This window comes from Candidatus Kapaibacterium sp. (assembly GCA_023957315.1).
GTDB lineage: Bacteria > Bacteroidota > Ignavibacteria > Kapaibacteriales > UBA2268 > PGYU01.
Genome location: JAMLHE010000001.1, coordinates 346,028 through 403,698 on the forward strand (window position 1 = coordinate 346,028; position 57,671 = coordinate 403,698).

The 57,671-nt window shown below is 37.4% G+C and carries 49 protein-coding genes (2 of these 49 running past the window's edge); 14 read left to right on the top strand and 35 right to left on the bottom strand.

Going from position 1 to position 57,671, the window contains the following annotated elements:
• Both M9949_01345 and priA read right to left on the bottom strand, forming a co-directional pair.
• A protein-coding gene (locus M9949_01345; GenBank protein MCO5250046.1) for an alginate export family protein crosses the window boundary here: on the bottom strand, nucleotides 1-21 show its 5' portion. The gene continues 1,233 nt to the left of window position 1, outside the view; 21 of the gene's 1,254 nt are visible here — the first part of the coding sequence; the start codon lies at nucleotides 19-21; its stop codon lies beyond the left edge, outside the window.
• 47 nt (nucleotides 22-68) lie between these two features.
• Entirely contained in the window at nucleotides 69-2,579 is a 2,511-nt protein-coding gene (gene priA / locus M9949_01350; GenBank protein ID MCO5250047.1) for a primosomal protein N', read from the bottom strand.
• 115 nt (nucleotides 2,580-2,694) lie between these two features.
• Here priA and M9949_01355 point away from each other — a divergent pair, with 115 nt between their 5' ends.
• The 3 genes from M9949_01355 to M9949_01365 all read left to right on the top strand — a co-directional run bounded on the left by M9949_01355 (nucleotide 2,695) and on the right by M9949_01365 (nucleotide 6,413).
• Nucleotides 2,695-3,894, top strand: a complete 1,200-nt coding sequence (locus tag M9949_01355) for a trypsin-like peptidase domain-containing protein (GenBank protein MCO5250048.1) — start codon at nucleotides 2,695-2,697, stop codon at nucleotides 3,892-3,894.
• Nucleotides 3,895-3,899: 5 nt separating this feature from the next.
• Nucleotides 3,900-4,649 (top strand): LPS export ABC transporter ATP-binding protein, encoded by a 750-nt coding sequence (gene lptB / locus M9949_01360; GenBank protein ID MCO5250049.1) that lies wholly within the window; start codon nucleotides 3,900-3,902, stop codon nucleotides 4,647-4,649.
• Between the two features lie 93 nt (nucleotides 4,650-4,742).
• Nucleotides 4,743-6,413, top strand: coding sequence for a PAS domain-containing sensor histidine kinase (locus M9949_01365; GenBank protein ID MCO5250050.1), 1,671 nt, complete (start codon nucleotides 4,743-4,745; stop codon nucleotides 6,411-6,413).
• 2 nt (nucleotides 6,414-6,415) lie between these two features.
• Here M9949_01365 and M9949_01370 read toward each other — a convergent pair whose 3' ends face one another.
• On the bottom strand, nucleotides 6,416-6,778 hold the full coding sequence (locus M9949_01370; protein MCO5250051.1) for a hypothetical protein: 363 nt from the start codon (nucleotides 6,776-6,778) through the stop codon (nucleotides 6,416-6,418).
• Between the two features lie 115 nt (nucleotides 6,779-6,893).
• Between M9949_01370 and M9949_01375 the strand changes: the two genes are divergently transcribed.
• Together M9949_01375 and M9949_01380 are read left to right on the top strand one after the other, a co-directional pair.
• Complete coding sequence (locus tag M9949_01375; protein MCO5250052.1) at nucleotides 6,894-7,844, top strand: ABC transporter substrate-binding protein; 951 nt, start codon at nucleotides 6,894-6,896, stop codon at nucleotides 7,842-7,844.
• 116 nt (nucleotides 7,845-7,960) lie between these two features.
• Complete coding sequence (locus M9949_01380; GenBank protein MCO5250053.1) at nucleotides 7,961-8,320, top strand: nuclear transport factor 2 family protein; 360 nt, start codon at nucleotides 7,961-7,963, stop codon at nucleotides 8,318-8,320.
• A gap of 168 nt (nucleotides 8,321-8,488) precedes the next feature.
• Here the strand turns inward: M9949_01380 and M9949_01385 are convergent, their stop codons facing one another.
• The 6 genes from M9949_01385 to M9949_01410 form a co-directional block, all read right to left on the bottom strand.
• Nucleotides 8,489-9,565, bottom strand: coding sequence for a hypothetical protein (locus tag M9949_01385; GenBank protein ID MCO5250054.1), 1,077 nt, complete (start codon nucleotides 9,563-9,565; stop codon nucleotides 8,489-8,491).
• Nucleotides 9,566-9,588: 23 nt separating this feature from the next.
• Nucleotides 9,589-10,761, bottom strand: coding sequence for a hypothetical protein (locus M9949_01390; protein MCO5250055.1), 1,173 nt, complete (start codon nucleotides 10,759-10,761; stop codon nucleotides 9,589-9,591).
• A complete protein-coding gene (locus M9949_01395; protein ID MCO5250056.1) occupies nucleotides 10,758-11,846 on the bottom strand; it encodes a hypothetical protein in 1,089 nt (362 codons plus the stop codon). Before M9949_01395 ends, M9949_01390 begins: the two co-directional genes overlap by 4 nt.
• A gap of 34 nt (nucleotides 11,847-11,880) precedes the next feature.
• Nucleotides 11,881-12,957: a hypothetical protein gene (locus M9949_01400; GenBank protein MCO5250057.1), complete on the bottom strand. Its 1,077-nt coding sequence runs from the start codon at nucleotides 12,955-12,957 to the stop codon at nucleotides 11,881-11,883.
• A 187-nt stretch (nucleotides 12,958-13,144) separates the two neighbouring features.
• Entirely contained in the window at nucleotides 13,145-14,842 is a 1,698-nt protein-coding gene (locus tag M9949_01405; GenBank protein MCO5250058.1) for a hypothetical protein, read from the bottom strand.
• Nucleotides 14,843-14,855: 13 nt separating this feature from the next.
• Nucleotides 14,856-15,263 carry a hypothetical protein gene (locus tag M9949_01410; protein ID MCO5250059.1) on the bottom strand — a complete coding sequence of 136 codons (408 nt, stop codon included), beginning with the start codon at nucleotides 15,261-15,263 and terminating at the stop codon, nucleotides 14,856-14,858.
• A gap of 539 nt (nucleotides 15,264-15,802) precedes the next feature.
• Here M9949_01410 and M9949_01415 point away from each other — a divergent pair.
• Nucleotides 15,803-17,044, top strand: coding sequence for a T9SS type A sorting domain-containing protein (locus M9949_01415; GenBank protein MCO5250060.1), 1,242 nt, complete (start codon nucleotides 15,803-15,805; stop codon nucleotides 17,042-17,044).
• Between the two features lie 208 nt (nucleotides 17,045-17,252).
• Here the strand turns inward: M9949_01415 and M9949_01420 are convergent, their stop codons facing one another.
• On the bottom strand, nucleotides 17,253-17,759 hold the full coding sequence (locus M9949_01420; protein MCO5250061.1) for a DUF6141 family protein: 507 nt from the start codon (nucleotides 17,757-17,759) through the stop codon (nucleotides 17,253-17,255).
• Nucleotides 17,760-17,930: 171 nt separating this feature from the next.
• Between M9949_01420 and M9949_01425 the strand changes: the two genes are divergently transcribed.
• Nucleotides 17,931-19,886, top strand: coding sequence for a hypothetical protein (locus M9949_01425; protein MCO5250062.1), 1,956 nt, complete (start codon nucleotides 17,931-17,933; stop codon nucleotides 19,884-19,886).
• Between the two features lie 129 nt (nucleotides 19,887-20,015).
• Here the strand turns inward: M9949_01425 and M9949_01430 are convergent, their stop codons facing one another.
• The 16 genes from M9949_01430 to ileS all read right to left on the bottom strand — a co-directional run bounded on the left by M9949_01430 (nucleotide 20,016) and on the right by ileS (nucleotide 36,502).
• Nucleotides 20,016-21,044 (bottom strand): Omp28-related outer membrane protein, encoded by a 1,029-nt coding sequence (locus tag M9949_01430; protein MCO5250063.1) that lies wholly within the window; start codon nucleotides 21,042-21,044, stop codon nucleotides 20,016-20,018.
• Between the two features lie 206 nt (nucleotides 21,045-21,250).
• Nucleotides 21,251-22,003, bottom strand: coding sequence for an isoprenylcysteine carboxylmethyltransferase family protein (locus M9949_01435; protein ID MCO5250064.1), 753 nt, complete (start codon nucleotides 22,001-22,003; stop codon nucleotides 21,251-21,253).
• 132 nt (nucleotides 22,004-22,135) lie between these two features.
• Complete coding sequence (gene alr, locus M9949_01440; GenBank protein ID MCO5250065.1) at nucleotides 22,136-23,230, bottom strand: alanine racemase; 1,095 nt, start codon at nucleotides 23,228-23,230, stop codon at nucleotides 22,136-22,138.
• 63 nt (nucleotides 23,231-23,293) lie between these two features.
• Complete coding sequence (locus tag M9949_01445) at nucleotides 23,294-24,424, bottom strand: amidohydrolase (protein ID MCO5250066.1); 1,131 nt, start codon at nucleotides 24,422-24,424, stop codon at nucleotides 23,294-23,296.
• Nucleotides 24,414-25,853: a sodium:solute symporter family protein gene (locus M9949_01450; GenBank protein ID MCO5250067.1), complete on the bottom strand. Its 1,440-nt coding sequence runs from the start codon at nucleotides 25,851-25,853 to the stop codon at nucleotides 24,414-24,416. The genes M9949_01445 and M9949_01450 overlap by 11 nt, the downstream gene beginning before the upstream one ends.
• A 351-nt stretch (nucleotides 25,854-26,204) precedes the next feature.
• The gene (locus tag M9949_01455; protein ID MCO5250068.1) at nucleotides 26,205-26,636 is read right to left on the bottom strand and encodes a VOC family protein; all 432 of its coding nucleotides are present in this window, start codon (nucleotides 26,634-26,636) and stop codon (nucleotides 26,205-26,207) included.
• Between the two features lie 32 nt (nucleotides 26,637-26,668).
• The gene (locus M9949_01460; protein MCO5250069.1) at nucleotides 26,669-27,178 is read right to left on the bottom strand and encodes a DUF4199 domain-containing protein; all 510 of its coding nucleotides are present in this window, start codon (nucleotides 27,176-27,178) and stop codon (nucleotides 26,669-26,671) included.
• A 16-nt stretch (nucleotides 27,179-27,194) separates the two neighbouring features.
• Complete coding sequence (locus M9949_01465; protein MCO5250070.1) at nucleotides 27,195-27,581, bottom strand: VOC family protein; 387 nt, start codon at nucleotides 27,579-27,581, stop codon at nucleotides 27,195-27,197.
• A gap of 41 nt (nucleotides 27,582-27,622) precedes the next feature.
• Nucleotides 27,623-28,084, bottom strand: coding sequence for a hypothetical protein (locus tag M9949_01470; protein MCO5250071.1), 462 nt, complete (start codon nucleotides 28,082-28,084; stop codon nucleotides 27,623-27,625).
• Nucleotides 28,085-28,170: 86 nt separating this feature from the next.
• A complete protein-coding gene (locus M9949_01475; GenBank protein MCO5250072.1) occupies nucleotides 28,171-28,668 on the bottom strand; it encodes an N-acetyltransferase family protein in 498 nt (165 codons plus the stop codon).
• A 93-nt stretch (nucleotides 28,669-28,761) separates the two neighbouring features.
• The gene (locus M9949_01480; protein MCO5250073.1) at nucleotides 28,762-29,271 is read right to left on the bottom strand and encodes a methylated-DNA--[protein]-cysteine S-methyltransferase; all 510 of its coding nucleotides are present in this window, start codon (nucleotides 29,269-29,271) and stop codon (nucleotides 28,762-28,764) included.
• A gap of 33 nt (nucleotides 29,272-29,304) precedes the next feature.
• A complete protein-coding gene (locus tag M9949_01485) occupies nucleotides 29,305-29,742 on the bottom strand; it encodes a DinB family protein (protein MCO5250074.1) in 438 nt (145 codons plus the stop codon).
• 78 nt (nucleotides 29,743-29,820) lie between these two features.
• Nucleotides 29,821-30,330, bottom strand: coding sequence for an SRPBCC domain-containing protein (locus M9949_01490; GenBank protein ID MCO5250075.1), 510 nt, complete (start codon nucleotides 30,328-30,330; stop codon nucleotides 29,821-29,823).
• A gap of 210 nt (nucleotides 30,331-30,540) precedes the next feature.
• Nucleotides 30,541-31,185: a hypothetical protein gene (locus M9949_01495; protein MCO5250076.1), complete on the bottom strand. Its 645-nt coding sequence runs from the start codon at nucleotides 31,183-31,185 to the stop codon at nucleotides 30,541-30,543.
• 511 nt (nucleotides 31,186-31,696) lie between these two features.
• Nucleotides 31,697-33,142, bottom strand: a complete 1,446-nt coding sequence (locus tag M9949_01500; GenBank protein MCO5250077.1) for a hypothetical protein — start codon at nucleotides 33,140-33,142, stop codon at nucleotides 31,697-31,699.
• Nucleotides 33,143-33,247: 105 nt separating this feature from the next.
• Nucleotides 33,248-36,502 (bottom strand): isoleucine--tRNA ligase, encoded by a 3,255-nt coding sequence (ileS, locus tag M9949_01505; GenBank protein ID MCO5250078.1) that lies wholly within the window; start codon nucleotides 36,500-36,502, stop codon nucleotides 33,248-33,250.
• A gap of 202 nt (nucleotides 36,503-36,704) precedes the next feature.
• Here ileS and M9949_01510 point away from each other — a divergent pair, with 202 nt between their 5' ends.
• Together M9949_01510 and M9949_01515 are read left to right on the top strand one after the other, a co-directional pair.
• A complete protein-coding gene (locus M9949_01510; protein ID MCO5250079.1) occupies nucleotides 36,705-37,865 on the top strand; it encodes an insulinase family protein in 1,161 nt (386 codons plus the stop codon).
• 24 nt (nucleotides 37,866-37,889) lie between these two features.
• On the top strand, nucleotides 37,890-39,524 hold the full coding sequence (locus M9949_01515) for an insulinase family protein (protein ID MCO5250080.1): 1,635 nt from the start codon (nucleotides 37,890-37,892) through the stop codon (nucleotides 39,522-39,524).
• A gap of 130 nt (nucleotides 39,525-39,654) precedes the next feature.
• Here M9949_01515 and M9949_01520 read toward each other — a convergent pair whose 3' ends face one another.
• Nucleotides 39,655-42,048: a hypothetical protein gene (locus M9949_01520; GenBank protein MCO5250081.1), complete on the bottom strand. Its 2,394-nt coding sequence runs from the start codon at nucleotides 42,046-42,048 to the stop codon at nucleotides 39,655-39,657.
• 169 nt (nucleotides 42,049-42,217) lie between these two features.
• The gene (locus M9949_01525; protein ID MCO5250082.1) at nucleotides 42,218-44,443 is read right to left on the bottom strand and encodes a dehydrogenase E1 component subunit alpha/beta; all 2,226 of its coding nucleotides are present in this window, start codon (nucleotides 44,441-44,443) and stop codon (nucleotides 42,218-42,220) included.
• 65 nt (nucleotides 44,444-44,508) lie between these two features.
• On the opposite strand from M9949_01525, the gene M9949_01530 reads away from it, so the two are divergent.
• On the top strand, nucleotides 44,509-45,645 hold the full coding sequence (locus M9949_01530; protein MCO5250083.1) for a hypothetical protein: 1,137 nt from the start codon (nucleotides 44,509-44,511) through the stop codon (nucleotides 45,643-45,645).
• 111 nt (nucleotides 45,646-45,756) lie between these two features.
• Nucleotides 45,757-46,857: a hypothetical protein gene (locus M9949_01535; protein MCO5250084.1), complete on the top strand. Its 1,101-nt coding sequence runs from the start codon at nucleotides 45,757-45,759 to the stop codon at nucleotides 46,855-46,857.
• Nucleotide 46,858: 1 nt separating this feature from the next.
• On the opposite strand, the gene M9949_01540 is transcribed toward M9949_01535, so the two are convergent.
• Nucleotides 46,859-47,512 carry a hypothetical protein gene (locus M9949_01540; GenBank protein ID MCO5250085.1) on the bottom strand — a complete coding sequence of 218 codons (654 nt, stop codon included), beginning with the start codon at nucleotides 47,510-47,512 and terminating at the stop codon, nucleotides 46,859-46,861.
• Nucleotides 47,513-47,587: 75 nt separating this feature from the next.
• Here M9949_01540 and M9949_01545 point away from each other — a divergent pair, with 75 nt between their 5' ends.
• Nucleotides 47,588-49,675 carry an OmpA family protein gene (locus tag M9949_01545; protein ID MCO5250086.1) on the top strand — a complete coding sequence of 696 codons (2,088 nt, stop codon included), beginning with the start codon at nucleotides 47,588-47,590 and terminating at the stop codon, nucleotides 49,673-49,675.
• A gap of 9 nt (nucleotides 49,676-49,684) precedes the next feature.
• On the opposite strand, the gene M9949_01550 is transcribed toward M9949_01545, so the two are convergent.
• Complete coding sequence (locus M9949_01550) at nucleotides 49,685-52,231, bottom strand: PAS domain S-box protein (protein ID MCO5250087.1); 2,547 nt, start codon at nucleotides 52,229-52,231, stop codon at nucleotides 49,685-49,687.
• A 322-nt stretch (nucleotides 52,232-52,553) separates the two neighbouring features.
• Between M9949_01550 and M9949_01555 the strand changes: the two genes are divergently transcribed.
• Nucleotides 52,554-53,201, top strand: coding sequence for a hypothetical protein (locus M9949_01555; GenBank protein ID MCO5250088.1), 648 nt, complete (start codon nucleotides 52,554-52,556; stop codon nucleotides 53,199-53,201).
• Nucleotides 53,202-53,329: 128 nt separating this feature from the next.
• On the opposite strand, the gene rpsR is transcribed toward M9949_01555, so the two are convergent.
• The 3 genes from rpsR to M9949_01570 are packed head-to-tail and all read right to left on the bottom strand — an operon-like array spanning nucleotide 53,330 to nucleotide 54,015.
• Nucleotides 53,330-53,596 (bottom strand): 30S ribosomal protein S18, encoded by a 267-nt coding sequence (rpsR, locus tag M9949_01560; GenBank protein ID MCO5250089.1) that lies wholly within the window; start codon nucleotides 53,594-53,596, stop codon nucleotides 53,330-53,332.
• Nucleotides 53,593-53,832 carry a 50S ribosomal protein L31 gene (gene rpmE, locus M9949_01565; protein ID MCO5250090.1) on the bottom strand — a complete coding sequence of 80 codons (240 nt, stop codon included), beginning with the start codon at nucleotides 53,830-53,832 and terminating at the stop codon, nucleotides 53,593-53,595. The genes rpsR and rpmE overlap by 4 nt, the downstream gene beginning before the upstream one ends.
• 9 nt (nucleotides 53,833-53,841) lie before the next feature.
• Nucleotides 53,842-54,015, bottom strand: coding sequence for a hypothetical protein (locus M9949_01570; GenBank protein MCO5250091.1), 174 nt, complete (start codon nucleotides 54,013-54,015; stop codon nucleotides 53,842-53,844).
• 189 nt (nucleotides 54,016-54,204) lie between these two features.
• Here M9949_01570 and M9949_01575 point away from each other — a divergent pair, with 189 nt between their 5' ends.
• Nucleotides 54,205-56,505, top strand: a complete 2,301-nt coding sequence (locus tag M9949_01575; GenBank protein ID MCO5250092.1) for a carboxypeptidase regulatory-like domain-containing protein — start codon at nucleotides 54,205-54,207, stop codon at nucleotides 56,503-56,505.
• Nucleotides 56,506-56,558: 53 nt separating this feature from the next.
• Here M9949_01575 and M9949_01580 read toward each other — a convergent pair whose 3' ends face one another.
• The gene (locus M9949_01580) at nucleotides 56,559-57,494 is read right to left on the bottom strand and encodes a class I SAM-dependent methyltransferase (GenBank protein ID MCO5250093.1); all 936 of its coding nucleotides are present in this window, start codon (nucleotides 57,492-57,494) and stop codon (nucleotides 56,559-56,561) included.
• A gap of 79 nt (nucleotides 57,495-57,573) precedes the next feature.
• Nucleotides 57,574-57,671, bottom strand: partial view of a phosphoribosylformylglycinamidine cyclo-ligase gene (purM, locus tag M9949_01585; GenBank protein MCO5250094.1) — the 3' portion only. Its footprint extends 892 nt past the window's final position; only the last 98 of its 990 coding nucleotides appear in the window; its start codon lies off the right edge, out of view; the stop codon is at nucleotides 57,574-57,576.

The following is a 57,671-nucleotide window of genomic DNA, read 5'->3' on the forward strand; positions in this document are numbered from 1 at the left end:
AGATAATATAATTCTTGTCATCAAAACCCCCTTTTAAGTAATTTAATACATGTTAATATGTTAATGTATTACAATGACGAGTAAGAATCAATATCTATTTTTATCATCACAACATTTTTTGAAAACGGGAGTTCGAATCTTTTCAATACATCGCGAATAGCTGCTCTGGTTATATTTCCGGACGGGTCTTTGGTTTTGTTGCCTTTGATGTAAATTACACGTCTGTAGTTGTTGCTAATTCTGGCAATTGTCGGTATCACAGGACCCATAATTTCATGAATGGCAGCACTTTTGGGGAATAAAGAAGCAAATCTTTTTGCATAGCTTATTACTTTAGTTTCGTCGCCGCCATAAAATTCTACGGAGATGAATCGAACAAATGGAGGATAGAACACTTCGCGTCGTAATTCGATTTCGTGAGCATAAAATGCATCATAATCCGCTGTAGAGGCAAGTTTGACGGCATAATGATTTGGGTTGAAACTTTGCAAAATCACTTCACCGCGGAAATCTCTTTGCCTGCCGGCTCTGCCCGAAATTTGGGTCAATAACTGAAAAGTACGCTCGGCTGCTCGAAAATCAGGGAATAATAATTGCAAATCAGCATTGATAACGCCGATGAGTGTCACCCTGTCTATATCAATACCCTTAGCTAACATCTGAGTCCCAACGAGAATGTCAGAATCTCCTTTGGCGAATGAAGTCAAAATCCTACGTAGTGAACCCGGCTGCTTTACCGAATCTGAATCCATACGTTTGATAACATGTTTGACGCCTCTTTCGCTAAGCAGTGATGCCAATTCTGATTCGATTCTTTGAGTACCGGTTCCGATTAGAGCAAGTGAATCCGTATCGCAGGCTTTGCAATGTGTTATCATTTTTTCGGTATAACCGCAATAATGACATATCAGCGCTTCTTTTGGTTTGTGGTAGGTAAGTTTGACCGAGCAGTGGTTACATTCGGGGATGAACCCGCATTCGTTGCAACAAACTACTGATGCAAAACCGCGTCTGTTTTGTAAAATAATTACACCTTCTTTCCGATTGACTTTTTGCACAATTTTATCCAACAGCAATCGGCTGAATGAGCCAATCATTTGGTTATTTTTTGTCGCAGAAATCGTATCAAGCAGCGTGACATCGGGCATTTCGGCGCCATCGGCTCGGTTTTTTATTTGTGCAATTTTATATTTTTTTGAAGTTGTATTGTACATGCTCTCGATTGATGGAGTAGCCGAGCCCAATACACAAAGACAATCTTCGATTTTCGCCCGCATGACGGCACTATCGCGAGCTTGGTAACGCGGCGAAGGCGAATCTTGCTTGTAGGAGCTGTCGTGCTCTTCGTCAACGATGATTATTCCCAGATTATCAATTGGAGCGAAAAGTGCAGAACGAGCACCTAAAGCAATGCGGAATTCGCCCTTTTTGAGAGCATTCCAGGATTCGAATCTTTCGCTATCCTTCATTCCGCTATGCAAAACGGCTAATTGATTTGTGAATACTTTTCGGAATCGGTCAATTAATTGCGGCGTCAGGGCAATTTCCGGGACGAGCAGAAGAGCAGTTTTACCCATATCAAGCACCTTTCGAACAGCTTGCATATAAACAAGTGTTTTTCCGCTGCCTGTGACGCCATGCAAAAGTATAGGCTCATTCCGATTCTTATCAATGGCATCGCAAATTTGGGCTACACATTCGTTTTGTTCAGCTGAAAGCACAGCGTTAATTTCATCTTTTGTTGCTAATGGCGTCAATACAGTTTCCGGTACATAAGCGGCTTCGATTTCATATTCGTAAACAACACCTTTTTTGATAAGAGTATTAACTACTGACCTCGATACTTTCGATTCATCAAGAGCAATTTTCGATGGAATCCCTTTGATTCCATTCATATGTTGCAAATACAAGAGGCTGAAAATCCTCCCATATGAAGGTTTTTTTGATTCTGAATTGAGCAGAAATATTTTGACTTCAATTTCATCATTCAAATATTTTTCCGAAATCGCAAGCATTTTCACTTTTTTGGCACTTTTAGCTCTGATTTTGCTATCTTCGATTTCAATGATTCCGGCGCTTTCGAGAGCATTAAGTTGCGATGTAGAAATTTTTGTACCTAATTTTTTTTCAATGTAAGCAACCGTTACATAGGAATTATGTTCGCTCAATAAATTTGCGATTTCAGCTTGACGCGGACCTCTAATACTTTGCAATAAAGAAGGATTTGTAGAAGCAAGGTCTGATAATTTGAATTTTGTAGAGCTTTGGACAAAAAATCCGGGAGGCAGAGCCATTTTAAGCGTTTCACCCCACGACGTCATGTAATATTCGGACATCCAGCGAGTAAATTTCAGCATGTTTTCGCTGAAAATTGGCAATCGGTCCGGCACATCCAAAACTTCCTTGATTTCAGATTTATAGTCGGATTCTTCAAATTCAACGATTATTCCTGTCACTTCTCTATTCATAAGTGGTACAATAGCTCGTTTGCCGACAGCATTAGTGTCGGATTCGGGCAATTTATATGTGAATAGTTGGTCTGTCGGAATCGGCAGCGCAACTTTTACAAGTTTACTCATGCTTATTTTAATCGTCTAAAATTTATCGAACAAAAAATCGTAAAATAAATATGATTTATGAAATATAAAATATAAGTTATTCACAAATTTATAAAATTATTTGTAAAGTAAGGGTATGACATACAGAACAATATTCATCGCAACATTAATAATTGCCTTTCTAATATCGTGCGAAGCACAGAGTAATAACGAATCCAACGCAAAGAAAAATGAATTGGCGCTCAATGAAAATAGGGTAGAAAAATTATCAACAACTAATAATGACATTAGCAATTCGCGTCGAAATGCTATTACTGATGCAATTGCTAAATGCAGCCCTGCAATTGTGGGTATAAACGTTACCGAAGTCCGTCAGGTGGTCTATAGGCATCCTTTCTTAGATGACCCGATGTTCAGACGCTTTTTCGGAAATAGTGGCAGCCGAGTCCAAGAATATGAAGTCCAGGGCTTAGGTTCAGGATTCATCATTTCGCCCGACGGCTATATTTTATCAAATCACCACGTAGCCGGAAATGCCTCAAAAATCATCGTTACAATGACTGACGGCACAAAGCACGAAGCCGAAATAATCGGCTCGGACATGGTGACTGATGTTGCATTGCTCAAAATAAAAGGAAATAATTTACCGTATTTGAAATTGGGCACTTCGAGCGATGTCATAATTGGAGAATGGGTAATTGCATTTGGCAATCCATTCGGACTATTCGACCGGAATGCAAAACCCACAGTAACTGTTGGGGTAGTTTCAAATAATAATATTAATATTTTACACCAAGATTCACCATACAACCGTGTTTATAGAGGTATGATTCAAACAGATGCTGCTATTAGTTCAGGAAATTCCGGCGGACCATTAGTAAACTCGCTGGGCGAAGTTATTGCCATGAATACAATAATTTATTCGACCTCGCAAAACAGGCAAGGCGCCGGAAGTATTGGCATAGGATTTTCTATTCCAATAGATAGAGTTAAGAAAATTGTCGAATTATTGAAGAGTAAGAGCCAGATTGACAGAGACTATTACACAGGAATTGAACCTCGCGAATTGGACGAACAGTTAGCAAGATACATTGGCTCGAATTTGCAAGAAGGCGTTGTTGTATTTGGGATGTTGAATAATTCACCGGCGGAAAAATCGGGTATAAAACTTGGGGACGTGATTTCTGAGATTAACGGATATAAAATACTCCGTCTCGAAGATTATTTGATAGCTACAGGCGATGCAGTTACAGGACAGAATCTGAATTTCAAGGTATTAAGGGACGGAAAAGAACAATCTGTTAATTTAAAATTAGAACAAAGACCTCGAAGGTAAAAAAATTGGAAACTCAACATAGCGAATTGTCAGCCGAGAATTTAGTAAAACGCTACAAAAAACGCGTAGTAGTAAACAACGTGTCAATCAACATCAAACAAGGTGAAGTGGTAGGATTGCTGGGACCCAACGGAGCAGGAAAAACTACAACATTTTACATGATTGTGGGTATGATTAAACCAAATAGCGGCATAGTCAAGTTAGATGGGAATGATATAACAGGCAAACCGATGTATAGGCGGTCTCGCTTGGGATTGAGCTATCTGCCGCAAGAGCCCTCAGTATTTAGGAAAATGTCCGTCGAGAATAATATTCGGGCTATTTTGCAGATGCAAAGATTCACCGCAAGCCAACGAAAAGAAAAACTCGAACGATTAATAAATGAATTCGGCATTCAACACATCCGCAAATCGACAGGTTATATGCTATCAGGCGGAGAAAGACGCCGTTGCGAAATAGCACGCACTTTAGCATCAGAACCGAAATTCGTGCTTTTAGACGAACCTTTTGCCGGAATCGACCCGATAGCAGTCGAGGACATCATGAAAATGGTTTCAAAACTCAAGGAGCAAAATATTGGAGTTTTGATTACAGACCATAATGTTCATGAAACTTTATCTATAACAGACCGTGCTTATATATTGATTGACGGTACAATTTATATTTCCGGAACAGCCGCTGAAATAGCCGATAATGAGGAAGTACGCAAAAGATATTTAGGCGAAACTTTCAAGTTGGAACGATATAAAGTATAGAAAAATAAATAAATTAAAAAAAAAATATTTTGATTATTAGAATTTTGTAGTTACTTTGGAAAGTATCGATATAAAAAATGATAAATTATAAGTATGATAAATGTCCAAAACGACATAAAAACATTAATTGGTACCATCGAAAGACTAAAGTCTGAGAATAGATATCTGAAAAAAATTATCGCTGATGAAATTGGGTCGAAATTGACCGAACATAAATCAGACATACAAAATGTGCTCGAGCAAAAACTCGAGAGCGATTTCTTTTTCCGTAGTATATTCGACCATACTCCCGCAGGCATAGTGATTTTTGATGTCGAAAACATGATTATACTTGACGTAAACAATGCCTTTTGTAAGCTTTTGGGCTATACTCAAGAAGAATTCCTCAAATTACATTTGTCTGATTTATCGGAAAAAGAAGTTTATGAAGCTGAAGTCGAATTAGTGCGAGAATTCAGTGAACAAGGTATCAATACTCATAGATTTGAAAAACCTTATTTGCATAAAGACGGACACTTCGTTTGGTGCGATTTGACTATAACTAAAGTGAAATTCACCGAGTACAATATGGAATTTGTCATTGGAATTGCTGTTGATATCAGCCAACATATTGCCTCTGAAAAAGAGCGCGAAATAACACTCGCCAAATTGGCTGAGAGTGAAGATCGATATAAGCTACTTGTCGAAAATATTCCCGATGCTACATGGATTTTGGATAGAAACGGAAAAACCTATTATGTAAGCCCGAATATATATAACATTACAGGTTTTACGCCTGATGAAATTATTGCAAACAGTAAAGCTATTTGGTTTGATAGAATTCATCCTGAGGATAAGGATAGAATTGACGATGAATTTGATGCGCTATTTGATACTAACAAACCGTACATTGTAGAATATCGGTGGTTGCATCCAAACGGAAACTATATTTGGATTAGTGAACGTTCGGTCAAGCACACTTTATTCAATGGTACTCGAGTCGCGATAGGAAGCTATTCCGACATTACGGCACGCAAAGAAATGGAGCACAAGCAGGAAGAAACCCAGCAATTACTCAAAGAATTAAATGCCGACAAAGACACCTTCTTCAATATAATCGCACATGACCTCCGAAGCCCATTGACGGGAATTATGATGATGCTGAAAGATTTGGCAGACAATTTCGACGCAATACCCACAAATCAAATCAAAGAATATACAATCAATCTGAAAGAAGCATCATCGGCACTATTCAATTTGCTCGAAAATTTATTGCAATGGTCAATGTCTCAGACCAAAAAATTAGTGCCAAGACCCCGATACTTCCAAATTAGCGAAGTTGTTGAAAGCTCGTTTAGATTGAACATGGAGAATGCTCAACGCAAACATATTAACTTAAATCATATTTGCGAGTGCGATTTTATCATTTACGCAGATATTGAAATGATAAAAACAATTTTGAGGAATCTGCTGAGTAATGCTATAAAATTCACACCCACAAACGGCAAAGTCACATTAAATTGCGAAAGTCACGAGGACCATGTAATTGTTTCGGTCAACGATACCGGAATTGGAATGGACAAAGCAACATTGGAAAATTTATTCAAAATTGCAAATTCAGGAGCCAGATTGGGTACAGAAGGCGAAAAAGGTACCGGATTGGGATTATTATTGAGTAAAGAATTTGCCTATATGAATGGTGGAGACATAATAGTAGAAAGTACTCCCGATGTTGGAAGTACTTTCATGTTAATTTTGCCTGTAGTCGAAAATAAATATTGCTGACATTATTTGCGACGTGCATCTACAAATGATTTGACCGCAAAAATCAAATAAATAAAACACAGAACTGCCATAATAGATTGCACATAGACAGCCGCAAGACGCTCAATTTCTGCACCACCCATATGACTAAATAATTTGAACACACCGGGGATAGTCCCGATAAATCCGAGCAGAACCAATACGATAGCAATATGAATTGCAATTTTGCGACGACTCTCATTTTTGGCAATTAAACCGAGAATCAGAATCGGCAACCCGATAAATGCCGGAATCAACGCCGTTACGCTTTGGGCTCCGGAACCAACATAACTACCCAAACCCAACAAAACCAATACCGCTCCGAGACCAATGGTCAGTAAATACATAATACTCCTTAATAATATAAATTTTACTTAGAAACTTAACTTAGAATTAGACTACCTTAAGATTGAATTTATTATATTTAAAATTATAAATATGTCAAAATGAATGGATGTTATTATGAAAGTTTACTTTGTTTTTCTTATAATTTTGGGTTCCGTCTTATTATCAACGTGCAACAAAAAAGATGGCAAACTCTACATCGGCATAGTACAAATATCCGAAGACCCCGCATTAGACCAAGCCAGATTGGGAGTGATTAAATCGCTCGCAGATGCAGGATACATAGATGGCGAAAACATAAAAATTGACTACAAAAACGCTCAAAGCGAAATCGGCAATATCGTGCAAATACTGAGTGCATTCGAAATGGCAAATGCCGATATGATAATCACAAATTCGACTCCGTGCATGGTGGCAGCTTCACAAAAAATCAAAAACATACCTGTTGTGGCGACCGTAACATTCAGTCCGGAACAAGCCGGAATGACGTCCTCTCCCTCGAATTTAGCCGGTGTTTACGACCCCTTCAAGATAGTCGAATTCGTAGATTTGGTCTTGAGTTTCATGCCGAATCTGCAAATTGTGGGATTGCCGTACAGCATTTCCGAGCCAAACGCCCAATTTTCTGCAAATCAATTGATTCAGGAATTCACGCGACGAAATATAAAAGTGATTGACTTGCCGGTTTACAATTCTAACGACATCGCTCAAGCAATCCAGACCATAGTTTCAAAAGATGCACAAGTCATAATTGCATCGGCGGATAATATGGTTTATCTCGGCTTGCCCTATATTTCGAAGATTGCGGGCGAAAAGAAAATCCCTGTTTTCGTTACCGACCCAATACAAGTCGAAAAAGGCGCTGCAATCGGATATGGAGTTGATTACGGTTATTGGGGCTTGGAATCGGGCAAAATCGCGGCTGAAATCCTATCAGGCAAAAAGACAACAGATTTTGGGATGAAACCAATCGTAAAATATGCATTTTATATTAATAAAAAGACCGCTCAAGAGCAAGGTCTAAACATTTCTGACAGCCTTCTATCAAAAGCAGACCGAGTATTTTAGACAAGATATTCTGACATAATTAACAATTAGACATAATTCATAATAGCATAAACTATAAATTTCGTTTCTGCGTTTAAGTGTGAGTTTATGTTTCATTTTACAAAATAATTATAATTATGAATTATCAAGATTGGTCTAAAGACTTGTTTAAAGCAATAGATGGCAGAGATGCCAAATCATTCGCATCATTTTTAACTGAAGATGTAATCTTTACTATGGGCAATTTCCCTCCTGTTGAAGGCAAAGTCAATGTCGAGCAAGCTGTAGCCGGCTTTTTCGATTCAATCAAAGGGCTCCAACATTCAGATTTGTCAGTTTTTCAAGACGGCAACACAGTAATCTCCAAAGGGAAAGTGACCTATACAAGGCACAACGACACGCAACTCACAGTAGGATTTTGCAACGTCTTGGGTTTGGTGGACGACAAAGTCAAAGATTACGAAATCTTCTTGGACGTTTCGCAACTTTACGCATAAATTCATGTCCCGTCTTTGTTATAATTGACGGATAGGGATGAATCTAAATTATAGTCGTCTGTTGTAATTATTGACGATACACTAACTTTAGAACAAAGACGGGACGGGAAGAGATTTTTCAGAGGCTGTCCGATTGGGCAGCCTCTTTTTTTGTGTACGAGACAATTTTTAATTACATTTAATGTTTTTCATTTGGTAGCCGTCGCCATAATCAAGTCCATAGTCACACTTACCGTTCAGATAAAACCACCACACTCCGGTTCTGACATTATATGTAAATTGTCCTTCTGTTATAATATCTCCGTTTTCCTTCCATTCAACATAACTTCCGTGAAGTTTGTCTTCGAAAAAATTAGATTCAGAACTTTTTGTTCCGTTTGCCCACCATGCTTCACGTTTACCGTGTAGTCTGCCCTCATTGAAATATTTTAATATGGAAATTTGTCCATTTTCATGATAATAAGTCCTAGGTCCATGTAATTTTGGCTTTCCATTGAAATCATACCAACATGATTCGCTTTTCAATTTGGTTTTTTCTTCATCATACCAAGTAATACGAGGTCCATGTCTGTTACCTTTTTCATTTATATAGTAGATTGACCAACCCTCATAATATTCATATTCCTGCTTCATCTTTAGTTTCGAATAATCAACTTCCCAACCACAGTCACATGTGAACTTATCTTTCTGTCCTTCATCTGTTGTTGTATAAGCATCACCAATTATAGTTTCTACGTCATCAAGTAAAATTGGTTCATCTTTATAAGTGTCACCTAAAATACTTGATATGCTTATGATGATTTTTCCGTTTGGCTCATCAAGTTGATAATCAGCAAGTTTCCATCCTCCTTGGGAATAAATAAAGCCTTTAACTGTTTCAGACGCTGTTTGCCCGGTTGGAATTGAAGACTTATCATAATTGATAATGAGCTTAACAGGATGAAGAAATGTAGTTTCACCGCTGAATTTGATTTTGAAAAAGTTTTTGCCGGGCTTCTGATTAGGAATATTCAGAACCGGCGCTGAACTTTCTTTTTTTACTTTGACTTCCAGGTCGCCTGAAATTGAATTTGCAGGGAATATCATCTTAAATTCGCTTCCTGATTCAATAATCTGTTCTTCTGAACTTGCTTGAATGGTTTTCTTAATCAAATAATCGTCTGATGCCGGATTGAATATTTTATCAATCTCATCGCAGGAATTAAGCAATAAGATTAAGGTTAAAAAAAATATGAAATATCTCATTTTTACCTCATAATTAATATTTATCAATACTTAGGTTGATTACCTAAGTCAAGACTGAATCTGTTTTTTGCCAAATCATTTATGGATTTCAAAGTAAATACATCTTGAAGTATAGTGGCTTTATACCATCTCTCAGTATAACTGATATCACGAATTATCTTATTCAAATCTTGGTCATGATTACTCGGATTGTCGTTTGCTTTGGAGTCAATAGCTAGTTCAATCATTTGCCCAAGTCCTCCAAAATCAAAATATCTGCCCTTTATCACATTAAAATGAATAAGTATATCCTTTTCGCATGACCCACCAGTATATCTTTCAACTCTGGAGTATTCAAAAATTAAATTACTGACATTCCATGTTGATTTATCAACTTGACCGGAAATATTAAATCCAACATCAAAAACCTCATTTACTGCTTGATGGATAATAGTAAATTTATTACCCTGCCACTTTACAAAAACAGAATCAACAGCCCCTATTCCGACTTCCCAGCCTGAATTTGATTTGATATCATCCGCCTCATAAGGATACTCCAGACCATCACTTTGTTTGATTATTGTAATATCGTCTAATAACAACTGGCAATTGAAGTATTTCAATCTTTCGAGCAGTTCGTCGCTCTGTCCTTCATCTGTTGTTGTATAAGCGTCACCAATTATAGTTTCTACGTCATCAAGTAAAATTGGTTCATCTTTATAAGTTTTACCTAAAATACTTGATATGCTTATGATGATTTTTTCGTTTGCTTCATCGAGTTGATAATCTGCAAGTTTCCAGGAGCCGGATGAATAAATGTAGCCGAATACTGACTCCTGAGCTGTTTTACCTGTTGGAATAGCAGATTTATCATAATTGATAATGAGCTTAACGGGATGAAGAAATGCAGTTTCACCGCTGAATTTGATTTTGAAAAAGTTTTTGCCGGGCTTCTGATTAGGGATATTCAGAGCCGGCGCAGAACTTTCCTTTTTGACTTTGACTTCTAGGTTGCCTGAAATTGAATTTGCAGGGAATATCATCTTAAATTCACTCCCTGATTCAATAATCTGTTCTTCTGAACTTGCTTGAATCGTTTTTTCGATAAGATAATCTGATTCAGGATTTGTAATTTTATCATCTTCATCGCAGGATGCTAGTAAGATGACTACAAAGATAACTATTAAGAAAACACGAAAATCAATAATTGTTTTCATTTTGTAAACCTTAAAATTAAGACATCAACATCTGATGCAGTTTGAGTATAAACCGTTTCCTCCCAAATGTGATTATTGTTATAGTATAATGAATTCAAGCATCTGTTGACTTCATTCTTATCCAAGTAATAGATTAGTGTGTCATTTTCTTTGCTTTGATATGTTAATTTCACATCCGAAAGACTGAAATCAATATTTATATCATACCAATCAATTTGTGAGGTATGAAATTGCCTGTAATCCTGAACATTAAATTTAGTCAATACGGAGTGAGAATTATTTTTGACTTGTCCGGAAGCTTTATACTTTAAGTAATCAAACCAAAAAGTATTACCCGGATTCATGTTATCAGGGTCAATATCATCTCTTGAAATATAATCAACATAAAAATTATCACCTGAAAAAGAAAATGGATTTGTGCTCTTGTCAGTTACTTCTGCATTTTTAAAAATCATGAAGTTCCTTGAATATTTGTTACTATAAATCGTTACTTGGCAAGTATGCAGCACTTTTAGCAAATTGTCATCCTGTCCTTCATCTGTTGTTGTATAAGCGTCACCTATAATAATTTCTGCGTCATCAAGTAAAATTGGTTCATCTTTATAAGTTTTACCTAAAATACTTGATATGCTTATGATGATTTTTCCGTTTGGTTCATCGAGTTGATAGTCGGCAAGTTTCCATCCTCCTTGGGTATAAATAAAGCCTTTAACTGTTTCAGTCGCTGTTTGCCCTGTTGGAATAGCAGACTTATCATAATTGATAACTATCTGAACGGGCTTTAGAAATGCAGTTTCACCACTGAATTTGATTTTGAAAAAGTTTTTGCCGGGCTTCTGATTAGGAATATTCATATCCGGCACAGAACTTTCTTTTTCAACTTTGACTTCCAGCTCGCCTGAAATTGAATTTGCAGGGAATATCATCTTAAATTCACTGTCTGATTCAATAATTTGTTCTTCTGAACTTGCTTGAATCGTTTTCTTAATCAAATAATCGTCTGATGATGGATTGAATACTTTATCAATCTCATCGCAGGATGCTAAAATTAGCAAGCATGCAAAAATGAAGAATACTTTTTTCATAGCCGTATCTCTAATAATTTTTCAAACTATATTTTTATTTACAGTCAACTGATTTATGTTCGGTGCCGTCGCCATAATCTTCACCATACCAACATTTACCATCCAAATAAAACCACCAAATTCCGGTTTTTACACCAAATGTATATTGACCTTCTCGCACCATATCACCATTTTCTTTCCATTCCACAGACTTTCCGTGAATCTGGCCTTCGTGATAGTTAACTTCGAATCTCTTTAATCCATTCTCCCACCATCCATCATCTCTACCGTGTAGCTTGCCCTCTTTCCAATACCTTTTCGATGAAATTTTTCCACTTTTATAATAATGAGTATTTATACCGTGCACTTTTGACTCTCCATTAAAATCATACCAACAAGATTCGCTACTTAATTGTGTTTTTGCTTCATCAAACCAAGTAATCTCAGGTCCATGTCTATTACCTTTTTCATTGACATAATAAACAATCCAACCTAAGAAGTATTTGTATTCTTGTTTTAATGTAAGCTTAGAATAATCAACTACCCAGCCACAGTCACAAGTGAACTCATCTTTCTGTCCTTCATCTGTTGTTGTATAAGCGTCACCTATAATAAATTCTCCGTCATCAAGCAAACCAGGTTCATCTTTATAAGTTTTACCTGAAATACTTGAAATGCTTATGATGATTTTTCCATTTGGTTCATCGAGTTGATAGTCGGCAAGTTTCCATCCTCCTTGGGTATAAATAAAGCCTTTAACTGTTTCAGTCGCTGTTTGCCCTGTTGGAATAGCAGACTTATCATAATTGATAATGAGCTTAACAGGATGAAGAAATGCAGTTTCACCGCTGAATTTGATTTTGAAAAAGTTTTTGCCGGGCTTCTGATTAGGGATATTCAGAGCCGGCGCAGAACTCTCTTTTTTAACTTTGACTTCCAAGTCACCTGAAATTGAATTTGAAGGGAATATCATTTTAAATTCACTGTCTGATTCAATAATTTGTTCTTCTGAACTTGCTTGAATCGTTTTCTTAATCAAATAATCGTCTGATGATGGATTGAATACTTTATCAATCTCATCGCAGGATGCAAAAATTAGCAAGCATGCAAAAATGAAGAATACTTTTTTCATAATTCACCTCATTTAAAGAAAAATTGATTAAAATCAAAAAATTTCGTCTGAGTCAAGATTCTGATATACTTTTGAACTAATCGGCTTACGGCTGCCTGTGGTATTATATTTCCTGTTATAAATAACGTTTCCTTGTCTGTATTCGCTTACTGTATATGCAGACCAAGTTTCTTGATTTGAATTTAGATTACCTGCTTGATAATACGGACTGTGTTTCCGAACTTCCGGTAATCAAAAATTCTAAACCTGTATTTTCGAGTTTAAGTTGCATTAATTTTGAGCCATCAAGATTTGTAATTCTAACCATACCATTTGGCAAAACTTTGTAAAATTTGGTCCCTGTAAATACAGTGCCTTTCGCAGGTGCTGCCGGGTCATCCGATGAATCAAGCACCTCACGAATATACCAAATCCCCCAAAGTGGATTCATTTTGATTACAGTTTCTTTTTCGGCATTAACAACAAAGCCCGGTAAATCCAAGAAGGCTTTAATCTTATCACCGTTTTTGATTTGGAAGGGTAACACACCCTTAAATTCGCCATGTTCAATATATAAAATTGAATCATTAAGTTTGTTATTGACCATAAATCTCACCGGTCCACTATAAGAGAACTCGCTTTTGTACTCAGAATCAGGAATGTGTGTAACTTTAACACTAACACTATCCGACAAATCATCAATATTTTCCATTTCTACCTTAAGGTGAGGAATGAAAAGTCGGATTACATTAATTCCGGCGTGAATAATATTCGGAACAAGTTCGGAAGACTGCGATATTGCAGATACTTTATCTACGAAAGGATAGCTTTGCCCCATACCAAAATACCATCTGTCACGAGCTAAAATCACTGTCCTGCCACTTGGAAACACTTTGTAATAACTATAATTATTAACATCATAGTTAATATTTTCAATTCGTGGTTCGGGGTATAAACCATCGGCACCGTTAATAGGCGTTATAGTTTTGGTTTTGCCATTGCTCAATAATTGTATGCCGTTTATTGTCTCGTTTGTGAAAAAATATTTGTTCGTAAATTTAGCAAGCGATTCATTAATCGTTCTGATTGATTGGGCATTATTAAAAATATCTGACAAATCAGGGTCAGGATTATCGTTCATAAATCTTCCAACTAAGTATGGAGCAAATTGTTCCTCGTGTGGGTCGGGACTTCCGAAATTTGTAAGCTTTCCAATTGTTAATCCTACCGGTGCGGCATGGCTGTCATTACGCACATGGGAAGGCAATCCCATATCAGCCGTATTATGCAATACTTCGCCAAGGCAACGGTAGGCATTCGCAAAGTACTTGTTTTTCTCAATTGAATCTTTTACAATCAAAGCAAGTTCCATATATAGCTTACCTCTGTCTAAACTCCAGCTATTTCCTGAGCCTTTAGGTGTATCGCCAAGAGCCCATTCAATTGCATTGATTCCGGGATTTGGATATAGCCCTTCCCAATAAGTTCCACGATTTGTAAGGTAATGTACGCCACTTAATGCAACGGGGTCGTAAAAATGTTTTGTTGCAGATGGAATTTGAGGCTCATCAGCAGAATAGCCTCCATGTTCAATCCATTCCCGTGGCAACATAGTTACATTTGTATTTTCAATTGTAGCGTCAAAATAACCTGAGTTAGTCAATGCCAAGCCTGTCAGTTTATGCTTACCTGAAGGACCTATTGCCAGTTTATCATCAAATGTAAACTGATAATTCTTGAATTTTTCGTCATTTGTACCACCTTTGAAATATTCCTCAAATCTATTGACCATAGCCAAATTAAAAGATTTGTGAGATTTAGTGTGGTCATAGCTAACTACTGCATATTGTAGTACAAAATAGGATATAAATCCTATTAGCAAAAAAATCAAATTTCTTACTTTCATAATAGCAGCTCCTTTAAAATCTCTGCAGTACCCAGTTACCATCACCAAAATTGGAATATACTATCGTGTAAGTTTGTTGGTCAATTGTGATTTCGTATTCTGCGTATAACTCGTTGGCAAAAATTATCTTTCGATTGTTGATAGCATCAGCAAATTTTTGCATTTGTTCGGTAGTAGCATCAAAGTCGGCGTAAATAAACTTGTAGTCATCATAAAGCAAATTAAGTACGGCATCCTTGCTTCCACTTTTGAAAGCGTTGATTACTTCGTCACTTAACTGTTTCAGGGCGGGGGTTTCCACAGCGGTTTCATCAACCGGTATCACAGGATTGCTTTCAGGGCAATGAGTCAATAATGACATCATAAAGGCAAGAATGAAACCTGAGATAAACAACTTAGGAAAAACTTTTAAATTCTTCATAACTAAGTCCAAATTGTTATTTAATACAATGTAAATATAATATATTTATGTATTATACACAATTATTTTCTAATATTTCTAAATAGCTAAGGTATTGTTAGCTTAACCATTTATAATTTCTTTCCTACAAGGCTTGTGGCACATCTGAAATGTAGGTACCGCAACAGCGTTTTGTCCAAAACATAGCCCATGGTTTCAACCGTGGGAAAGTAAAATTGATGTAATTGATAATTCATCCGATGACTCCAAGCGTCACAGGTGTTGCACATTTGTTAGAGATAATTCACTTGTTAAATCCAAGTCATCGGATGAATAAACGCTGTTCAGTCCCAAACATAGCCCATGGTTTCAACCGTGGGAAAAATTCAAAAATACCCCAAAACCCGTTCCCCCTCTATCAAGAGGGGGTTAGGGGGTGTGTTGTCTTTTTAAGTCCTAAAATATGTTGACAGAAATGGATTTTTTTCCCTAATTTTGAGATAAATTGCACTTTCATGTGTCATAGTATATATACGGAACATGTTTTTCAGGGAGAATTTATGAAACGAGCATTTATATATATAGTAGCAGTAATGCTATATTGCAACCCTGTATGGGCAGACGAACCTGACCCAAACCTACTTTGGAAGACGGAGAATTTCTATGACCGATTCCTTGTACACCCCAACGGCAATATTCTTGCAGGAAAAGGGAGTACAGGATTTGAACTGGACGGCAACACAGGTGAAATCATTAGAGAGTTCCCATATCAACTTATCATTTATGACGTAAGCCCTGATGGTAAATATATCTCAGCACTCACTGACCAAAGATGTGTAATTGACTACGAAACTGAAGAAGTCATTACACGATTTACAAATGAAAATACTTTCCCTCAATTTATGCCTGACAGCAAAACGCTTATTTATTTTGTCATAGAGAAAATCGGTGAATTAAAAGGAAATCTTAAATTACAATCATATAATATAGAAACTAAAAGATATTCAACAAGTACACAACAAATATCAAGTACAACCTCAGGGGCGATATCTGTTTCTCCTGACGGTAGATTTGTTGCAACAGGAGGTAGATTTTTTGATATGGATGACAATGAATATACACGATTAATTTTATGGGATGCTTTAACTCTTGAATCAATCAAGATTTTGAGTACAAAAGAAAACTTTAATTCAGTTCGCTCAATCAAATTCTCACCCGATTCAAGATTGGTAGGGTTTCAGGTGTATTTAGACAATTTATATATTTATAACACTGATGATTATTCTCTTTATAAAAATTATAGCAAAAATAGTGGTAAATTCCCTACTTCCGGTTTTGGTTTTATTACAAATGAATATGTTGCTTTAGGTAATGGGTATGCACAACCACCAGTTTTTAATCTTGTTAAACTAAATAATGACCAAATAATTTTCACAAAAAACAATTCATCAGGAATATCTGATTACAACGAAGCTAAAAATACAATGATAGTCAATTATGGCGTGATTTACTGTTATGATTTTGAAAAAATCTTAACGGGTGCAAGTATAGAATCAGAAATACCAAACCCGTTTACTGTTGAGTATATTAACAATACGATAAATATCAAAAATTATACGTTTGGAACAAATCATATCAATTGCAGTATAACCGACATCAATGGCAGAGTGCTTCGCAATATGAATTTGAATCCATCAATAGGTGAATTACGAATTCCCATAAAACTATTGAGTGGTACTTATTTCTTACATATCAAGGACGGAAGCAAAGAATATGTTAGTAAATTTTTGGTGGTGGATTAAACATAGCCCACGGTTTCAACCGTGGGATAAAACCAAAAACATCCACCCCGTCTGCTGCGCTCGCTATCTCACCCTTCGACAGGCTCAGGGAGCGATTGCCTCGTTATAAAAAAATTTACCCACGAATAAATTCGTGGGCTATGTATCGGACAGAACGCTGTTCTATCCCTACAAATTTGAACTCAGGAGAGGGAGTAATACAAGCCTCTCATTCCGTCAACTTCCCTAAATTCATCAAGGTTTGTTTCATTTCATCGGGTTTGTTTGTGCCGATGAGAAGTTTTTTGTTGTCGGTGAAAATCAGTTGTAGCCCTTGGTTGCCGGATACATTTAAGGCTCTATTTTTGAGGAATCCTCGTATACCCCATCCGCCATATTCCTTTATAGGCTTGTATTCTCTCAAATAACAAGCTGAAATTTCATACCAAAAGTATTTTTTGAATTTGAGATAGAAAGGGAAAAATTTTACGTATATCCCGTCTGAACGAATTTGTGTATCTAAGCGGATTGACCTCATAAATACTGAGAGCAAAATCGTTAGAATCGCAGTAATTATGATACCCACATCGCTCATTGGGTTGTTGCCAAAGGGAGTCCCGCCGATAAGTTGGACAAAGATTGCAACTATCCAAATTGAGTTAATCAGCAAGATAATGCCCCAAATCCACCATTGAGTGAATTTCTGTTTTTCCGAAAATAATAACTGGGCTTCCATATTCAAATCCGTTATAAGTTGAAAAACAAGATTTTATACATATCTAATAATGTTCAAACGCTTTTGGTACTCTTTTATTTACAAGTTCAAATGTTAATGAAAATTATAATCAAAAATTTGGTAGCTAATTTCAATTTCACTAAGTTTGTCGGAGTTAATCTGAGATATGAAATGAAAATAATCTTACTCGCTATATTTGCGATAGCCATTAATGCTGTTGCTGCTCAAGAGGATGCTGCCAAGTCCGAGCATGAACTCAAAATTAATTCCAAACCATATGCGCGATATTGGTGGTTTGCTTCGATGATTCAAGAGGATGACGTAAAGTATAACTTGGATTGGCTCAAAGAGCATGGCTTTGGAGGTGTGGAGTTAGCTTGGGTTTACCCATTGAATCGCTTTAATCCCGAAGACACCTCATATACTCCGCGACAAGAATGGCTCAGCCCCGAATGGCAAGACATCGTCGAATTTGCAGCCATGTATGCCGAATCTATCGGTTTGGGATGCGATATGACCTTTGGTACTTTGTGGCCCTTCGGCGATACAAAAACTTCATTCGAGCAAGCAACTCAGAGATACGGCGAACCTGATTGGCGGCAACAAATCCGATTATCTTGGGAACATCCAAAAGTCGGGTACGTAATAGACCATTTAACGCCGGAGCATTATTTGCCGTATTTTGACAGGCTTTTGAATGCTTTTCCACGACCGAAAACGCAATTCACGAACTCATATTTCATTGACAGTTGGGAAGTTGAAACCGAGAAACTTTGGTGCAAAGACTTTGACAAGGATTTCCAAAAGAAATTTAACTATGACATAACACCTTATATGAATGAAATATACGAGCCTAAAAATAGCGAATATTTATACGATTATATGAAATTAATCTCCGAAAAAGTCTTGAGATTCTATCGGGATTTTGATTCCACGCTTAATTCTGTTGGCATTATGTCGCGTGGGCAAGTCTCGGGAGCACCTTGCGATTTAATTTCGGGGTACGCTCTGATGGATATTCCTGAAGGTGAATCAATGTTATTTGAACCCGAATTTTGCGCCATACCGTCTTCAGCAACTTTACTTTCGGGCAAAAGTATAACATCGTCCGAGACTTTCACTTGCATCTATGGTTGGCCCCGAGATTATATCCGAAAAGAGCAAACGGCAGATTTGAAATTGGTCGCCGATGCCTTATTTGCTAATGGAATTAACCATATAATTTGGCACGGTAAAGCTCATAATCCTAAGGATGTGGACACAGTGAATTTTTACGCTACAACTCATATTGGCGATGATGGAATGCTTGCTGACGAGATTAAGGATTTCAATAAGTATTTGGAAACCGTTCAGAGTTACATGCGAAAAGGCACGACTTATTCGGATGTCGCAGTTTATCTACCCACAGAAGATGCGTGGAAAGCCGGCATTATGCCCAAAGATATGCAATTCAAATGGGCTTGGGGCTTTTACGAGATGCGTTATGTGTATTTTCCGGAAGAATTAGACGGCTACAATCCGGTTTGGATAAATCATGAATTTTTGTCCAAAGCATATGTGAAAGACGGTTTGCTGCACGTTGGTAATGAACAATTCAAATTCCTGTATGTAGATGTAAATTACTTAGAATACGATACTAAGGCATTAATACAAAAATTCTCATGGGATGGATTGAATGTAATTATGAAAAAAGTTACCGAGCAACCGGGATTCGAAAAATTGATTGATGTTATAAGTGGTCAGCAAATACCGGACTTTGACCAATTCTTTTTCAAGGAAATGCCCGATTTCCTAATACCATTCATAACAGGCAAAAAAATCCCACGACATTGGTGCAGAAAAGATGATGGAACTCTATATATTTTCTTTGCAAATCCGAAGGCTGACAGGATAAAATTCCCGATGGAATATGGTCAATCTTTTGAAACGGAGACAGAAACTTTGCCTGTAAAAATCAATTACGATGGTTCGGATTACGAAATTGAGCTTGTTTTCCGACCTTACCAATCATTATTATACAAAATCGAAGATGGAAAAATCGAAAATATTGATATTCAGTTCAGACCCAGTACCCCTGAAATAATTTATAGACCACCGAACTATGAAGCTCCGTGGTTAGTTAAGTGATTTAACTTCCGGATTCGTTTAGATATTATATTTATGACAGTATAAAACTAATGGCTGCCTTGTGAGACAGCCATTTGTAATAATTTTTAATCTTTAATAATTCAAAAGCCTTAATTATAAATTCCAATATCATCTTATAATTTGCAATGGAACAGTTTGATTACCAAATCTAACATAGTACATACCTATAGGCAAATGCTTGACATTTATTTGATTGCTCGTGGCTAAGTTGTCAATTGAAGTTGAAAAAACCGGTACACCTAAAACATCGAAAATTTGCACGGTTGCATAATCAGAAGGTAAATCAATGGCAGGAATCATGATATAATCGCTTGCCGGATTTGGATATACTTTGAAAGCTGATTGCGATAAATCATCTACAGAGGTTACATTCAAAACATCATTTGAAGCATTGACGAAAGTATGTTTCCCATCTATTTTTTTCCAAATTGTAAGGATGGGTTTTATTTTGTCCTTATTCCAGTTGGAATTTAGAGTGAATTCGTAATTTTTCTCAAAAATTGCATCTTTTGTGATATCAACTTCGCTTATTAATTCGCCAAAAACCGACGATGTAACCGCACCTCTGAAAACATTGTGGTGGACAGCATTATTGCCTATTCCGGCTTGGGGAGCAACGACTTCGTCTTCGATTAACATTACAGCTAAATAAAATTCGCCTGAAGCATCGTCAAAAAATTTCGTTTCGGTAGAGATTTTGATTTTATCATCAATGATTTCGTACTCTGCTATGGCATTGGCTACCGGTTTGAGATTATAAGTACTATCGGTTACGGTTTTTATTCTCGTGCGAGTTGAATTAGTATAAATCCCACCGGTTTGTGCATATTGTGTCAAGTTCATTCCGTTGCAATACCATGCCGGTACACTGCTGACAGCCGGAAACGCATTTTGAAATTCCAAGGCGTGTGGATTATACAGTGCACTCGAAGATGAACTATGAACTTCCATAATAACAGCTTTCGAAGTATTATCAGAATAGACCTGATTTTGTAACTCAACTCCCCAAGTACCACATGGTCCGCACCAAGTTGCAGTTTTCTTTGAAATGATTGACTTAGAGACCTCTGCGACTTGTGCAGATGCGATTGTAGCCGATATTAGTATGACTAATAGAATGTAGAGCGATTTTTTCATATGAACCCCTGTTAGAAATTTATAAATATTTTGTAATTCGCTTTTTCAAACATAATTTATTTAATTGAATAATCCAATTGAAATCAAATTATTTGTTGAGAATATTTTCACAAATTGAAAAAGTTGAAATTTATAATTTGCTTTATAAATTTTGGGCGAGACAAAATAAAAAAAATGTAGAAATCATCAAGGTGAGAAATTTAGCCCTATCTTCCCGATTCGTTTAGCATCGAAGTATTGTTTTTTAAATATCGCAGTACAAGGTATAGGACTCCTGTAACAACAAAAGCGGCTAATAAAAAGTAGTTGAAATCGCTTGTGCCATTGACAAGTTGACCGGAAGCATCGAAAATTGCAAAAATCAAAAAGACAGCAACTAAACCGTTTTTTTCTTGTTTGAGTACTTTTTTCCAGCTAAATGATAAATTGGAACGGCGGGAATTTCGGAAATTTGGTATGAATGCAGGGACTTTGTCTGCCCAATCTGTATATGTTTTGCCGAATTTGCGTGTTAGAAACTGTTCTTCAGCAAACATAATTCTCTCGTAATACACCCAATAAAACAATCCGAATGCGATAACAAACCAAAATTGCCCCGTCAACATTGCCGGACCAAGCCACATGAATAAATTCCCCAAATACAATGGATGTCTGACTATTGAATAGATTCCCGTAGTATTCAAAGTATCTGCGACTTGCTCGTCCTCGTTTCGACCCGAAGTATTTTTGGGCGTGAAGCCAACGGTATAGACCCTAATTGCCAAGCCGATTAAGCTGACTAATAGGCAAAAATAGACATAGTATGTTTCGTACAAAGTTCCTCGCAGGATGAATGTCTCGGGATAGACTACCGTTTTAAGGTACAAAGCTAATCCTAATATCAAAAGAGCAATCGGTAGAATGCCTCTGTACTTGAAAAGCCACAAACCTTGTTCTTCAAATTCTAACTTCAATGCCATATTCAATCAATAATGTTATGATAATTCTATAAAAGTACGAATAATTAACGAATTATTAACAAAATGTGCATTAAAACGATATTTAAGAGTGGAATTCAGTAAATCCAAAATGCTATTGTTTATGTGAATCATTTAAATACTCAAAATCTTTCTGTCAATGTTTGGCGGCAAATTTGCCAAAACTTCATAATTAAGTTTGTTGCTGATATCGCTGAATGCACCAACCTTAATCTCTAAGTCACCTTGACGACCGATGATTACAACTTCGTCTCCAATTTCGACGTCCGAAATATGAGTAATATCAATAATTATCATATTCATATTTACCACACCAATGACTCTGCATAGTTGACCATGAAGCAGCACTTGCCCTTTGTTGCTCAAGGAACGGATATATCCACCCGCGTATCCGATTGGCAAAACAGCGGTTACAATGTCGTTTTGTGCAAGGTAGGAAATTCCGTAACTGACAAATTCGCCGGCTTTGATTTTTTTTGTTGCCATGATTTGAGTTCTCCACCCGAGAATTCTATCCAAAGGGTCATTTTTGTTCACTTTTTTTTCAAGATATTGGATGAAAGTTTCTGTGCTCGACCAAAAGCCGTAAATCATAATCCCAATTCTGACTAAATCCAACCTCGAAGCAGGATATACAAATGCCGCTGCGGAATTTGCCACATGTTTGAATTTCGGCTTGATTTCATGCGATTCCAGGACATCCAGCAATTTGAAGTATTTTTTCAATTGCTTCTGAATTCTATAGTGATTAGAGATACTTTCGGCTCCTGCAAGATGAGTGCAAAAACCCACAACCTCTACACAGTCGGGATTATCTTTAATCAGACGGATTGATTCATTGAATTCATCCAAATTCAATCCTGTACGATTCATTCCTGTTTCGGCTTCAAGATGGATTTTGGCTCTGATACCAAGTTGATGGGCAATTTCCAAAGCAGTTTTTAATCGCCCAACGTTGAAAATGTAGAATTCAAAACCTTTATGGATAGTATCTCGCATATCGTTGTCCGCTATCCAGCCCATAATCATAATAGTAGCTTCACCGGACAAACTCTCATAAACGCGAACAGCCTCTTGGTAATAAAATACTGAAAAATGGTCAATACCATGTTTTTCAAACAATGGTACAATGTGTTCAATTCCGTGACCGTATGCATTGGCTTTGACTACAGCCGATATTTTGACTTTTTTCCCAAGTTTTTTTTTCAAAAAATTGATGTTATTTTCTACGGATTTTTCTTTTAGCGTTATAAGGGAGCTTTCTTGCATGGTTTAAAAATTTATTTTGTTGTAAATAGAGAAAAACATGTTAATTCCCGATTCTAATAATTCGTCAGGGAAGTCGTAATCACTGTTATGAAGCTGTGCTTGATTAACTCCGGCACCTAAGCCAAACATACAACCGTGATGATTTTGTGTGAAATATGAGAAATCTTCCGACCATTTGAAAGGCGTTTTTAGATTTTTTATAACAAGATTATTCTCCTTAGCAGCTTGGACGACTAATTTCACACAATCGTCTTGATTGACAACAGCCGGAAACACTTCGCTATATGAAATCTCAAACTTGAGTTTTTCATCTTGAGTTATTTTCGAGATAATTTGCTCAGATTGGCGGGTCAAAAAATCCATATCATCATTATCAAAAGCGCGTAAAGTAATCATGATTTCAGCATAGCCGGGACTTGTCCCGAAAGCGATTTCGCCCATCCGAATGTGAATAAATGTAAGCAAAATCATGTCACGAAATAGACTTTTGTCTGAGGCTAATTCGGAAAGATTTTTTATTATGTGCTGAATTGCATAAACAGGGCTAATGCCGTTTTCAGGTTCTGCTGCATGAGAAGTTTTCCCGAAAAGTTTTACAGTCATCCCTTTTGATGCGGCAGCAAAAGTATCAGATTTGAGTAGTATATGATTTATTTCGACACCCGGAATATTATGCAGCGCAAAAATATAATCCGGAGCAATAGCATTGAAAGCAGGGTCATTGACGATTTCACGAGCACCTTCACCAACTTCTTCTGCAGGCTGAAAAAGCAAGATAACTCTCCCCTTTTCGGGTCTTTTTTCTGCGATTTTCAAAGCAAGCCCGGCAACTATAGCCATGTGTCCGTCATGCCCGCAAGAATGTGCAACATTGGAATTTTGTGAGGCATACTCAAGCGATGATTCTTCAGATATTGGCAAGGCATCGAGTTCGGCTCTGAACATCAGGGTTTTGCCCTTTTCCTTACCATTGAATACGAATGCTTTCCCTGTGGAGCCAAGTGAAATAATTTCATCGGGCGAGGCTGCATTTATAAAATCGGAAATTCGCTCAACAGTTTGGAATTCCTTGTGTGAAAGTTCAGGATGCTTGTGAAGCCAATGTCTCAAGTCTGTTATTTTTTTATTTTTCATTATTATTTTTATAAAGAGAATCCACCCCAAAATATATAATAGCTGAAGTTAGAATCCCGAAAATATTGGCATCTAAATCGAATGGTAACTTGATATTTGCAATTACCAATGCTACAGTCGTGCTTCCACCAAGAATCATTGCCGCAATTGCTGCGTTAGGGTTTGGTTTACTTCCGTATAATCCAACTAAAATAGGAACAAACAATCCCGACACCATAAAAGCATAAGAATAAAGCATTAATTCAAGCACATTTGTCATCACCGATGCAAGCAACAAAGCCAACACACCGATTCCAATCGTAATAAATTGTGAAGAACGCAAATGCGATTTCGTGTCAGTTTTAAACTTGAAGAGTTTGCCTAAAATATCAGTTTGAACATTCCCGGAAGCCGCCATTAGACAGCTATCGGCAGTTGATAATATGGCTGAAAAATACGCTGACAGCATAATGCCCAAAAGCCCGACCGGCAAAACTGTGTTCAACAACACCGGCAATCCCATCTCGGCATCCATTACGGAGCCTGCCGCATAGCCAAGTTCGGCAAACATCCCGTTTTCGAATGCGACTCGAGAAAATAATCCAAGCGTCACACCCATAAACGCCATTATGGGCCATTCGAATAACCCGGCTATAAACCAAGCTTTCTTAGCCTCTTTTTCGCTTCTGGAGGCAAATATCCTTTGGTATAATGTCATCCCGACAAACCAAATCGGGATAATTGTAACTCCCCAATTAACAATCTGTTGCCAGGTAACATTTGAAAATGACAAAAATTCCCCACCGAGAGTTGCTCTAATTGCATCAAATCCACCAATAGCATTATATGCAATCGGGATTCCGATTAAAATCAATCCGGACATAAGGATAATCCATTGAATTGTATCGGTATAAATCACAGCTTTCAAGCCGCCAATCCCTGTGTAAACAACGGCAATAACTCCCATAATTATAAGGGCAGTTACCAAATCAATTTCGACAAATGTTGCAGAAGCTAATTTTGCACCGGCTAACAATTGGGAACTTGTAAAGCCGATATATCCGATGGCAGAAATTATTCCGGCAATCAATGCAACCTTACTGTTGTAAAAATGCTCGAAAATCTGTGGTAGAGTGAAAAATTTATGTTTGGTAGAAATTTTGCTAATGATTGGAATTAAGAAAATTGCACTAAGCCATGCACCGATTAATCCGGTAAAAAGCATCCACGAGCCTGCTAAACCAATCGTAAAGCCTAATCCGCCAAGTCCGATTGAAAAGCCACCACCAACATCTGTGGCGACTACGGATAAGCCAATATGCCAACTGCCAAGTGAGCGACCGCCTACATAGTAGTCTTCGACGTTTTTGTTCTTTTTGAAGAAATAGATGCCTACTCCGAGCATTAAGGCGAAGTAAACAATGAAAATGCAAATATCAATTAAACTCATCAGGCTGGGGTACTTGTTCTGTTCTCATTATAAGCTAGTAATGCTATCATAATTAATCCCGATTATTCCAATATTCAAATTTTTCAAACAAATAAATTTGCACCGAATTTAATCTAACAAACGATACATATAATTTTCAAACGAAGTAAAATATGTATTAGTTTATTCAGAATGAACAGATATTAGATTTGAGGTGCTCAAATCATGCTCTATGAGTATTTTCATAAAGAATAAAAAATGAAAATTTCTCAATTTCAATTCGCAGCGGACATTGCATAGCATAAAAAAAGTGCACTTTTACAAAATGCACTTTTGCTTGAAAAAATATGAGGCAAGCTATCAAATGTCACTTTATTCCGTACTGTAACTTACCATCCAATTCACGCCGAATTTGTCAGTGAACATACCGAAATAAGAGCCCCAAAAAACATCTGCCATTGGCATTATCACTTGTCCACCGGCTGAAAGCCCATTGAATAAGCGGTCTGCATTGTCTTTGCTATCGGTATCGATTGAAACAGAGAAATTATTGCCTTGCAAAAATTGTGGAGCCCATTCACCAGCTGTGTCGCTACCCATCAAGATTGTTTCCTTGCTAATAGGTAATGAAATGTGCATTATTTGATTAGCCATTTCGGGTGGCATTGGTGGCATTCCTTCCTGTGGCGGCATTTCACCGAATCTGCCGACATAAGAAAATTCGCCGCCAAGAACTGATTTATAGAAATTGAAAGCTTCTTCGCAATTACCCTTAAAGTTAAGGTAAACGTTTATTACAGTCATATCAAAAATTCCTAAAAGAGTTTAAAAAATGATTAATTGTCAGATACTTTTTGAACATATTTATCTGATTTTGTACGTATGAAAATAGCAATTATAGCACTAAACAATACACCAACGACTAATGAACCGAAAAAGCCCTGAATCATATAGTTTGTCAAATTAAAGTGTGCTTGAGCTTGCTCATGAGTCATCTGAGCTGTAGAAGTTGCGTATTCAATAGCATTGTTGAAGAAATCCGGTGTAATGAATTCGGATGTAATGTATTGAGTAAGAGGGCTGAGAAGAACAATAATCACTGTAATAATAACTACGGTAGCAAAACCTTTCATATAAGTCATATTACCGTCGTAATAATTTTTCTTTTTGTCGAGCAATGCGAAAATGTATAAAATTATCATCGGCACCAAGAAGAACATGGTTGTAACCAAGTGTAAGTCTATATGCTCGCCATGCAGCCCAAGCAATACTTCCATTGTCATCCACAAAAGCACTAACACACAATAAATGATTGCCCATTTCAATTCAATTTTATAATTATTCATTGAAGCTCCCAAAAAATTATTTCATTGAGTGTAAGCCGAAAGCATTTCCTTCGGTATCCAGACAAATAGCACAAAATCCATACATTCCAATTGCAAATTTTTCTTTAATAATTTTACCGCCTGCACTTTCGACACGGCTTTGCTCGGTAGCACAATCTTCGCAATCGAAATAAACCAAAGTGCTATTACTACCCGAAGGGACACCCGCAAATTGGACAAGTGCACCGGTCGCATTGGGACCATTTTCTTCATACGGGAAAGAAACCATTTTAAATACTTCGTCACTTTCCGATGGGACGTCTAAATTCATCATCTCTACATTTAAAACAGTTTGATAAAAATGTTGAGCTCTGTTAATATCTTGAACGTAAATTTCGAACCAATTTACCGGGTTTACTTGAATTGACATATACATATTCCAATATTAATAAATGAAAAATGAAATTAGGGACTAAGTTTCCAAATTTTGTCGGAAGATTCGAGATATTTGGGCAACGCCGCCGAACCATACCATTTATACAAATCAGCTTCCAATAACTTTTCCTTGATTGCAGGGTCAGTTTGGAGCAAATCTTCGGCTTCTTTGATTGATTGAACATTGAGAATAAATATACCGCGATACGAATTTTCATTTTTGCCGAGAGGTCCGGCAACGATTAATTTTTCTTCGGCAACCAAGCGTTTGATGTTACTCATGTGCCCTCTGAAGCAACTATCAATTATAGCTTTATCAGCTGATTTGTTGGGACCGGATTTCAGTATAGCCAGAATGTATGATTTCATACCGTAATCATCAGCCTGTAATGATTTTGCCAATGTAGAATCGTAATTTGGGTTCACGGTTTGCGACCTAATGGCAACAAAAGCAGAGATAAACAGTATCAGGGTAATTATAGTCTTAATCATTTCGTAGCTAAAAATGAAATAAAATAAATATATTCGCCCAAACGAAACAATAAAGAAAATAGTTTATTATTGCTACTAATATTTATCTAATCACAAACTCTTCTTCCATAATAAACTTGCCCATATTCCACACCATCGAAATCTGCCACATTCGGCAAATAAGCCCATTGCTCAAAGCCGAATTTTTTCATTAATTTGATACTAACGATATTATGCTCGAGTATGATTGAAAATAATGTTTTGATTTGATATTTCGGACATTCGTTTATCACAAATTCTAACAATTGGCTGCCAATTTTGCGACCCTGAAAATCGGCATGAAGGTAGTAGCTAACTTCAGCTGTGTAACGCAATGCCGCTCTACCCTTTCTGTATGGACTTAGCGAAATCCAACCTACGACTTGATTCTCGATAACAGCGACAAAAATCGGGTACTTATCGGGTGTATGTTCATTGAACCAATCAACGCGACTATTAGCTTCTATAGGAAATATATCAGCAGTCGCATTCTTGGTGAGTATTGCCTGATTATAAATTTCGGTTATTGCACCCAAATCACTGATGTTTGCTTTTCTGATTTCCAACAAATACTCCTAATTATTGCTTGGATGATTTTTCAACGATAAAAGATATTGTTTAGTTTAAGTTTATTAGGAAAAGAACGATATGGGCAAAAATTAGAATAAAGCATTGTGAGATTCTAAATCCAGAAGCCATTTCTTGCGTTCCAATCCTCCACCATAGCCTATCAATTTCCCATTGCTACCAAGAACTCGATGGCAAGGAATTACAATCCCAATCTTGTTAAAACCATTTGCAGAGGCAACTGCTCTGACTGCATTCGGGTTGCTAATTTTATTGGCAAGTTGTAGATAACTCCAAGTATCACCATATGGAATTTTTTGCAAAACCTTCCAAACCGATTGTTGGAATTCAGTACCGAGAGGCACTAAAGGGACATTGAAATGCTTCCGTTTTCCTTCCATATATTCAGCTATTTCAGCGCGGATTTGTTTGAGGTGTTCATTTTCACCGGGTTCAATCGCATCATTCAACCTTTTGGATATATCTTTAAATTCCCACTCAAGTATTCTGCGGTCAGTAAATTCTAATAGACACAGCCCGTCAGCAGTAGCACAGGCTAACATTTCACCCAGTTTAGTGTCGAATCTGATAGTTTTAATCATAATTTTACTTGAAAATTCAGCTTCATACTGAGTCTATGTATTGGTAAATATCTGTTTCAAGTGATGGTTCATATGAACATAATAATCTTCGACCAGAAATTCGAAGGTTTTAACTTCACCTTCAATAATTACAGATTTTGAGGAATTTGAACTATACGAATTCTGGAGTATTGTAATAATCGAAGAATTCAAGAGATACCAGAAAGAACAAATATCATCCCAATTTCTGTTTTGATAGTCAGCATAATCAACCCAAGTGCGTTGTTTGTATTCAATGATTTCAAATGGCTCCTTTGCATTTTGCAAGTGCATAAATCGGTAATAATTATTAATAGCCGAATCGCAAAGATGTCCAAGAATTTCTTTCTTAGTCCACTTCTTAGGATTATGTCTTATGCTTACTTCATCGTCGAAAAGCAGTTGCAGATCCTTAAATGTATCTTCGACATTTTTTTTGTATTCAATAAACATATTTATTCCTAATTTTTGTTCACAATGAATTGTTGCAAAAAACCAACCCTTTTTAAAAAATATTATTGAAAAATCCCATCAACTATTGACCAAATCCTTAGTATCAGAATGGGCAATTCCAACTGCGTTTAGTGTAATGCCATGTTCCAACCAAGCTTTTAAATTCGCAAGCCAAAATGTCCAACCGGTGCTGCATTCGACATAATAATTCAATTTGCTGACTTCGTCGGTTGGGATATTATCTTGTATCAATAATACTTCTGTGCCATTGTCTAATTTGTGCAAATAAATGTGTACATTACCACCTTTGCCGAAAGTGAATGAAATTGAGTCTATCCCATTAGCCTCCAAAATCTCACCTTCTTCGGCTAAGTCCCAATTATTCCATTTCCAAAGGTATTTGTCCCCTTTTTGAATTAGCTCATCAGCACGACGGATTCTATCTTCCGGAGCGTAATAATCTGCTTTTTCCAGGAACCACGATTCGATTTGGAGTTTGGTTGCCCATGCAGAATAAAGCTCATCCATTGGCTTTGCAATAAAAATTCTCTTGCGGAACGATGTCCAATCTATTTGTTCTTCTTTCATAATCTATCCATAAATATGTTGTAAAATAATTATAGTTACGCTTGGAAATTTATAATATTGAATTGAAAATTCAGTAATATTGCATTCCACAACGGTACATAAAAAATTTTAACAAATAAAAAAACTCATACGCGAAAAAATCAACGTATGAGTCTTGGGAACCTCTTCATCGAGGCATTTTCAATATAGACTGTTGCTATAAGTAGAGATTTAGAATTTACCGAATTTGAATGTTATATAACCCGATAAACCTGAAATATCGCTATTTTTTGTTACGGGCAGTTCTACATATGATATTATTTTATAGGAAGCTCCCACTTCAAAACGCATAAATTTTGTAATATTGAGCTCTGCACCAATTGATGGCTCAATAACCATAAACGGCGAGCTTTCGTATGTGAACTTTTGCTTGTTCCGAGATTCATAATCATCTTCATGATGTGCATAAGCTCTGGTGTATAATGCGCCACCGCCGCCAATAATCAGACCGGTTGTGATATGAACCACTTTATGGGGATTAATGGTATATCCGAGATAAAGTCCACCGTATCCAACTCGCAAATAAGCGCTCGAATCTGCATAACCTGAGATATGATAATTTTCCAATTCGTGGCTTGTGACCACTCCATAGCCGGCTAAACCGATAATAAAGCTATTATTGATAATAACACCACCGCGTCCGCCAAGATACAAAGCAAATTCGCCGTTCACTTCGGACAATTTGAATTCCGGAGCACCAAAACCACCCCAAGTGACTGAATCGCCACCAAAAAGCGTTTCCTGTCTATCGTTGGAAAAAGTCTTCATACAAACAATAAAGAATAATACAAGCGTGACAAATACAAATTTTTTCATTATAAAACCTCATGTTAAGAAATTATTAAATACTGAGATGATACGGAAACATATATCAAAAAGTTTCAAATTGAGCAAAATATCGAAAAATAATTCATGTCCCGTCAGTTGTTATAAATTACGGATAGGGATAAATCAGTAGTATAGTCGTTAGTTGTAACAAAGATGATACACTAACTTTGGAACAACTGACTGTACAGTAAAAAAAAAGGCTGCCCTTTTGGGACAGCCACCTATGTTTTGGACAGAACGCTGTTCTGTCCCTACATTTCAGGTTCAATATTCAACCGATGACTTGGAATCAACAGATGAATTATCTCTAACAAAAGTGCCACACTTGTGAACTTTGAGTCATCGGATGAATTAATCACATCTACAATGTCATTTTCTTTACCCACGAATAAATTCATGGGCTATGTTTTGGACAGAACGCTGTTCTGTCCCTACATACCGAACCACAAAAAAAAAGCTGCCCTTGTGGACAGCTACGATTTTTATTTATGATTCAATATTATGCTTGGTTCTTAACCGGCTCGATTTTGTCGAATCCGTCTTCGGGGCATCTTTGGTGAATCTTATAAGATGCAGACAATGTTGTAACCGGAACAGCAAGCAAACGCTCTTTGGCGATTAGGCAGTTACAAACGCGGCAAATACCATATGATTTGTTGCGGATTCTATCCAAAGCTTCATCGAGTTTTTTGATATATTCGTGAATTCTTTGGATTTGCGAGTATGTTTTCTCTTTCTCTTGAGCTTCCGAGCCTTGTTCAGCCATATGCATGGAGTAAATCATACTTTCTTCAGCCATATCAAAACTTGTCAAATCATCAAGCCTTTCCTTCAACATACGCATTTCATCCAAAGCTTCTGCTTTGGATTGATTAACAACACTTTCGAACATTGCCAAATCATCATCTGAATAGCGAACAGTAACGGCTGGTGCAAAGGCGCCGATTTCTTCAGGTTTCTCTCTAACATAAGTTAAAGTGTGTTCGCCGCCTTCGTCAACTAAATTCTTTTTTGCTTTCTTTTTCGCTTCTGCTTTTTTTTCAGCTTCAGTCATTTCAACGACTTCAGCTTGCTTTGCTTTTGATGGAATCGAAACAATTGACTTAGTAGCTTTTGGTGCTACTTTTTTGGCTGCAACTTTAGTAGTTTTTTTAGCAGTGCTTTTAGCAGCTGTTTCTTTGGCTACAGGTTTTTCTTCTTTATTAGCTACGGGTTTTGCCGTGGCTTTTGGTGCAGGCTTTGCAACTTCTTTCTTTGCAACAGGCTTTGCAGCTGCTTTTGGTGCAGGCTTTGCAACTTCTTTCTTTGCAACAGGCTTTGCGGCTGCTTTTGGAGCAGGCTTTGCTACTTCCTTCTTAGCTATAGGCTTTGCGGCTGCTTTTGGAGCAGGCTTTGCCACTTCCTTCTTAGCTACGGGCTTTGCGGCTGCTTTTGGAGCAGGCTTTGCCACTTCTTTCTTAGCTACGGGTTTTGCTGCTGCTTTTGGAGCAGGCTTTGCCACTTCTTTCTTAGCTACGGGTTTTGCTGCTGCTTTTGGAGCAGGCTTTGCAACCTCTTTCTTAGCTACGGGTTTTGCAGCTGCTTTTGGTGCAGGCTTTGCTACTTCTTTCTTAGCTACGGGTTTTGCTGCTGCTTTTGGAGCAGGCTTTGCCACTTCCTTATTAGCAACGGGCTTCGCTGTTGCTTTTGGAGCTGCTTTTGCAACTTCTTTTTTGGCTACGGGCTTCGCTGCTGCTTTTGGAGCTGCTTTTGGAGCTGCTTTTGCAACTTCTTTTTTAGCTACGGGCTTTGCGGCTGCTTTGGTTGCAGAACTTGATTTAACTACATCCTTCTTGGATGCAACACTTTTATTAGCAACTTCAGTTTTCACTTTATTGATTGTCTTTTTATCAGTCGCAATCTCTTTAGTTGCAAGATTGTCAGTTTTTGTATTTTTCTTTGCCATTATAAAACTCCAAAAATTGTTTGAATTCCAAAAGCATATTATTACATATTGCAGAAAATAATTTGGCAATATTAAGATATTGTGCTCTAATAAACAAGAACTATTTTATTTATTTGCTCTTTTTATTATGATTTTAATCATTTCATCAAGAATTTCTACATCGTCATATCCGTCAGTAACTGCATCAAAGCTGATACTATCGGCTAATGTCTCACCGAGAATATAATCCATTTTCATTTCGACCGCTTTACGAATTTCATCGCTCGAGTTGTAGCCGATTATGATTCTATCAGTCACTTCAAAGCCACTGTCCTTTCGAATCTTTTGAATTTTGCTTACAAATTCGCGAGATAATCCTTCGAAAATCAATTCTTCGTCAAGAGTTGTATCAATCGCAACGGTAAGATTACTTTCCGATGCGACTAACCAACCTTCAATATCTTGGCTGATGATTTCAACATCTTCAGTCACGATTTCAAAAGTTCCGGCTTCAGTTTGAATTGCAAGTTTGTTATTATGTTCCAATTCTTTGATTTCATCATCAGTCAAAGCCTTGATTGAATTTGCAACAAATTGAACTTGTTTGCCAAATTTCTTACCAATGACTTTGAAATTCGGTTTCGCCGATTTTTTGACGATACTTGTTTCCTCGGCTGAAACGTATTCTATAGCTTTAATATTGATTTCTTCTTTGATAATGCTCTCAACTGACTGAATATCTCGTCGTTGCTGAGGCGAATTCACCGGAATAAGAATCCTGCGTAATGGTTGACGTACTCTAATATTTGCTTTCTCGCGTAAGAATCTTGCAAGCGAAGTAATTATTTGAGCAGCATTCATTCTTGTTTCCAAGTCTGTTTCAATCAACTCTTCTTTTACTTCAGGCAAATCATTCAAATGCACCGAGATTGGGTCAGCATCAGCACGTAATCTCAAGTACAAATACTCGCTAATGAACGGCGCTACAGGTGACATCAATTTTGCAATAGTCACCAGGACTTCACGCAAAGTTTGGTACGCTGCGATTTTATCGGCATCTTTTTCGCCTTTCCAGAATCTGCGTCTATTGCGTCTGATGTACCAGTTTGATAATTCGTCAATAACAAAAGCTTGCAAGGCGCGGGGCGCTTTGGTCATTTCGTAATTGTCCATCAAAAAGCGATATTCTTTGACTAAAGTATTTAGACGCGAGATAATCCATCTGTCAATTTCCGGGCGTTCCTGCACTTCAATGAAAGATTCGCTGCCGTCAAATTCATCAATATTCGAATAAAGTGCAAAAAAGGCATAAGTATTAGTCAAGGAGCGCAAGAAATCGGAAATCACAGTTTTGGCGATGTCTTCTTCGTTGAATTTTGTAGTTTTCCATGGTGGATTATTAGTGAACAAATACCATCTGACGGCATCGGCACCATAATTGTTCATCAGAACAAACGGGTCAACGGTATTGCCGAGTCTTTTGGACATTTTGACGCCATTTTTATCCAATATCAATTCATTGACAACAATATTTTTGAATGCCGGTTTGTCGAATAATGCGACAGCAATATTATGCAAAGTATAGAACCAGCCTCTTGTTTGGTCAATTCCTTCGGCAATAAAATCGCCTGGGAAAATTTTGTCGAAAATATCTTTATTTTCAAAAGGATAATGCAATTGGGCAAAAGGCATAGCACCTGAATCGAACCAAACATCAATCACTTCATGAACTCTGCGATATGTAGTGCCGTTCTTCTCGAAGACAACACTATCAACAAATGGGCGGTGCAAATCAATTTCTTGTCCGGATTGGTCTAAAGAAACACGCTTACCGTCAGGCATTTCGTATTTGCCTTCATTCAATTCGGCAATCGAACCAACTGCGAAATAATCGCTTTTGTCGTTTTCATTTACCCAAATCGGAAGTGGCGTTCCCCAGTATCTGTCTCGCGACAGTGACCATTCTTTGACATCTTCAAGCCAATTTCCGAATCTTCCGCTGCCAATTTCGGGTGGTTGCCAATTGATTTCCTTGTTGCGGTCAACCATTTGCTGCTTGTATTCGGGCGATTTGATAAACCACGATTCACGAGCATAATACATAATCGGGTTGCCTGTCCGCCAGCAATGCGGATAGCTATGGACGTAATCATTGGTCGAACGATAAATTTTATCGGCATATTTGAGTGCAATAATAATGTCCTTGTCAGAGCCTTCTTCAGTGTGTTCTTTATAAACAAAAGTCTTGATAGCTCTACCGGCAAATGGTCCCATATCTTCGGTAAAATGTCCGTTGGGAGTTACCGGTTGAGCAAAAGGCAATTTATGCGTTTTTGACATTTGATAGTCATCTTCACCAAATGCAGGAGCAAGGTGAACGATACCCGAACCGTCTTCGGTAGAAACAAAATCGCCCGGAAGCACGGTTAGTGCATTAGGAAATTCGCTTCTATCAATATTGACATAAGGGAAAATTTGCTCATAAACAGTACCAATTAGCTCGGAGCCTTTGAATTCATCAAGAATTTCAACTTCCCCTTCTAATACATTTAATCTGGCTTTGGCAAGAATCAACTCATCAACCAAAACATCTTCTTTTTGTTTGCGAATGTTACGCACATGAACGTAGTCAATGTCCTTGCCAACAGCAAGTGCCACGTTTGCGAGCAAAGTCCATGGAGTAGTCGTCCACACCATAATCTGTGCATTAGCAAGACTTGGTTTTGAGGCATTTACAATTTTCAATTTTAAATAGCAATTCGGGTCTTGGACATCTTTATAGCCCAAGGATAGCTCATGCGAGCTAAGTGGAGTTTCGATTGTTGGGGATTGCGGCACAACTTTGAAACCGCGATAAATATATCCTTTTTCGTAGAATTGCTTTAAAGCCCACCACAAAGATTCGATATAGTTATTAGTGCAAGTGATGTATGCTTGGTCGAGGTCCACCCAATATCCCATTCGTTTGGTGAGATAGCTCCAACCATCATCCATTTCGATATTTTTATAGACTAATGCTTTGCATTCTTTGTTGAATTTTTCGATTCCAAATTTTTCAATATCAGATTTGTCTTTCAATCCTAATTCTTTTTCCATTGCAATTTCGACCGGTAGCCCATGAGTATCCCATCCGGCTTGACGTCGAACATAAAATCCTTGCATAGTTTTGTAGCGGCAAATAGTATCTTTGATGGCGCGAGCGATTAGATGGTGCACACCGGGTTTGCCGTTCACCGTCGGAGGACCCTCGTAAAAGCTGTAGTAAGGGTTGGACTCCCGCCATTCCAGCGATTTGTCGAATATTTTATTGTCGTCCCAATATTTCAACACTTCTTCTTCGAGTTGAGGATACGTGAACTTTTCAGGCAGTGCCTTATACATATCAATTCCAATGATTTTCTAAAAACAAAAAACAATCCCTTCGTAAGAAAGAATTAATTTCCCATATGACGCTAATCCAATCATAGTATTTTGCGACAAATGAGTAGATTAAATCAAAATATTCATTAAATTTACGAAACAAAGTTTTACAAAATTCGTAATACTATAAATTAATGTTTCAAATTAACAAATTGGTGTAAATATGAGAAAACTAAAAGTTTTTATCTCCTCTCTTATTATGATTCTTGCGATAATCTCAGTTGCAAGTGCTCAAAAATCCGCTTCGGGCTACGCTCTCAATAGTCCAATCCCTATGAATCCTGCAGTTAAACAAGGTGTACTCGATAATGGCTTGACTTATTTTATAATGAATAACAAAAAGCCTGAAAATCGTGCCGAACTTCAACTTGTCGTATTGGGAGGTTCACTCCAAGAAGATGACGACCAAAATGGATTGGCTCACTTCATAGAACACATGTGTTTCAACGGAACTAAGAACTTTCCAAAAAATGATTTGATTAAATTTTTGGAATCAACAGGTGTTCGTTTTGGTGCAGATATCAATGCAAACACTGCTTACGACAGGACATACTACATGTTGACAATTCCATTGGACAAAGATGGGTTGTTGGACAAAGGCTTACTTGTACTCGAAGATTGGCTTTCTAACGTATCGTTCGACCCTGAAGAAATTGACAAAGAACGTGGTGTAGTAATCGAGGAATACAGAGTTAGAAATAATGCTCAAACTCGTACATTCCGCCAACACATGCCGGCTCTTGCTTTTGGAACAAAATATCCGGCAAGAGACATCATTGGCGATACTACTATATTACGTAACGCTCCAAGAGAAGTATTCGTTCGTTACTACAAAGATTGGTACCGCCCGAATTTGGCAGCAATTATTGCGGTTGGCGACTTCGATGTTGCTATGATGGAAAAGAAAATTATCCAAAATTTCAGCGACGTCAAAAATCCGGCTAATCCGCGCGTCAGAGAAGAAAACACGTTCCCGATTCATAGAGATACAAAAGTAAGTATTGCAGTTGACCCCGAAAATCAATTTTCTTCCATACAAATGATTTACAAACACCCTGAACGCCAACGCGGCACTTATGGTGAATACAAAGAAAACCTTATGGATGGTGTATTTACCAATGTGTTTACTGAACGTATGCAAGAATATTCACGCAAACCCGACAGCAAACTTCTTTTTGGTATGGCAAGTCATTCTAGATTCCCATTGGGTAATATCAATGCAACTACAATAATTGCTGTTCCTAAGAAAGAAAACTTTTTGTTAGGTTACGAAGAATTCCTAATCGAAGCATTCCGTGCATTCCGTAATGGAGTAACTAACTGAGAATTTGCAAGAGCAAAATCACAAATGTTGGCATCAATGGAATCAGCTTTGAACGAAAAGGACAAAACCGAATCAGCTGCGTTTGCCCGTGAATTATTCCGCCACTTCTACGAAGGCGAAAGTGTACCGGGAATCGAATTAGAAAACCAAATGACAAAAGACTTCTTAAATGCTATGAGTATCGAAGAATTGAATCAATATTATAAAAACTACATTACCGATGAAGGGCTTGTAATAATGGCATCATTTTCCGGTAAAGATGAAGTTGTCCCAACAAAAGATGAATTATTGGCTGTATATAACAAAGTCAAAAACATGGATATCGCAGCTATGGAAGAAGACGACCTTAGCAAACCTTTGATGGCGAATATTCCCACAGCCGGCAAAATCACATCAACTAAAGAAATCAAAAACATGGGTGTCAAAGAGTACAAACTCTCGAATGGCGTTACAGTAATGGCTAAAAAGACAGATTTCAAAAATGACCAAATTATGATGCGTGCTTTCAGCACCGGCGGGACTTCTGTCGCTTCTGATGCTGATTTCAACTCTGCACAATTGACTTCCAGTATTATTGGCGAATCCGGCATTGGCGAATTCAACCAATCAACTTTAGAAAAAATGCTTTCAGGCAAACAAGTCAGCGTCAGCCCTGCAATCGGAGAATTGACTGAAGGATTTTACGGCGGATGTGTGCCACGCGATACTGAAACAATGTTCCAATTAATTCACCTATACTTCACTCAACCACGCAAAGACGAAGACGCATACAAATCATTCACAAGTCGTATGGGCGAATTCATTCGCAACTCGCAATCAAACCCGAACAGCGTATTCAATGATTCGATTTCTGCTGTCATGGGCGGTTACCACAAACGTGCTATGCCAATGACTGAAGCTACTTTGAGCGATATTGATTTGGCAAAATCATATGAATTTTACAAACAAAGATTCTCGGATGCATCAGACTTCACATTCTTCTTTGTGGGTAACTATGACGAAGTAGAACTCGAGGACTATATCAGAACTTACATTGCAAGCTTGCCGTCATCCGGAAAAGCCGACAAATGGAAAGATGTCGGAATCAAAGCACCAAAAGGTAGCTTCCGCAAGAACATCTACAAAGGAATCGAACCCAAGACATCAGTCAGACTGATTATCAACGGCGACTTTGATTACAATCGCAAGAATATTCATGCACTCACTTCGATGATGGAAATTTTGAGCGTCAGATTGAGAGAAGTTATTCGCGAAGACTTAGGCGGAGTTTACGGTATCGGAGCATTTCCACAAATCAATCAATACCCGAAACCGAGCTACAAAGTCAATATCGTTTTTGGCACTTCCATAGAACGTACTGAAGAGCTAATCACAGAAATCAAACGCGTCATCACTGATTTCAAAGAAGGCAAACTCGAAGAATCATACGTAGAAAATGCAAAAGAAATCATGAAACGCGAGCACGAAATCAGACTCAAAGACAACGGCTATTGGATGAATGTGCTTTACAACTATACATTCAACAAAGAAGATTTCGACTACGTTGTGAACTACCAAAAATACGTTGACTCAATAACTTTGGCAGACGTCAAATCCGCAGCCAACAAATATCTCGACATGAGCCAATGGAAAGAATTCATCCTCTATCCCGAAGATTAATTCACGCAATTGATTCTACAAAAGAAAGCCCCGGAATAGGGGCTTTTTTTTTTGATGTCAGGATTTAGGTACCATTTTGCTGAAGACGGAAGGAAGGGTTTGGGGTAAAGGTGGCAATAATGTTTGACAATTAGTCATCAAATGCAAGTTTCGTTAGATGGTGATTTTCGTACATTAAGAAACTAGCGTAAGGTTTGATCATATTAGAAATAAAATCGTCAATTTCAATTGACTGAAGTTTATCATCATCTTTTTTCATTTTTTGTAGAATACTAAATAAGAATAATGAATGTAGGTAAATTGAGAGGAAATATTTGTCTTTTGAATATTTAATATCTGATTCACTATTGATACGGTTTTTAGATAGAAAGCTCTTTAATGCGAACGAGTCCATGTTAACAATTATACCTTCAACCATAAATTCATCCTCATCTTTTGATGTAACTACTTTTACAATGTCGGATCCATTCCAATTTAAGTTTGGATCATTCCAAGCTATTCCTTTGCCATCAATTGGGTGTTCAAATGCTTTTTGTGGATTAGGAAGATTGGGAAAGGTTTCTGTTTTTTTGGGCTCTTTTTGCTCTGGTTTACTTAGCTCATTGTCAACTTTGACTTGAAAAACACACTCTAGTTCATGACCTGGTGTTGAAAGAGTTGCACGTATTTCTACTTCATCTCCAACTTTTGCTTTTGCATTAGGTTTAATCAATAGCTTAATTGTCCCATCAACAGGACCTTCTCGGTTTATTGTAAGGATATCAGTCGATTCATTAGGATTTGGATTAGGGGTTGGAGTAACAGGTTTCTCAGTTTGATTTCTTTTTTGCAATACTTCAATTGCAAATATTCCTTTTTCTGAAGGTCTAAATAAGTAATCATTTTCAACATCAGTTTCGATTTCAATTTTTCCGTGATGATTTATTGGAACAGTTTTATAAGGTTTACCTTCTGTATTTTGTTTTAAGTTTATCTTAAAAATGGAAGGGAATCTATTTAGTTTTTTTTGTACCTGTTTTTTATCTGGATCGTTTTTAATTTTATGCCCTTGTTTTTCTAGGAAATATAGAGAGCCGTCTCTTCTTAACAAATTCAAAACATCTTTGTCAACCGGAAGTTTAGAAAGTAAATTTTCTACAAGTTCTTTATCAGATTCCGTATCGTGTAATAAAGCGTTTTTCCTATCGTTATTTATTTGTTTGAGAGCAGTACTTTTTTTGAGAACATCAATAATTGCATCACGTAGTATCTCGGTTTTAGGGCCTTGTTTCAAATGAGTTCTATTAGACATCAAAATGTCTTGTCTGATAGTTGTAGGTATTTTTGTACAATCAACGTGAATTAATGTATGCTTTTTTAGTAAAGAAAAACCAAGGTCTTGTGAAATAAACGATTGACCTTCAAAACCGTGTACCTGCCCGTTGAGTGTAAAAATTAAAGATTTGTTTTTAATAAACTCCTTGTGCTCAACATTAGCTTTGAAGATAATAACTTCAATTGGAATGTCTCCTAATCCTTTTTCAAGTGGGATAGTAAATGAAATGGAGGTCTCAATTTGATCTCTACTGTCAATTGAAATCCTTGTTCGATTTCCTAATACGACCTTACTTGGAGTTTTTCCTGCATAATCTCTTTTTTCATAGACTGATACTGGCAAGGGTAAATGAAACATATATTGATTTAAATCACGCCACAAATCCAAAGTTATATCAGAACCTAAACCCTTAGGTAGCTGGTATGAATAAAGTTTAACAATACTACCATAATCAAATTTTCGATTATATAAACCTAAATCTAATTCATCAATTTTAAAAGAAGGTATTTGACTATTTGGACAAAAGTATTCGTACCAAGAAGATTTTCCAAAATCAAATTCTTCGTCCTTTGATAATGGATGTCTTCTTACTATAGTAAATCCGAATTCTGAATCAATATTATCAAATTTTCCAAACCTCTTTGAACCAATTAATTGATACTTGTTGTTACCGCAGAATACAACAGCTCCGGTTGAGCCCATACAGTATTTCCCTTGCACAAAATGAATATCAATTTTATTGTTTTTGTGTAGAGTTAAAAAGGTGCTTTCAAAATTTTCTGGAGTTTGCCCTTCGCCACAATCATAAATAATAATCGAAGGTTGAACTTTATCTCCAACAGCTAGAATTTGAATGTTTTCCGCAAGTTTTCTTCTTTCAGTTTGAGTTAATTCCCCAATTTCACCATCTTTTACATTATAAAACATTTCAACAGCTTTGCTCATAGTCCTTGGCGCTTCAGATGATTTTGGGTCAATTCCTTTTAGTTTGCATTCTTTTATCAATATTGCATCAATAGAATTTGTGATTTTCTCTATCAATGCTGGTACTGGATGATTTTGTTGACTTTCGAATGTGCCAAAGTTACCTTTGTTCTCGCCGTAAGGTCTCCAGTTTTTTGGATTCTGCATTAGTTGATCCGAGTCAATTATTTTTTGCAACTCCATTTCTGTATCTGATTTAAATAACATCCAAAATAATTTTTCCATAAATATAATTCCAAATTTGTAAGATTTCACAAATATAACATTTTTCATGACAGGCTTTGTCATTTGATTAGATAAAAGATTCTTTTGTATATGAGTCTTTGTAACAACTGACCGGACGACTGGGACAACACAACAAAAAAAAGCTCCACATATTTGCGGAGCTTTTTGTTTAGAAGGCGATTAGTTGCTTGAGCATGTCCAGCACCTTGTTTTCGTTGGGGAGTACGTCCTCCTCGTAAACGGGGGCGTATGGGATATGCGAATCTTTGGCTGCAAGACGCATTACCGGAGCATCGAGCCACGGGAAAGCATTTTGGGAGATTGTTGCCGAAATTTCGGCTCCGAATCCGGCTGTCATTGTGTCTTCGTGCACTATCATGACGCGTCCGGTGCGTTTGACTGATTCGAGCACCAACTCTTTGTCCCAAGGAATAATTGTACGCAAATCAATGATTTCAACAGTTTTGTCGAATTCCTTCTCGAAGCGTTTTACGGCATTGACCGAATCTTTGACACCCATTCCATAAGTGATAATAGTAGCACTATCGCCGGATTTGACGGTTTTACCCACTCCGAACGGAATGAGATAATTTTCGTCAGGTTCGATTGTACGAGCAAATGGCAAACGATACATGCCCTTGTGTTCGCAGAAAATAACGGGGTCGTCCAATCTGCAAGCAGTTTTGAGCAAGCCCTTTGCATCTGCGGCATTGCTTGGGTAAGCTATCATGATGCCCGGGATATGAGCAAAAATAGCTTCGATATTTTGTGAGTGGCACAATCCGCCGTGAATATAGCCGCCAACAGCCACGCGAGTGACTACAGGCGCTTTGAAACCACCGTTGGAACGGAAGCGCATTGTGGCAACTTCATTTTTGTATTGCATGAATGCGGGCCAAATGTAATCACCAAACTGAATTTCGATGACGGGTTTGAATCCGCGAACTGCTAAACCGAGAGCCACACCAACGATTGATGCTTCGGCAAGAGGTGAATTGAACACGCGCTCTTCGCCGTATTCATTGCTGAGCCCACGTGTAGCGGTAAAAACTCCGCCTTTGGGGTCGGCAACGTCTTCGCCGAAAATCACCATTTTGTCGTTGAGCCTCATTTCTTCCATCATGGCATGATTGACAGCGTCAACGAGCACTGCAGGATTGCCCTCTTTGGGTTCTGAGGTAGCGTAATCCAACAATCGTGTTGATTCGTCAGCAAAAACATGTTTAGTAGAATCTTCTGCCACTACGTCCGGGCGTCCTTCTGCCCATGCGATAGCTTCATTAATTTCGTTTATAACTTCGGCGCGGAGTGCTTCAATTTCGTCCAAAGTTGTTAATTCGTGGTGAATCATATAGTCGGACAAAATTGCGATACAATCCCGTTTTGATTTTCCGGCAGCAAGTTCCTCTTCGGAACGATATTTTCTGTGGTCATCGGACGACGAGTGCGGAAGCAATCTTTCGACTACTGCGTGCAAAAGTGCCGGACCGCGACCTGCTCTGATATATTCGACTGCATCGCGAGCTGCCTTGACCGATTCAAAATAGTCAGTTCCATCATACTCTTTCATCAACAAATTTGGATAGCAGCAGAATGAATAAACCACGCTTCCACCCATAGATTGGTCTGCTTTGGGAACGGAAATTGCGTAGCCGTTGTCCTGAATATGGAACATCACAGGTAATTTTTCGCGAGTAGCCCAATTGACTGCTTCGTAAAATTCACCTTGACTTGTAGTTCCTTCGCCGGATGCTACGTAAGTTACTTCATCTGCGCCAAGTTTTTTGGAAGCAAGGGCGCAACCCGTAGCATTGAGGAATTGAGTGCCTGTGGGTGATGATTGAGTTGGTAGATTGAGCCTTGGGTGACCGTAGTGACCGGGCATTTGTCTGCCGCCAGTTGCAGGGTCTTCCGCTTTGTGTAATGCAAGCAAGAAATAATCCCTAAGGCTAAAACCCATTCCGAAAGAAAAAGCCATATCACGATAATATGTCCATCCCCAGTCTTTACCGGATTCCATCGCAAATGCGATAGCTGTTTGGGTGGCTTCGTGACCACTACAACCGATATGGAAGAATGATTTGCCTTGTTTGACAAGAGTCAAATGCTTCTCGTCAGTATGGCGTGATTGCATCATATTTTTCAAAGCTCTCATCAGATGCTCTTTGTCTAAGTTCAAAGAGATATGAGGCGGTTCGGAACGGTCGAGTTTTCTGCGGTCAACGCTGCAATCATCGCCACGTCCGTGGTGGCATGATGAGCCGACTTGCTCCGGTAGAACGTCAATTTTGATTATACGTTCGTAAGCATCAACTTTTTTACCATTCGATTTTGTAGTTGATTCTGTATTGTTTATTTTTGGTTCTGGGGTTTCGGGATTAGTTTTTTTTGCCATATTTGTGTATTAGTAAAAATGGGGTTTAACAATATTTTTCATTTTCAAATCAGAGTAGAATATCAATGTCATGGAATAAAATAATCGGACACGAAAAAATCAAAAGAATATTGCAAAATGATATACTAAATAATTCAATTGCAAATGCTTATTGTTTTGTGGGACCGGAAGGAATCGGTAAAGATGCAATGGCAATTGCATTTGCTAAAGTGATGAATTGCAAGCAAGCAATTCATGAAGATAATACGGTAGATGCGTGCGGAGTTTGCAAAAGTTGTCAGCAATTCGATAATTTGAGCCATCCCAACTTTGAATTGATTTTCTCGCTCCCAACGGGTAAAGCCGGAGATAGTGAATCGCCATTTGAAAAGCTCGACAACGAGCAATTCGCCGAAGTTAGGCGAGAACTTCAGTCGAAATCCGAAAATCATTATCACAGAATGGAAATCAAGGGTGCAAATTTCATTCGTGTATCATTCATACGATTTGTGAAAAGGAAACTTTTGCTCTCAAATAGTGTCCCGGGACGAAGATTCATACTTGTCAGCCGAGCAGACGAAATGAATGTAGAATCGGCAAATGCTTTCTTGAAAACTTTGGAAGAGCCTCATAACGACGTGACGATAGTTCTGACATCATCGAAAGCTGAAGGAATGTTGCCAACGATAATGTCTCGCTGCCGAAAAGTGCAATTTTCACCTGTAGAAGCCGGGCAAATCAAAAAGGAACTGATTGAAAATTACGGATTCGACGAAGAATCTGCTCATACTGCATCATTGTTTTCGGGTGGTTCGCCTGTGCGAGCATTGCAATTTGAGAGCTCCGATTTGGCAGCATCTCGCAATGCTATGGTGAATATGCTCCGTCAAAGTCTCAAACGCAAAGATTTTCAGCTTAACTTATCAGCCGCAGTGGAGGAACTTGTCGCTACGAAAGATAAAAATAAATTATTCAATGATTTGAAGCTTTTCCAACTTTGGTTGAGAGACGTTTCTGCCAATAGATACGGCGGCGGTGCGAACTTATTCAATTCTGATGATGCGCTCACAATCATCAAATTTGACAGTGCTTTCCGCGATAAAAATATACTGAAAGCAATCGAAGAAGTGGATGCTTCTATGGCGCTTGTGCATCGGAATGTAAATCCACAATTGATACTTTATAAATTGTTTTTCAAATTAAGGGAAATTTTTCTTGTTTAATGAGAATAATTGTTTAAATTGCATACGTTAAATGCATTTTTTTACATTATTTTCTTTTAATAGATAGATTTGTTGACATAGATATGCAAGATAAAATCTTGAAAACTTGTTATGACTTCACATATAAATATAATAGATGTTGGTATATCGTATAAATTAGACGATGCCTTATTCCCGAAATCCAAATTGGAAGCATTTGGAGCAAGAAGTGATGGGTATCTGAAAGAATTCGAGTATATCAATGACATCCCAAAATCCGGTTTATCCCAAATTGACTACCTCCTTAGCAATGGCGAAAAGTATTCTAAACACTATTTTGCTGAATATATCGAAGTTGCTTTCAAAGGCAACCACAAAAAATTATTTATCAACGTAAACAAGCTTGATTTGCGATATGATGAATTAGTCGTTGTGGAATGCGAGGGCGGCTTTGATTTAGGTAGAGTGGTGAATTTTTGCGACAACACCGAAAAATATAAAAAGGATATTGCTGCTGAGCCCAACTTTTTTCAGTTGCTACGTAAGGCTACCAAGGCAGACTTGAGATATTTCAATCGTAAAATTGAAGATGAGCGAAATGTCGTTTGTAAGTGCAGAGAGATTGTCCAGCTTCATAATTTGGACATGAAAGTAACAGAATCGTACTGGCAGTATGACCGTCAGCGACTGACAATATTTTTTACAGCACCCCAGAGAATCGATTTTCGAGAATTGGTCAAGGAATTAGCAAAAAATTTCAAAACACGAATTGAACTGAGGCAAATCAGTTCTCGCGATGAAGCTAAGAGATTAGGTTCATTTGTTGGTCCATGTGGCCGGGAGCTATGCTGTACATCATTTTTATGCAATTTCGAACATGTCACTCTCGACCATGCACGAGCCCAACACCTTTCTAATAATATATCAAAATTATCGGGTAATTGCGGCAGATTGAAATGTTGTATCAAATTTGAATATGAAGCCTATGCAATTGCAGCTGAAAAATACCCGCCGATTCATTCAATAGTTAATACTGAGGATGGAATGGCAAAAATTGCCAAGATTGATATTTTCAATGATATTGTGACTTTGTATGTAACAGACAAAGGGAGCTACCGCAAAATTTCGTCGGTTGAATTAAACGAATATATCAAGCAGGGCAAAGTGAAATACGCAGAAACACATCACCACAAAAATCACTTTGACGAAGAACTCAAATTCCTCGAAGATTAGTTTATTCTTTGATAAAATCTTTGACTTTGGTAATCACAACAACTAAATCATTGTCTGATTTTGATTTTGATTGACGAATAGAAATTCTTGGATTTTCACGAGTCCAGCGATTGATAAGTTGCTCTAAATTTTTAACTCTGCCGTCTTGAGATACGGAATTCAGTGAATTTACAACAAATTCGACATGCAACTCACGATTGAATCTTAATAACATTTGCAATTCTTCTAACTTTTCAGTGCCATTGCTACTGAAATTGTCGTTATTAGAATCATAAATTTGTCCCTTGTAAAGCACAGTTCCCGGCTTTGGCACCACTACGCCCCAATCTTCAGTTTGTTCGGCATAATCACTTGTTTCTAAAGTTCTGAATTTAAACTCACGACGCAAAATTTCACTATTATTCAATATTACAGTATATTGAGTGTTCGAATTCAGCACTTGTTGGAATTCTCCGGAGATACTGTTTGATTGGCATTTGATTTTCTTACCTTGAGCATCACGAAATTCGATATCAACACCCATTGGTTTTTTTGTTGTTTCATCAAATATTTGTCCTTTGACAAGAATATGAGTAAAATTTCTTGCATTAGCTTCATTAGTTACGAAGGCAAAAAGAACAATACCTAAAATCAATAGAATAAATTTATTAGCCATTTACAAATCCTGTGGTAAACATTGAACAATTACATACGTTTTAACGAATATAATTCAACAAAATTACAAAAGAAGATGATTAGCAAGACAAATTTCTTAATATTTTTATTATTATCACTTCTGACAGTCTCGATTTCAATGGCTCAAAACCCACTTGAATTGAGGAGACAACAATTTGGAAGAGCACAGATACCGAGCTTGATTGATTTGGGTGCACCTCTCAATGACAGCACTTTTAAGTTGTGGGACAAGTATATCAGAGATTATGCTCCTGCTGATAGTGCTTTTTTGGTTGTTTCGCAGATGGCAAGCCGACATTTTAATATCAACCGAGCAGCAGTAGCCAAATTCATTTACGAATCATACCTTGAGTTATTCCCCGATATGGATTCAATCATCAATTCGCGTATTTATACTTGTGAACAAGTAATGCTGACTCAGGAACCAAATCCTGACACCAAATCCATCTATCATAATTATATTTTGAAAAATGCACCCTCAGATGATGCTTTTGTTGCTGTCCAAAGGCTAACAGATGCATATATTAATAGGAAATTTTGGGATTCGGCTGTTTACGTTTACGAATATTATCGCCCATACTTTCCTAATTCACCAAGGCGATTTGAGAAAATAATCGAAATTTTAAAAGCTCCCTTGGAGGGTTTGGCAGTTCAAAATCTGGGCAATATGATAAATACTCGAGGCAACGAGTGGGACCCAACTCCCACGCCCGACGGACGCTTTCTATATTTCACGGGTGACTCGAGGCAAGGCGGCAAGGGTCGTGCCGATATTTGGGTATCAGAAAAAGTTCGCGGTGAATGGCAGTTGCCAACAAATCTGGGCGCAAGCATTAACAGTTACCGTGATGAAACTATTGACAATGTTACTGTTGACGGAACTACCTTGATACTTTCGGGAAATTTCAAAGGCTCATTAGGAGAATTTGACATTTATTTTGCTGAAAAAGATTCTACCGAATGGAAATCTCTGACACATTTGCCTTATCCCATAAATACAAAATATCATGAGGAATCAGGATGCCTGACTGCCGATGGCAAGGCATTGTTATTTACAAGTGACAGACCCGGCGGAATTGGTCCATTTGTCAGAATATCCAATAGTTATTATCATGGGAATTTGATGGGAAATATGGATATATATGTGTCTGTGAAGCAAGATGACGGCTCTTGGGGTCAACCAGTTAATCTCGGTCCAACTATCAATACTCCGTATGCAGAACGCTCGGTATTCTTGCACCCTGACGGAAAAACCCTTTATTTCAGTTCGGACGGACACCCGGGTTTGGGGAGATTAGACGTATTCAAATCTGTCAGATTGAGCGATACATCTTGGACTGAATGGAGCGAACCTGTAAATTTGGGCAAGGAAATCAACAGTGCAAACGATGATTGGGGCTATGAAGTTGATATAACAGGCGAAACAGCTTATTTTGCCGGAAATAATTATGTGATTGGATACGGAGGTTGGGATATTTATTCGATTTCGTTGCCGAATAAGGCTCGACCGGAACAGGTAGTAAGAATTCGAGGTAAAGTTACGGATTTGGAAGGCAATCCAATCAGTAGCATTATCAAGTGGGAAGACCTCGAAACAGGTGAAATAGTCGGCACTTTAAGAAGTGACCCACGCGACGGTTATTATTTCATTGCTCTCAAACCCGGGAGATTATACGGTTACTTCGCCGAAAAGCCCGGATATTACTCATCATCTAAGCATATTGATTTACGCAATAATCACGAAGGGACGGAAATCAACGAGGACATCGTTTTAGCTTCGATGGTAGAGCTTCAGCAGAAAAAGCAATCGGTTCAAATCAACAATATATTTTTCGATTTCGACAAAGCAGAACTGAAAAAGGAATCATTTCCCGAGCTGAACAGATTAATAAAGCTGTTGAATTCGAACAGTCAAGTGAAAATTAAAATTGAAGGGCATACAGACAACATCGGTAGCAACGAACGGAATAAGGAATTATCAAAGCAACGTGCCGAAGCAGTAAAGCAGTATCTAATTGCCAACAATATAGCTGCCAATCGCATTACAGTTGTCTTTTTTGGGGCATCGCAACCAATTGTACCAAATGATTCGGAATCGAACAGAGCCAAAAATCGCCGAGTAAATATAGTGTTCCAAAATTGATTAGTAGTCTTACTTGTTCGGAATAGTGAAATAAAAAGTCGAACCAACATTGACTTCGCTCTTTACCCAGATTTTTCCGCCATGTTGCTCAATGTATTCTTTGCAAAGTATCAGCCCCAATCCTGAGCTTGTTTCGCCTTCGGTACCCGGTTGCGATACTTTTTTTGTAATATCGAACAGATTCGGGATGTCATTATTGTTAATTCCAATTCCGGTATCAGTAATAGAAATCATCGAATGTTTGGATGTCTTTTCAGCCGAAATTGTAATATGACCGCCTCTGCGAGAAAATTTTAGAGCATTGGTGAGTAAATTCCTCAATACTGCATTGAGCATGTTAGTGTCGGCGTAAACAAAAAATTCATCTGGTACATAGTTTGTCAGTACAATCTCTTTATTTTTCAAATTTGCATTAATTATATTAATGTTATTTTGAATAAGCAAGCTGAAATTTGTTGTAGCCGGATTGAATTTGATGTCATTTCGCTTTATACTCGCCCATTCTAAAAGATTTTCGAGCAAACTGTACAATGACTCCGCTGAATGTTTCATTGTCTTAGTAAGTTCTTTCAAGTCTTCTTGAGCAAGGAGTTCCAGGTCGTCAGCTAAAAACTTAGTAAGCCCCAAAAAACCGTTAAAGGGTGAACGGAGGTCATGGGCAATAATGGAGAAAAATTTATCTTTTTCTTTAATTGAAAGTTCTAACTGATTTTTTGTATCGGTAATTTCTTGAATCAAAGCATTTTTCTGATTCAAATTGATTTCGAGATTCAGTTTTGTTTCGGTTAATTCATCAAGAAGTTGCTGCTGTCTTTCCTCTAGAAGCTTTCTACCAGTAATATCATGAATAAATCCATGCCATAAAATACAACCGTCATCATGCTTTTCGGGTCTTGCAAATCCGTTCAACCAACGGAGTCCTTTCTCGGGATGATTAATCCTAAAGTCAATTCGCCAATCTTCGAGTGTATCGCGAGATTTAATAATAGATTTGTAAACATGAGGGAAATCATCTCGATGTATTTTATCGAAAATGTACTCCGAATTTTCTAATACCTCATACGGTCTAACTCCAAAAATGTCATAAATACCTTCGCTTGCAAATGGTAAATTCGAGCTACCATCAGCATTAAATTTGAATTGGTAAATCACACCCGGAAGCTGTCTTGATAATTTGGTTAGCAAATCATCTCGCACTTTGAGTAAATCTGTAGATAATTTGCTCTCTGTAATGTTAGTAGCAACCCCAAGCACGGCTCCACCCTCCACATCCGGCATATCGAAAGGTAATTTTGTTATTTGATACCAAACTTTACCGTCAATAGAATTGGTTGTATGAATTTCCATGCTTCTCGGTTTGCCCGAATCAATTACATTTTGGTCGAGCGATACGAAAATATTCTGCTCCTCTTCCGTAAAGCCTAATTGCATATCGTTTTTGCCCACTACGTCTCCGGGCTTCATGCCGTAAGTGTGTGCAAATGCTTTATTAGACATTAAGTATTTACCCGTGTAATCTTTTGCAAAAACAAGGTTTGGTACAGCGTCAAGTACTGCGCGGAAACGGTTGCGTAAAGATTTTTCTTTGGATTCGCTTTTTGCTCTTAAGAGAGCAAGTCCTGTCAATCTGGTATAGATTTTCAGGATTTCAGCATTTTCCAGAGTCTTACCTTTTTTGAAAACGAGAGCAAAATCTCCAATCAAATCATTGCCCTTGAGGATTTTTACTATCCATATCTCTCCAATTCCAAAAGCAGTTTGAATAGACCACGCCACAGATTTAGGTAAAAGCGTAGAACTTAATTCGGAAATAGAATTAAATTTAGTCAGAATAGAATTTTCTACTTTTTTGTTCATTTCAGGGTCAACAATCCACTTCTTGTTCTTCAATTCAAAGCCAAGCATTGAATTTATTTTTTCCATAAAACCTGAAAGTCCTGCAAAAGACTTCGTGATGTAATAATTTTCATCACTATTGAATAAATTCAAAACACCATAATCTGCCTTCGAAATATCTAAAGCTGTATCTAAAATCTTTTTATAATTAATATTGTCGTGGGACATCGCCATGAATTCTTCGGAGTAGTCAATTAGCGATTTCAGTTGGACATGTTCGTTATAAGAATCATAGGCATTGGTAAAAAATCCGATGTTATAATCTCTGTTTTTTATTTTAACTATAGAACTACGGATGTCAACGTAAAACACTGTACCATTCCTATGCAAACACGGAATACTACGGCTGACTTTATCCTTGCGGTCTGATACACCATGAAAAACATCACTGACGAATTCTAATGAATCTTTTGGGTGGATATCTCGGAAGTTTAAACTCAAGAACTGCTTTTGGGTATATCCAAATAGCGAACAAGCAGTATTACTTGCAAACACTAAATTGCCGGTTTCAACTTCGGCTAACAGCACTCCTTCGTTAGTTTGCTCAATGATTTGGCGAAAAATACTGTTATCCGCATACAAATAGTCAATCAACTCGGTATTCTCATTCCGGTTGATTTCCAAGTCTTCACCATTATCTAACTTATCACTGCTTTTCATTTACTTAATTCATCTATCATTTGCATTATCATTTTCCTAATGTAAGGACGATTTAGATGAATATTCCCTATAATTTTCTTTTCGTATTAATTATTACAATAAATTAATATATCAGAAACTAATATTTTATCATAACAAACTTATGAAAAAATCAACAAAACTGATATATTTTTTTTTATCTGTGTTTTGTCATTTTGGCAGATAAATTCTTATGAAAAAGAACTTGCATATTAAAGATTTCAATAATTTTTGCTATTTTCACACTTTATTAGAATGTCTAATTGGCATTTGAAATTTATTTTAAAAAATACGGAGTAGTATCATGAAAAGAGTCTCGTTTTTTGTATTACTTGCTTCAATGTTTGCTTTTGTATCATGCGGTGAAAAGTTTGATGAGTTAAAAAAAGCTGCCGAGATTGTCGAAAAAGCCCCCGATATGGTAGAAAAGATGGAAAAATCTGCAAATGAATCCGAAAAGAGAATTCAAGAACGTCGTGCAAAGGGTGACACGCTATCAATCAAATTTACCGAATTAATGAAATTTTTGCCTGAATCTATTGACGGTTATACACCCGGCAAACCCGAAGGACAGACTACAAACACTTACGGCTTCTCTTTTTCGACTGCTAAACATACTTTCACAAAAGAAAATTCTGACGGAAGCACCGATAGAGTGACAATTGAATTGTTCGATTACAACCAAGGTCATGATTTCTTTGTCGGGCTGACCATGTGGACTTCTATGGGTATGTCGTTTGAGGATACTAATGGATGGCAAAAAACATTCGACACCGGAATTGCTGACGTTTTTGCAATGGAAGATTACAAGTACGATGGTAAGAGAACTGCCCTTACATATGCTATAGGATATAGATTCTATTTGGCAATTAACGTGGAAAATGTTGAAGGGACTGACTTTGCTAAGAATTTGGCGAAAAAAGTGGACATGAAAACACTTGCGAAAATGTAATTTCTGATTGGGAAATAAAGTTCGCTCCACAAATTCAATTAATATTTTGTAATAATAATAACATTTTGTGTGAAAAAAAAGAGACTGCCAATTGAGACAGTCTCTTTTTAAATTTCGAGAAACGTATATTATGCCAAATCTTGAGCGACAAATGGCACAAGAGCCAGATGACGAGCATATTTGACAGCCGTTGCAATTTGACGTTGCTGATATGCAGTCAATCCTGTGATACGACGTGGCAAAATTTTGCCTTGGTCGTTAGTAAAACGAGTCAAAAACTTAGGGTCTAAGTAATCAACTACTTTAGAATCCTTCATAGGATTGATTTTCTTTTTACCGGTTTTCTTATTCGGCTTAAAAGAGGAGCCTGTTTGCATTGGATGAATAGCGTTCATTTCTTGACCTTCTTTGTTTCCATAATTTCTTGAGCACGTGACATACGCTTATTAAATCTGTCAACGCGACCGGCTGTATCAACAAGAACTTGTTTGCCGGTGAAAAAGGGGTGTGATTTTGAGTCAATTTCCAAGACCATTTTTTCATTTTTGTAACAAGCACGAGTTTGGAAAACTGTGCCGTCGGTCATTTGAATATCAACTGTGCGATAAAAGGGATGAATGCCTTTCTTCATTGTCTAACCTTATTTACTTATGTCTAACTTATCTACTGAGTTAATGTCGTCAACCTTCATGAATTGTTCGATGAACTTCACGGAGCCGTCTTGGTCTTTGTAACCTTTGATTACTTTTACCACAGGTTTGTCGTCGCCTTTTTTCTTCTTCAGCTTATCGCCGAATGTTTGTGCTTTAGCCATTTTTTATGTCCTTTGAACTTATCAAGTTTATAGAACTACAAAAATAATAAGAACTTATCGAATTGCAAAAATATATTTCACTTTTTTTTAAAATCGTGCAAAAAAAATTCTTTTGCAACCAATTTTGACTTGCTGTGTATTTAACATGAAATCAAAAATTACATTGTTAATAATATAGGAGAATTTATAATGTCATATTTTTACCAAAAAATCACGGTTTTAGTTGCGATTGCATTATTTGCATTAGCCAACATAAATACAATACAGGCGGAAGATTTGAAAGCGCCCCGATTTGAACATGCTGACGGCAAAATATTCAAAGAAGTTGATGATACTATCACAGCAATAGTAAACTTAGGCTGGGTGGACGAGAATACGAACCTTGAAGGATTTGGATTATACGTTTATTACGGTGAAAGTAAAGACTATGATGATTTCACTTTGTACAAGAAAATTGATTTGAAAGACGAGAGTTTGAACCACCAAAAACATTACTTCCAATACCTGATTCGGGAATTTGTTTCCGAATCAAAAATAGTTTCATTTTATATCACTTCTTACGCCGGTGGGCATGAATCTGAAGGCTCAGGAATTAAGATTGTAAAGTTGAAACAAGCAAATCAGAACCACAATCAATTTCTGATAGTAGGCAAACCGGCACACAAAGCTGCAATTGGCGAAGAATATGCATTTGAGTTTAAAATCGAAGCAAATGTCGATTACACAGACTTAGAAATCAAGTTAGAACATTCTCCTGAAGGTGCGGTGCTTGATGTCGAGAATATGATTGTGAAATGGACTCCAACCAAAGGTGGTAATTATACTTTTGTTCTTTATGCTACAGCAAAATCTGAAGAAGGTGACTTACATGCAAAATTCTCGTGGACTGTGGAAGTTATGCATTGCAAAGTGCCCGCTATTGTATCGGGCGAAGTAGTTGACGAAGACGGTACACTTGTAGAATTTGGTACTGCTATGCTATTTTGGACTGACGGAACGAACGGCAGAGAGGGTAAATTCCATAGAGTTTACGATGCTCGCATTGTCGAAGGTAAATATGAATTCAAAGGCGTTGATGCCGGAGAATATTATTTGCAAATAAGTGCATATACAAAACATCAAAAAGCATATCATCCCGTATGGTACAAAAATGCTACCAACTTTATGGACGCAACTCCAATAGAAATTGAATGTGGCGAAACTTATGAATTTGATTTTGTAGTCGAACCGGTCAAAGAACCAGAATTCTTTAAAGTATCAGGTAAAGTGCTTGATGCCGAAACACTCGAACCAATCAAGTGGTCTTACGTTAAGTTCATCGGTATGGATAGTCGCAATCATAATTACAATTTGGAAGTCGTTACGAACCATTTCGGCGAGTATTCCATTAAATTGCCCGAAGCCGAATACATTGTTTTTGCTCATGCTCTGAAGCCAAACTCAGGTGCAATGACAAATCAATATTTGCCGCAATATTACAATTTGGCGAACAATATCCAAGATGCTACAATTCTTGTTGTCAACGAAAATATCTCGGGAATTGACTTTGCACTCGATAGAGTACCTACTTATGAGAATTCAATCAAAGGAAAAGTTGTAAGTGTTGATGATATTAATCTAAAAGATGTAGTTGTAAGTGCATATTGTACTGACCCGGGTAATCAGAACGAAAAATTCAGATTCTATAGCAAATCTGCAGTGACTGATGAAAACGGCAACTTCGAAATCGAAAACTTAATGCCCGGTACTTATATTTTATATGCTAATACGAGAGATAAAATCTATATGCCGGGATTCTATGTAGTAGGTAAAGAAGTATCAGCTAAGTGGAAAGATGCTACTGAATTTGAAGTAGAAGAAGAAGGCGCCTTCGGTCCTTATACTTTGACACTTCCGATATTTGAAAAAGTTCATGGCAACGGCAGAATAAAGGGAATCGTCAGAGAAAGAACAGGCAGTATCAAATCCGGCAATGACGAATTACAAGGTGCAAAAGGACTAAACGGAGCAAATGTATATATTTTCGATATGCAGAACAATCCTGTGAAAAGCGTTAATACGGATGAATTCGGTAATTTTGAATTGAACCAAATCCCGAACGGCAAATACACAATCGTTTTGGATAAAGTTGGATTCCACCCGTTTAGCTATGAAGTTGATTTGACTACCGACAACAATGACCTCAGCAAAGAAGTCGAAATGTCGCCTATTTCCACTTCAAGCGTAAGCACAATCTTCAAAATTGAAACTACAGTATTCCCTAATCCTGTTAGCGATTTGCTAAATATTCAATTTGAATCCGCTGCGGGTGTTGCGAATATTAAACTTGCTGCATATACAGGTGCTACTTATCTGAATGAATCACTTCAAACAATTGACGGACAAAACAATATCAGCTATTCCATCAAAAATATTCCGCAAGGAATCTATTTCTTGACAATTGATTTGAATGGAAGTATTATGGTTACTCCGCTTGTAATCAGCAAATAAGCTGATTTTATGTTCTTACAATGGTCGGTATTCTAATGAGTGCCGACCATTTTTTATTTGCGTTTGAACCAGAAAGAGCAGGCAGAAGGGTTAAATTCCTCGAAAAGATTCGGAGTAGTAAGCAAATTCTTCATATCATTTTCGTAATCTCGCGTCAGATGATTTTGCGGAACCATGATTTCATACTTATCGTTGAACATCAAGAAAGATTCGAGCAAATACTGTTCGTTCCAAAATGAATGAGCATCCACAAGCCACTTTGCAGGATAATTTCGCGGATAGAAAATGTCATGGATTTGCACATACACACCACTATTCAATGCAGGGATTACAGTGTGATATTCGTGTAAAACGTCGCCTTCGGGTCTGATTTGGTGCGATGAATCAATAAATAAGATGTCATTGGCTTTCAAGCTCGAAAACAAATCCGGATTGCAATCTTCGATTTTGTTTCTAATTACTTCGATGCCCATTTTTTCGAGCCATTGATTTTCAAAAGGCTCAATGCAAATCAATTTCCCTGCGTAATCAGATTGCTCTTCCTTATTTTTTTGGATTGCAAGGTGAGCCACTTTGCTCGAAAATCCGGAGCCAACTTCAAGCACCGTATTAGGCTTCAAGTTCCGAATCATCAGATAGTAGAGTTCGGCTTCTTGAGGCAGAAAGAACTGAAATCTCTCGGGTCTGTCGTCGTTGAGCAAAGATTCGAAATCTATTTGAGCAATTTCATCCTTATATTTCAAATCGTTTATGAAATTAAGAATATCGGGAATATTCATGGAAATATGCGGATTGGGCTTTGCCTCATCTAATGATTTAAGTTCGAGCACATTTGGCAGCGGTTCGTAATAGTGGTTAGTAACAGGTACTACTCCCACTTTGCGAAAAATAGACCTACTGACAGGCATTCGGGCTATACCTTTCATCCTGATAAAATAGAAATATTTTGCTGCTACAAAAGCAAACGGCGACATGACTAAATCTATCAATCGTATCGCCGTATTTTTGGATTTTGTGAGAAGTTTTTTCAATTTAAAAATTTTGTTATATTTTTTAAATAATTTAAATTCAAGCAATTTCGCCCATGACAATCGGATTATGCTTGGAAACCGCATCAATCACAATATCGGCATTATTTTTACTTGCAACCAAAATCATTCCGATTC

Excerpts from the sequence above, each read along its gene's own strand:
- priA (MCO5250047.1), bottom strand. The coding sequence starts at position 2,579 with ATGAGTAAACTTGTAAAAGTTGCGCTGCCGATTCCGACAGACCAACTA.
- M9949_01355 (MCO5250048.1), top strand. The coding sequence starts at position 2,695 with ATGACATACAGAACAATATTCATCGCAACATTAATAATTGCCTTTCTA.
- M9949_01365 (MCO5250050.1), top strand. The coding sequence starts at position 4,743 with ATGATAAATGTCCAAAACGACATAAAAACATTAATTGGTACCATCGAA.
- M9949_01370 (MCO5250051.1), bottom strand. The coding sequence starts at position 6,778 with ATGTATTTACTGACCATTGGTCTCGGAGCGGTATTGGTTTTGTTGGGT.
- M9949_01375 (MCO5250052.1), top strand. The coding sequence starts at position 6,894 with ATGAAAGTTTACTTTGTTTTTCTTATAATTTTGGGTTCCGTCTTATTA.
- M9949_01380 (MCO5250053.1), top strand. The coding sequence starts at position 7,961 with ATGAATTATCAAGATTGGTCTAAAGACTTGTTTAAAGCAATAGATGGC.
- M9949_01385 (MCO5250054.1), bottom strand. The coding sequence starts at position 9,565 with ATGAGATATTTCATATTTTTTTTAACCTTAATCTTATTGCTTAATTCC.
- M9949_01390 (MCO5250055.1), bottom strand. The coding sequence starts at position 10,761 with ATGAAAACAATTATTGATTTTCGTGTTTTCTTAATAGTTATCTTTGTA.
- M9949_01395 (MCO5250056.1), bottom strand. The coding sequence starts at position 11,846 with ATGAAAAAAGTATTCTTCATTTTTGCATGCTTGCTAATTTTAGCATCC.
- M9949_01400 (MCO5250057.1), bottom strand. The coding sequence starts at position 12,957 with ATGAAAAAAGTATTCTTCATTTTTGCATGCTTGCTAATTTTTGCATCC.
- M9949_01405 (MCO5250058.1), bottom strand. The coding sequence starts at position 14,842 with ATGAAAGTAAGAAATTTGATTTTTTTGCTAATAGGATTTATATCCTAT.
- M9949_01410 (MCO5250059.1), bottom strand. The coding sequence starts at position 15,263 with ATGAAGAATTTAAAAGTTTTTCCTAAGTTGTTTATCTCAGGTTTCATT.
- M9949_01415 (MCO5250060.1), top strand. The coding sequence starts at position 15,803 with ATGAAACGAGCATTTATATATATAGTAGCAGTAATGCTATATTGCAAC.
- M9949_01420 (MCO5250061.1), bottom strand. The coding sequence starts at position 17,759 with ATGGAAGCCCAGTTATTATTTTCGGAAAAACAGAAATTCACTCAATGG.
- M9949_01425 (MCO5250062.1), top strand. The coding sequence starts at position 17,931 with ATGAAAATAATCTTACTCGCTATATTTGCGATAGCCATTAATGCTGTT.
- M9949_01430 (MCO5250063.1), bottom strand. The coding sequence starts at position 21,044 with ATGAAAAAATCGCTCTACATTCTATTAGTCATACTAATATCGGCTACA.
- M9949_01435 (MCO5250064.1), bottom strand. The coding sequence starts at position 22,003 with ATGGCATTGAAGTTAGAATTTGAAGAACAAGGTTTGTGGCTTTTCAAG.
- M9949_01445 (MCO5250066.1), bottom strand. The coding sequence starts at position 24,424 with ATGAAAAATAAAAAAATAACAGACTTGAGACATTGGCTTCACAAGCAT.
- M9949_01450 (MCO5250067.1), bottom strand. The coding sequence starts at position 25,853 with ATGAGTTTAATTGATATTTGCATTTTCATTGTTTACTTCGCCTTAATG.
- M9949_01455 (MCO5250068.1), bottom strand. The coding sequence starts at position 26,636 with ATGACTGTAATAAACGTTTACCTTAACTTTAAGGGTAATTGCGAAGAA.
- M9949_01460 (MCO5250069.1), bottom strand. The coding sequence starts at position 27,178 with ATGAATAATTATAAAATTGAATTGAAATGGGCAATCATTTATTGTGTG.
- M9949_01470 (MCO5250071.1), bottom strand. The coding sequence starts at position 28,084 with ATGATTAAGACTATAATTACCCTGATACTGTTTATCTCTGCTTTTGTT.
- M9949_01480 (MCO5250073.1), bottom strand. The coding sequence starts at position 29,271 with ATGATTAAAACTATCAGATTCGACACTAAACTGGGTGAAATGTTAGCC.
- M9949_01485 (MCO5250074.1), bottom strand. The coding sequence starts at position 29,742 with ATGTTTATTGAATACAAAAAAAATGTCGAAGATACATTTAAGGATCTG.
- M9949_01490 (MCO5250075.1), bottom strand. The coding sequence starts at position 30,330 with ATGAAAGAAGAACAAATAGATTGGACATCGTTCCGCAAGAGAATTTTT.
- M9949_01495 (MCO5250076.1), bottom strand. The coding sequence starts at position 31,185 with ATGAAAAAATTTGTATTTGTCACGCTTGTATTATTCTTTATTGTTTGT.
- M9949_01500 (MCO5250077.1), bottom strand. The coding sequence starts at position 33,142 with ATGGCAAAGAAAAATACAAAAACTGACAATCTTGCAACTAAAGAGATT.
- ileS (MCO5250078.1), bottom strand. The coding sequence starts at position 36,502 with ATGTATAAGGCACTGCCTGAAAAGTTCACGTATCCTCAACTCGAAGAA.
- M9949_01510 (MCO5250079.1), top strand. The coding sequence starts at position 36,705 with ATGAGAAAACTAAAAGTTTTTATCTCCTCTCTTATTATGATTCTTGCG.
- M9949_01515 (MCO5250080.1), top strand. The coding sequence starts at position 37,890 with ATGTTGGCATCAATGGAATCAGCTTTGAACGAAAAGGACAAAACCGAA.
- M9949_01520 (MCO5250081.1), bottom strand. The coding sequence starts at position 42,048 with ATGGAAAAATTATTTTGGATGTTATTTAAATCAGATACAGAAATGGAG.
- M9949_01525 (MCO5250082.1), bottom strand. The coding sequence starts at position 44,443 with ATGGCAAAAAAAACTAATCCCGAAACCCCAGAACCAAAAATAAACAAT.
- M9949_01530 (MCO5250083.1), top strand. The coding sequence starts at position 44,509 with ATGTCATGGAATAAAATAATCGGACACGAAAAAATCAAAAGAATATTG.
- M9949_01535 (MCO5250084.1), top strand. The coding sequence starts at position 45,757 with ATGACTTCACATATAAATATAATAGATGTTGGTATATCGTATAAATTA.
- M9949_01540 (MCO5250085.1), bottom strand. The coding sequence starts at position 47,512 with ATGGCTAATAAATTTATTCTATTGATTTTAGGTATTGTTCTTTTTGCC.
- M9949_01545 (MCO5250086.1), top strand. The coding sequence starts at position 47,588 with ATGATTAGCAAGACAAATTTCTTAATATTTTTATTATTATCACTTCTG.
- M9949_01550 (MCO5250087.1), bottom strand. The coding sequence starts at position 52,231 with ATGAAAAGCAGTGATAAGTTAGATAATGGTGAAGACTTGGAAATCAAC.
- M9949_01555 (MCO5250088.1), top strand. The coding sequence starts at position 52,554 with ATGAAAAGAGTCTCGTTTTTTGTATTACTTGCTTCAATGTTTGCTTTT.
- rpsR (MCO5250089.1), bottom strand. The coding sequence starts at position 53,596 with ATGAACGCTATTCATCCAATGCAAACAGGCTCCTCTTTTAAGCCGAAT.
- rpmE (MCO5250090.1), bottom strand. The coding sequence starts at position 53,832 with ATGAAGAAAGGCATTCATCCCTTTTATCGCACAGTTGATATTCAAATG.
- M9949_01570 (MCO5250091.1), bottom strand. The coding sequence starts at position 54,015 with ATGGCTAAAGCACAAACATTCGGCGATAAGCTGAAGAAGAAAAAAGGC.
- M9949_01575 (MCO5250092.1), top strand. The coding sequence starts at position 54,205 with ATGTCATATTTTTACCAAAAAATCACGGTTTTAGTTGCGATTGCATTA.